Source organism: Streptomyces sp. NPDC048659 (genome assembly GCF_040650575.1).
GTDB lineage: Bacteria > Actinomycetota > Actinomycetes > Streptomycetales > Streptomycetaceae > Streptomyces.
The window spans coordinates 1-54127 of the sequence record NZ_JBEZHM010000057.1 but is presented as its reverse complement, the minus strand read 5'-3'; the positions used below and the strand labels follow the sequence as shown (position 1 = coordinate 54127).

The following is a 54127-nucleotide window of genomic DNA, read 5'->3' as shown; positions in this document are numbered from 1 at the left end:
ACCGACACCGACGCCCGCCAGGTCGTCGACGAGTACCAGCTCAAGCAGTCCTTCGCCGAGCTGAAGACCGGCCCCAACACCGCCCTGTGGCTGGAGTCCATCCAGCGCACCGGCTACGCCCGCAACGGCTCCACCGACGCCAGCGTCACTGTGAACCCGGTCCGGTTCGAGCCGAACGCCGAGGACATGCCGAACCGCGTCAAGGCGGTCAACCCCCAGCGGCCCGGCTTCTCCCGCCTGCGCATCGCCCGCGTGATCAACGAGTACGGCGGCGAGACCGCCGTCACGTACAAGCCGATCACCGGCAAGTGCCTCACCGGCACCGGCCTCCCGGCGAAGACCGACACCGCCGGGCTTAAGGCGAACAACGAGTTCTGCTACCCGTCGTTCTGGAACCCGGACCCGGAGTTCGAGGACATCGACTGGTTCCACAAGTACGCGGTCGAGTCGATCGAGGAACTCCCGAACGTCCCCGGCGCCTACGCGACCAAGACGGCGTACCAGTACAAGAACGCCGGATGGAAGCTCGCCGAGGCGGAGTTCACGAAGAAGTCCACGCGGACGTACTCGCAGTTCGCGGGCTTCGAGCAGACCACGGTACTCACCGGTTCCGACGACCCTGCGATCAGCAGTAAGCAGTCCAAGTCGGTCAACCGTTTCCTCCGCGGCATGGGCGACACCGTCGCGGTCAAGGATGTCCACGGCAACGTGATCAAGGCGTCGGACGGCTCGACGCTCTACGACCGTGAGCCGTTCGCCGGCCGGATCTCCGAAGAGCTCACCTACTCCAACCCGACCGACGCGGACACCGACTGGCTGTCCCGCAGCGTGACCATCCCCGAGGCCACCGAGCTGGCCAAGCGCAACCGCGACGACGGCCTCACCCCGCTGCGCGCCTGGCGCGTGACGGAGCCCGAGGAGGTCGCGTACACCAAGTCCTCCGGCACCAACGAGGACGACCCGCGCACCCTGCGCACGGTGAAGACCCTCACCACCTACGAGCCGACCTACGGTCTGCCCACGCTGGTCGAGTCGCTCGGCGACACGGGCAAGACCGGTGACGAGTCCTGCACCAGACTGGACTACCTGCACAGCGTCGGCAGGAACATCATCGGCCTGACCAAGGAGGCGCTCGCCTCCCCGTCGACGTGCGCCAACGCCAACTGGTCCGACCTCAAGTCGCTCACCAGCGGCGTGCGCACCGCCTTCGACGACACGGCCTACGGCACCGCGCTCGCCGCCGGCACGCGCGCGCTGGCCACCGAGTCCTGGTCCCTGAAGGGCGACGGCACCGGCTTCCAGACGAACGGGACCAACGCGTTCGACACGATCGGCCGTGTGATCCGGCAGTCCGACCCGGACGGCAAGGCATCGAACATCTCGTTCGAGCCCCCGACGGGCCAGGTCTTCAAGGTCACGATGTCCGACCCGCGCGGCAACTCCCAGGTGCAGGAGCTGGAGCCGGGCCGCGCGACCACGCTGAAGACCACGGACGCCAACGGCTACGTGAGCGAGTCGGAGTTCGACCCGCTGGGCCGTCTCGCCAAGGCATGGTCCCCGGGCCGCACGCCGTCGCCCACCTCGGTGCCGGACTTCCGCGCCGAGTACACGATCCCGAAGCCGGAGCAGGACCCGAACGACCCCACGCTCGAAATCCGCAAGCCTCCTTACGTCACGACCTATTCGCGTGGCTACGAGGACCGGATCGAGACCTCGGTGACGCTGTACGACGGCCTCGGCCGTGAGCGGCAGTCGCTGGAGGAGGCGGACAACGACGCCGGCTGGCTGGTCACCGACACGCTGTACAACAGCTCCGGTGAGGTCTGGCAGACGAACAACGCCTACCTGACCCGGGACGCGAAGGTCGGCGACCTGTTCACGCCGCTCGCCGACACCGCCATCCCGAACATCACGCGCTACACGTACGACGGCCTCGGCCGCGTGCTGACCGAGACCCCGTACATGAAGTACGTGGACCCGGTCACCAAGGAAGCCTCCTCCAAGGCGTACCCGGAGCGGGCCACCACGTACGAGTACGGCCAGGACTGGTCCAAGGTCGTCAACCCGCAGGGTGCCTCGTCCTACCGCGTCTTCACCGACGCGCTGGGCCGCACCTCGCGTGTGGACACCTTCAACCCGGCGGCGCCCAAGGGTTACACCTCCATGTCGTACGAGTACGACGTGCGGGGCGAGATGGTGAAGGCCGTCAGCTCGGCGGACCCGACGCATCCGTGGTCCTGGACCTACAACAACCGCGGTCTCGTCGAGACGGTCAACGATCCGGACGCGGGCACGACGCGCACCACCTATGACCACTTCGACCGTCCGCTCACCGTCACCAACGCGCGCGGCCTGAAGGTCTGGAACGGTTACGACGAGCTGTCGCGGCCGAAGCAGCAGCGTCTGAACGACGCCGGCGGCACGCTCCTCGCCGACTACACGTACGACACCGTTCCCGGCGGCAAGGGCATGCCCGCCACCGCCACGCGCTACACGGACGGTCTCGCGTACACCCAGAAGGTCAACGGCTACACCAAGGACTACGAGCCGACCTCGACGACCCTGTCGCTCCCGCAGTCGATCGTCGACACGTGGGGCTTCGCCAAGGACTACGACTACACCTACAACTACTCGGACACCGGCGCGCTGGAGGACGTGCAGCTTCCGGCCGCGGGCCAGCTGGCGGCCGAGAAGATGGTCGTCCGCTACAACAAGGACGGCAAGCCGCTCTCGATCTCCGGCAAGGACTGGTACGGCGCCGAGACGACGTACTCCGCGTACGGCCAGATCGTCCGCTCGACCCTGGGCTCCCAGCCCTACCGGGTCTGGACGCAGCACTCGTACGACGAGGGCAGCGGCGAGCTGCAGGAGCAGGCCGTCTACCGGGAGAAGAACGACGCCTCCCTGGTCGGCGGGAACCTGGTCTCCAACCGGGCGTACACCTACGACCCGGCCGGCAACGTCACCTCGATCCAGGAGAAGTCCGTCGGGATCGAGGAGCGCCAGTGCTTCTCCTACGACCCGCTGGGCCAGCTGAAGTCGGCCTGGACCGCCAAGGACCAGACGGCCTGCTCCACCCCGAAGAACACCGACGGCACCCTGAACGTCGCCGCCGGCAAGGACAACTCCGGCTACTGGCAGGAGTACGAGTACGACCTCCTCGGCAACCGCACCAAGCTGACCGAGAAGAACCTGACCGGTGACGCCGCCAAGGACGCCACCAGCACCTACGAGTACGGCAAGAACGCCGCCAAGGACCAGCCGCACACGCTGACCAAGGTGACGAAGAAGTTCACCACCCCGGCCGGCGCCCAGGTCACCGCCGAGGCCACCCGCCTGTACGAGCTGACCGGCGACACCAAGTCGATCACCTCGGTCCAGAACGGTGACAAGCAGGAACTGACCTGGACCTACGACGGCCAGGTGGACCGGATCACCGGTCAGGGCTCGAACGGCAAGACCCCGTACGTGGGTCTCGGCCAGAAGTGCCTCGACCTCAAGTCGGGTCTCGCGACCGCGGGCAACGCGGTCCAGCTGTACGCGTGCAACAGCACGGTCGCGCAGTCCTGGCACTTCGAGCCGGCCCCCGGCCAGGCGGACGGCAACCTGGGCACGCTCCAGGTCTACGACACCTGGTGCGTCCAGCCCGCCGCCAACACCGCGGGTTCCGCCGTCCAGCTCCAGAAGTGCAACGGCACCACCGCGCAGCAGCTCAAGCGCAACGCCTCGGGCCAGCTGACCCACGTCGCCTCCGGCCTGTGCCTCGCGGTACAGGGCGCGGCGAACGTCAACGGCACCGCGATCGTGCTCGCCACCTGCGACGCGGCCTCCACGGCCCAGCAGTGGCTGCCGCAGAACGACACCCGTCACATCTACGGCCCCGACGGCAACCGCCTGCTCACCATCCAGGGCAAGCAGGCCACGCTGAGCCTGGGCGAGGCCCAGGTCACCGTCCAGCAGGGCGGCGTCCTGGTCCGCTCCGAGCGCACCTACTCCGCGCCCGGCGGCGCGGTCCTGCGGTACGCCAACGGCACCGGCGGCGACGCCCTGGTGGCGCTGGCGATGGATCACCAGGGCAGCGTGTACGCGGAGGTCGCCCTCTACAGCGGCATGCCGGTCCGGGTCCGGAAGCAGGACCCGTTCGGCAACCAGCGAGGCGCCGACACGGCCGGCCAGAACATCCAGAGCCACAAGGGCTTCCTGGGCAAGAACCGGGACGACGCCTCCGGCTTCCAGCCGCTCGGCGCCCGGCTCTACGACCCGGTCGTCGGACGCTTCCTGTCCGCCGACCCCCTGCTGGACCTGGCCGACCCGCTGCAGTCCAACGGGTACGCGTACGCGCACAACAACCCGACCACGTTCGCCGACGGCTCGGGCCTGTCGATCGTCCTGACCGCCTCCGAGCGGGCCGCGGCCCTCGCGGGCGCCGGTCTGTCCGAGGCACAGGTCGCGCAGGCGCAGGCCATGCAGGGCAAGTCCCTCACTTCGGTCATCCTCTCCGCGGCGTGGGGAGCCCTGAAGGACTTCATCGGCATCAACGACGCCATGGCCTGCTTCGGCGGTGACATGTGGTCGTGCGGCAGCCTGATCATCGGGGCCATCCCGTGGACCAAGCTCGGCAAGATCCCGTCCGTCCTCAAGGCCGTCAACCGCACCATCGAGGCGATTCAGGCATTCAAGAAGGCGAAGGCGGCCGCGGAGGCCGTCCTGAAGGCGGCCAAGGCCGCCGAAGCGGCAGCCTTGCAGGCGAAGAAGGCCGCCATCGAGAAGGCGAAGAAGGAGGCCGCGCAGAGGGCCAAGAAGAAGGCGGCCGAACAGGCCAAGAGAACCGCGGACAAGGCGGTCCAACAGACCAAGAAGACCGGTAACACGGCGCAGAAGCAGGCCCAGGCGAAGGCTGCGCCCAAGGCGTCCTCCGCGGCCGGCTCGCGCAAGAGCAGCGCAGGCAAGAGCTCCGGCGGCGGTTCCGGGTCCGGCTCGAGCAAGGGTTCCGGCGGCGGAGGCAAGAGCTCCAAGCCCGGCGGCGACTCCGGCGGCTCCTCCCGGAACAACGGCGGTTCGAGCGGCAGCGGCGGCTCCGGCAAGGCCGACGGTCCGGGGTGCAACAGCTTCGCCCCTGGCACCCGGGTGCTGATGGCGGACGGCTCCACCAAGCCGATCGAGCAGGTCAGGACCGGCGACCAGGTGGTCGCGACCGACCCGGAGTCCGGGGAGACCCGGATCGAGACGGTCACCGCCGAGATCAAGGGCCAGGGCGTCAAGCGCCTGGTCAGGCTCACGGTCGACACGGACGGCGAGAAGGGCTCGGCGACGTCCCGCATCACCGCCACCGCGGAGCACCCGTTCTGGGTGCCCGAGCTGCGCGAGTGGGTGGACGCCACCGACCTGAAGCCGGGCCAGTGGCTGCGGACCAGCTCGGGCACGCACGTTCAGGTGACGTCCGTCGCGCGCTGGACGGCACCGGACGCGACGGTGCACAACCTGACCGTCAGCGACCTGCACACGTACTACGCCATGGCCGGCCCGGCACCCGTCCTCGTCCACAACGACAGCTGCCCGACCTATGTGGGTACGCCGAAGGACCCGGGCGTTCCGGAGCTCGTCGCCGCGATCGAGGCCCGTTACCCTGGCCACGTCAAGGCGGTCGAGATGAAGATCGTCGGTGCTGACGGCAAGGACATCACCGACTTCGACATCGTGACCCGCAACGCGGTGATCCAGGTCAAGACCGGAACCGGCAAGGGCTCCGCGAAGGACCACGGCCGATACGAGTCGGCGACCGATTACCCGGTCATCAGTTTCATCTGGCCGAGCAAGAAGCTGAGAGGGTCGATCATCAAGGAGCAGGAGGGGTTGGGCCACATGGTGACCACCGACCTCGAAACGCTCCTGGCGGTGATCGCCCCATGAGAAGGCGGAGGTAGCCATGTCCTGGCCTTCCGTGGTCCTGGTGGCGAGCGCACCCGAGTGCGCCGCCATCGAGGCCAGGGTTCGGACGCTCGGGGTCGAGAAGGACCCGCTCAGTGAAGGAGACTTCCTGCACTGGAACGGGTACTCCTACGCCCTCGACTTCTCGGGTGACATCCTCTCGGAGTTCGAACCCGATGAGATCGAGGACGCCAGGCGACGGATCGGGGCGGAACCCCAGGGGATCTATGTGTCGTGCCAGTCCATGGACGCGGCCCGTACGTTCCTGGCCTACGCGCTCCGGGGCTTCTCGGGCCTGATCGACACCAACCACGGCGATGTCGTCGACTTCGCCGAGTTCGTGGACCTGATCGGGAAGCACCCCGACTGGGACTGGCGCCGAACGGAGCTCGCCGACCTGCTCGGCACCACCGAATAGAGGCGTGTGGCGAGTTCCACACATGAGACAGGTCCTGCCGGATGTCACATCCGGCAGGACCTGTTCCGCGTTCCGCGAAGACCTCCGACACCGACCGGTGACCGGGCAGGGAGGAGGCGAGGCGGGGCGAGACGAGGTGGAGCGAGGTGGGGCGGGCCGCCGGTCGTGGCCAGGCGGTCGTGGTCAGGCGGTCGTGGTCAGGACGCAGGGCTGCCGTACACCTTCATCTCCCACAGGGAGTAGCCGTACGCCGTGGCCCGCTTGGTCCCCTGGACGCGGACGTAGCGGGCGGTGCCCGAGACCGTCAGGTCGTCGGTGCCGCCGTCGCCGGCCGTGGTCGTGTACAGGTCGGTCCAGGTGGTGCCGTCCAGCGAGCCCTGGATCCGGTACGCGCTCGCGTGGGCCGCCTCCCAGTCGAGCCGGACGCGCGAGAGGGCCGCGGGCGCGCCGAGGTCGACGCGGAGCCACTGCGGGTCGGCGCCCTCGGCCGAGGCCCACCGGGTGGTGCCGCTCCCGTCGACGGCCCTGCCCGGTTCGAAGCCGGCGGCCTCGGTCGACGAGGCGGTGGCGGAACGCCCCTGGGAGAGCAGCGTCTCGGCGGGCGCGCCGTCGGTGAGCTGGTAGGCCCGCATGTTCTTCAGGAGCAGGTACGTGTCGCGCAGCGAGCCCGAGGTGTCGCCGAGCGAGCGGTAGATGCCCCACTTGGGCCGCACCCGGTCGGCGAGGAAGGTGTCCACACCGGTCTTCCGCGCGTCCAGGACGGTGGTGGCCCCGTCCTTGAGCACCCAGCGCACGGAACCGGCCGTGCCGTCACCGATCTTGATCTCGTACTCGACGTCGATCCACTTGTTCTGGAGCGGCTCCAGATTGGTCCGCCCGACCAGGATGTCGCCGTCGAAGATCTTGTGCTCGATGGTCTGCACCCCGTTGACCCGGCGCAGCGAGGTGACGGTGATCGGAGAGGTGCCGTTGCCGGGCTGCTTGGTCTGCATGATGTGGGTGAAGGTCGAGGTGGCCATGAGGGAGCGCGGGATGTACATCGAGTACGTCACCCGCCAGGTCTCGCCGGGCCGCCACGACAGATAGCCGGAGGGCGAGGTGCGGTTCCCCGTGACCTCCTGACGCTGCCGGTCGTCGTACGAGTCCCGGTCCACCATGTGCATGTCGAAGCGGTACGCGTCTCCGGCGACCTTGATGTGGGGCGCGCCGCCGGGGTGGGAGCCGGCCCGGTCGTCCTCCACCGTCTCGAACGCGCCCAGGCCGTCCCGGGCCACGTCCGGCGACCAGCGCAGCGCCCAGCCGGCCGCCGCCCGCGCGCCGGGGGCGGGGGCGGGGGAGGCGGCTGGGGCAGGGATGGAGACAGGAGTGGGGGAGGGGCTGGCGGTGGCCGTGGGGGAGGCCGGGCCGAGCAGGGTCAGCGCGAGGGCCGCGAGGCTCGTGACCGCCGCGAGCGGGAGGGTGCGCCGGGACGGGCGGGGCGCAAGGGGTGCGGGGGATGTCATGTACCGCCTCCAGTGGGGGGAGAGTTGGGGCTGATGTCGATGACGCGCGCCATACTGCCCGCACCCGCAGTCGTTAGTAAAGATTCCTGACAGTCGTGGCGCGTTGTTACAGCAACAGGACCTGCGCAATGGCGAGTTGTGACCTGTCCCGGATGCACAATCGGATTGCCGGCGCATCGCCGCCGCTCGTCGCACGGCCGATCACAGGGGGACATCATGAAGGCTGCCACCAGCAGAGACAGCGGGCGACCGGACCGCTGGAAGACCTACGCCCTGGGAGCGGCGACCGTCGTCGCGCTCCTCACGAGCACGGCCTGCGCGTCCGGATCGGACCGGCCCGGGGGCGAAAGCAGGACAACGGGCGCCCCCAGCGCGACCGGCGCGTCCGGGACGGCCGCTACGCCCTCCAGTGCCGCGGACCCGTCGGGCACGGCGAGCCCCAAGAGCCCCACGACCCACACGGACTCGCCCACGTCCGGCGGAACGAAGGCATCGGCGCGCCCCGGCGGCGGCAGCGGGGGCGACGACGGCTCGGGCACGCCCCTGTGCGGCATGGCCGACCTGTCCGTCTCCGCGACGAACTACGACGCCAAGGGCGAACCGGTACGGCACATCCTCCTCATCGTCACCAACGTGAGCGGCAAGAAGTGCGACCTCCAAGGCGCGCCCGACGTCACCCTCGGCAACGCCAAGGGCCCGGCTCCCGTCAAGCGCGGCACCGACCCCGGCGAGCCGATCACCCTCGCCCCGGGCGCCGAGGCGTACGCCGGACTGCTCGCGACCGGCGGCAGGATGGACACGTACGACGTGCGTTCCATGACCCTCGGCCTCGGGAGCCCCGGCGGCGAGACCGAGCCGGAGAAGCCCGTCGACGTGCCGATGCCCGTGGCGTCCTTCCAGGCCGACGACGGGCAGCTCGTCACCTACTGGGCGGGCACCGAGGGCCTCGCGATGCGACCCGTGACCTCGTCCTGACGCGGTCGCCGCCGTCGTCGTACGGGGCGGTCAGCCGAGGAGCCCCAGCCGCGGCCCGCCCCCGTCGCGCAGGCGCCGGAAGAAGCCCAGGACCCCCGCCGAACCCCCGGCCCACCCGGCGGCGGGCCGGGCGAGCCCGGGGTCCGGGAACACGGGCCGGGCCCATGTTCCGCCGCTGCGGCTGAGGATGAGAACGGCGACCTCCTCGGCCGCAGCCCGAAACTCCCCGGAGCCGGAGCCGGAGCCGGAGCCGGAGCCGGAGCCGGAGCCGGAGCCGGAGCCGGAGCCGGCTCCGTACCCCGCCCCCTCCCCGGACGCCTCGGCGACGTCCAGCATCAGCTCGCCCGCCCCGGCCAGCCCGCAGCACTGGGTGACCAGCGGCATCCGGGGCGCCAGGACCGCACAGGCGCGCGCGGCCCGCTGGGCGAGGGCGAGGTACGAGGGCCCGTCGAGGACCCGGGCGGCCTGGACGAGCACGCTCCCGATGCCCGCGAGCCCCCGGCACCACGAGCCGTAGCGGCGGGTCGCGCCCGGCGCGGCCGAGGCCGCGATGAGCTCGGGTGTCACCGAGGCCAGCCGCGCGGCGGCCCGCTCGGCATGCCGCATCGCCTCGGGATCCCCGGTCTCGGCCCCGTACGCGAGGAGGAAGGACACGACGCCCGCCTCCCCGTGCGCCACACCCTCGCGTAGGGCGGCGCTCCCGGCGGAGTCCGGACCGGCCGGGGTGAGCCGGGCGGTGCCCGAGGCCAGCAGCCGCGCGCAGGCGGAGGCGACATCGCGATGCCGGTCCGTCGCCTCCGGGTCGCCGGACCGCAGCGCGTGCCGTACGAGCAGCAGCCGGCCGATCCCGATCCCGGCGGCGCCCGCGATCAGATCCGCCTCGGGGGGCCCGCCGTCGGGGGCGGGACCGGGAAGGGGATCCGCATTCCGCCGGGCTCCCGCCCCGGAGGCCGCCTTCACCTCCGCCTCCGCCTCCGCAAGAAAGAGCTCGACTCCGGTGCGACCGGTGTAGAAGGAGGGCGTCAGCTTCCGTTCTTGCTCGGCCGTCCACCGGGCCAGCGCGTCGACGGCGGGGCGGACACCTGGGCGGTGCGCGTGCCGGAGAAGTTCGAGCCCGAGCCCCGCGCTGCCGCCGTAGATGTCGATGGGGGTGGGTACGTTGAGGAGTGCGGCCCGTGCCGGGTCCACGATCGCGTGGGCTTCCGCGACGCAGTACGCGGTGGTGTGGCCGATGATCTCGTCGAGCAGCTCGTCGTCGACGCGCGGAAGACGGATGCGAGGCGGACGGGACTCGGCACCGACCCCGGCTCCGGCACTGGCACTGGCACTGGCGTCGGCACCGACTCCAGCCCCGTCCCCCGCGCGCAGGAGCCCGACGGCTCCGGCCCGTACGGCGGGATCGAAGCTCAGCAGCCCGGCGACGGCATCCCGGAAGGCCGCGTGCGCGGGCTCGGGCAGAGCGAGGGCGAGAGAGGTGAGGGTCCGGTCCCGGTTGACCTCGTGGGAGGCGTCGACGATGACGGGGTCGAGGCCGGTGGCGGCGAAGAAGAGGGTGGCGCCGAGGGCGTAGTGGTCGTCGGCGGGGGCGGCCGGCCCGGTCCGGGGCAGGACCGGTTCGCTGTAGCCGGGGGTCGAGCCGCCCGGTCCCGCACCGTCGCGTTCGCTGATGCCGAAGTCGATCAGGTGGCAGTGGGCGGGGCCGGATCCGTCGAGCACGATGTTGTCGGGCTTGAGGTCGCGGACGACGACCCCCCGGGCGTGGACGGCGTCCAGGACGCGCAGGAGCCGGGAGGCGAGGGCGGAGAGGGAGCGCCCGGGGCGCGGGTCGTCGTCGCGGTAGGGCCCCTCGCTCAGCACGTCCCGGCGCAGATCGCGCTCGCCGCAGACGTTCATCACCAGGTACTCGTCCGGGCCGTGGGCGAAGTAGTCGAGCGCGCGCGGCACGCCGCTGATGCCGTCGAGCGCGGCGAGGACGGAGCGTTCGTTGCGCAGCCGGTGCCGGGTGTCCGTACCGGAGGCGTCCTCGCCCACGTACCCGCGTGCCTGCTTGACGATGACGGGCCGTACGAGGGTGAGGTCGAACGCGCGGTAGACGTTGCCGCGCGGGGAGCGCGCGATGCCACCGGTGACCTTGTAGCGCCCGCCGCCGAACCCGGACGCGGGGGAGGCGGGGCGGCCGGTCGCGGCGAAGGGGTCTTCGGCCCAGGGCGGGCAGCGGTAGCGGCCGACGGCGAGTCCGTCGAAGAGCTGCCCGTCCGGCCCGGTCATGACCGATTCGAGCCGCCCGCTCCGCCCGGTGCGGTAGGAACCGGTGAAAGGGCCGTAACGGTAGTAGACGGGGGCCCGGGGATCGACGCGCCGGTCGCTGACGACCCGCGGCCCCTCCCGGTCGCGCAGGACGGCGGCGAGCTCGCGGGCGAGCGGGACCACGGTGCCGGGCGCGGGATAGACGGTGATCGCCTTGCCGACGGTGCCGGGGTTCACGGCGCCGGAGTTGAGGTGGCGCAGCGTCTCCGGGTCGCGGGCGAACTTGGCGTGGCACACGTGCCGGGCCAGCACTGGGAGGACGATCGCGACCACGGCATCGAGGTCGCCGGGGCGCGCGGAGACATGGAGTTTCCAGCCGTGTTCCATCGCCGGCATCCGTGGATCGCTCAGGTACGACCACGTGTCATCGGCCCCACCGATGCGGCCGGAGATGGAACCGGCCACCGTCAGGAGTTCAGATCACAGGCGAAGCGGGTGGTGGCGGTCACCCAGGGGTCGGCGAGACACGCGGTGTGCTCGCGGTCGCTGCGGTCGTCATCCTCGAACGGGAGCGCCTCGTCGTCGATCTCCAGCAGTCCCGCGTCGCGGAACCCGTCGACTTCGAGAAGCTCCTGCACGGCTACGGGCATGGGACGCCTCCATCGTGGTGTCGTGCGCTGACGAACAGGAAACGGCCGGCACGGGGCCGGTGGACCCGTGTGGCCGGGACTCGCTGGACCAAGGTAAGGAGGGGTGCACCCGCTGACAAGGGGGCGGGTGAAGGACCGTTTCGCCAGCCCCGGACCTGCGAACGAGAGCATCTGCGGCGCCCGCAGCACCTCCGATCACTGGCGCCGACCGTGCAGGATGCCGGTCCCAGGGAGGTCCTTTTAGCCCCTTCTGTGAGCTAAAAGAGCTGGTCAGCGGCTCGGGTTCTCAGTTGACCCACATTCCGGAACGGGTGATAGTGACGGGTCGCAGCGCCTCAGCGGGGCTGCTGCAGGGAAAACAGGGGTGGGGACCTTTGAACGACATCAGCGACACCAAAGACACCAACGGCAACATGGGCGGCAGCGGCAACATCAGCGGCAGCGCCAACGGCAACGGTGTCGGCATCGGCATCGGCAACACCGAATCCGCCACCGCCACCGAAACCGCCACCGAATCCGCCACCGAAACCGCCACCGACACCGACGACGCCGTACGCGACCATGCGAGAGCGCGGGTCGACGCGCTCATCGCCGCCGGCGCCCTGGCCGAGGCGCGAGCCTTGGCGCGGCGCGCGCTCGACGCGGACGGCCCCGACGCCGCCCTCTTCCTCGCGCTCGCCCGCGCGCATCTGGCCGAGGACGCCGACGACCACGACGACGCCGCCGAGCGGGTCTACCGCGAGGGGCTCGATGCCTTCCCGGACCACATCGCCCTCCTCGCCGCGTACGCGGAGCTGTGCGTCCGCACCGACGCGATAGACCGCCCCGCGCGCCACAACCGCGGCCCGGCGCTCCTTGCCCGCCTTCGTGAACTGGCCCCGGATTCGCCTGAGTTGCTGCGCGCCGAGACGGCGGGGGATTCCGTGGTGCCCGGCGCGAAGACGGGTGCCGCCGCCTACCGCGTGCAGTCATTCGATGCGGTCCGCGCCTTCGCCGACGCGCCCACACCGGCGGCAGCCGCCGCGCGCGCCGCGCACTGGTCCAAGGCCGCTCCGCACGACACGCGACTCGCCGTCCTCGCCGAGACGACCGCGACCCTGGCCGTCGGCCCCCCTTGGGCGCGCCTGCTGCTGCGCCGGGGCCTGGAACTCCGGATCGCCGCCGCCCTGGTGGCCGCCCTGCTCATCGTGCTGCGCCTCACGGCGCTGCCGGGGCTCCCGTACGGCCTGCCGACGGCGTTGGTGCTGGTGGCGGGCCTGCCGTCCATGATCCTCCGCAAGCGCCTGCGGGAGGCCCGCACCCGCGCGGCCGGCCGACTGGCCGCGGCGGTCCCGCGGACGGAGGCGGAGCCGACCGACCTCCGCCACCCCGAACTGCCGCCCGTGCCCCGTGTCACCCGCCGCGAGTACGTGTTCTCGGCGATCGCCCTCGCCATCCTCCTGGGCGTCGGGGGAGTGTCGTACGCGGCCTCCCTCGCGTACCCCCGTTACGAGCTCGTCGAGCACGACACCTTCCGGGGCCTGAAGGGCTACCTCCTCCGCGAGGAGTTCGATCCGCTCGGGTCCGTGCCCTGGGACGAGAGCCAGGCGTCGACCGCCAGGATGTACCTCCCGGATGACGCGGGTCCGGGCGCCGCCGCCGAGTACCTGGTGGCCGTCACGACGGGCGACTTCCACGCGATGGACGAGTCGTTCGTGGACGGCGACGCCGTCGGACTGGTGCCCGGCGGCGCGGACGGGATCGGTGTCGTCCAGGACGACTGGCGGGCGGGCTCGGGCCCGTACGCGGGCTGGATGCGCTGCTTCCGCTACACCGAGGTCCGCACCGGCACGCCGCGGGCGTTGTGCGTGTGGGGCGACAAGGGCAGCGTGGGCATGGTCCTGTTCACGGCGAAGGGGCAGTCCCGCGAGGAGGTCGAGCGTTCCGCCCGCACGATCGGCGCGGCCTTCTTCCGCCCCGCGGCGGACTGAGCCGAGTGCCCTGGGCCCGAACTTGCGCCAAGTGCTTAGTCAGGGATGAGTGATCGACCCCTCGCGGCTGCCGGACCGACCCGCCACGCTGGTGACATGAGCGGACAATCACGCAACTCCAGAACTCTCGCGACACTGGTCCTGGCCGTCCTGGCCGCCGCCCTGTGGGCCGCCTGGCTCGGCTGGGACCAGCAGCGCGACGTGCACCCCGACGGCTCGACGACCGGCCCGTACGAGCCCTGGCAGGTGATCGGACTCGTCCTGACGCTGCTCGTCCCGGTCTGCCTGGCCGCGTCCCGCCGCCTCGTCGTCGAGGCGGCCGTCGGGACGACCGCCGGGCTGACGATCGCCGCCTTCTACGACTGGTCCGACGACGACACCGGCCTCTACATGGTCGGAGTGGCGATGGTGATGCTGGGCAGCCTCGCCGCGACCGCCGGAGTAGCCGCCCTCGTGGCCACGCTGACACGGGGCGCCCGGAGGAGCGGGGCGTGACGGAAGCCGGGAGGAAGGGATCGGAATGAGTTGCCGCTGACTATTAGCATCGGCCGGTGTGCGAGCCTACTTCTCCCCGACGCCGACCGAGAAGATTCCGATGACCCGCGACGACGCCCTCAAGCAGCTCAGCCACATCGCGCGCGAGCGGGCCTTCGGGAGGCACGTCGGGTCGGACCGGCTCATCCAGGCAGGACTGGACGCTCTGATCGCAGGGATCGAGAGCCCCTCTCTCGCCACGTTGGCCGGCCTCCTCCGGAGCGAAGAGTTCGAAGCTCCCGCACTCTTCGACCACGTGCTGGAGGAGCTGGGCCTGAGCTTCCGCCCTCCCGCCGACCGACGGGCCGCAAAGTGGGCGATGGCCGACTGGGTCGCCGGTCGGATCGTCGACGGATCCCTGGACGCCGCTGCCGGCACCCACCTCATCTGGGCAGACATCGCCGAGGACCTCGGCTGCCCCGAAGAGTTGGAACCACTGGTCCACTGCGCGCACAACCTGGACGGCTGGGAGGAGAGCTGGGCAGTCTCCTACGAGGAACTCAGCAGGGACGCAGTCGAAGCGGCGAAGCAGTTCTTGAGCAAGCGCTCGGCAGCACAAACAGCGAGCTGAGCGTCCGGTTCTTCCCCGCTGAGGATCATCGGCAGCTTGTCCACCAGTGCCGCCTGCCGCTGTCCGCGAGCTGACGGACGATCTTCACCGTTGACTCCCGCCCACGGCCGGCATGAGCGCTCCGGGGACCGGCCGCACCAGCCCTTTGACCTGCGACTTCGAGTTGGCGGAGGCTCAATGAGTGAAGCTGATGACCGCGACGGCGATGGCAACGGCGTCGACCGCGCCACCCACGCCGCAGCCGAGAAGGAACGCGGCCGATCCGACACCGCCCCGGGAACCGCATTCGACACGCCCTCCGACACCCCCTCCGTCATCGCGCTGGCCCAGGAGCTGATCCGGCGCCCGAGCCGGGGCGGCATCGACCCGTACGGTCCGGTGCTCGGCGTCCTGGAGGAGTGGCTGACCGCCCGCGCGCTCCCCAACCGGCGCCTGCGTGACCCGGCGGGCGCCGTGGTGGGCCTGCTGGTGGAGGTCCGGGGCGGCCGGCCGGGGCCTTGGTGGACGCTGGACGCCTGCGTGGACACGGCTCCGTTCGGCGACGAGGGCGCCTGGTCGTTCCCGCCGACGTCCGGTGAGGTCGTGGACGGCCGGCTGCGTGGCCGGGGCGCGGCGGACTCCAAGCTGGCCGCCGCGATGTTCTGCCACATCGCCGCCGAACTGGCACCCCGCGCCGCGGACCTCGCGGGCGGCCTCGCCGTACTCCTGGACGTGGACGAGCACACCGGCGCCTTCGGCGGCGCCCGCGCCTACCTCGCCGATCCGCACGCGGCCCGCCCGGCCGGGGTGATGATCGGCTACCCCGGCCCCGACGAGCTCGTGGTCGGCGGCCGGGGCCTGTGGCGGGCCGTCGTCACCGTCCACGGCACCGCCGGGCACTCCGGCTCCCGGCGGACGGTCACCGGAGCCGTCACCCGGGGCGCCCACCTCGTACGCCTGCTGGAATCCGCCGAACTGCCGACCCCGACGGACCCGGCCCCACCCGCCTTCCCGCTCCCGCCGAAACTGTCGGTCACGGCCTTCCACGGCGGCGAGGGCTTCTCCGTCACCCCCGACCGCGTCGAGATCAACATCGACGTCCGTACCACCTCGGTCTTCGGCGCGGCCGACGCCGAGTCTTTCGTACGGGAGGCCGTCGCCGCCCTCGACACGGAGCTGCCCGCCCCGGCGCCCACGGATGTCACACCGGTTGCCGTCTGGCCCCCGTTCCGCCTTGCCGAAGACGCCCAACCCGCCGTCGCCCTCCTGGAGGCCGCCGAGACGGAGGGGCTGCGGCTCCGCACGAAGACCGCGGGACCGTCGAACATCGGCAACCTCCTCGCGGGCGAGGGCATCCCCGCCACCGCGGGCTTCGGCGTCGCGTACGAGGGACTCCACGGCGTCGACGAGAGCGCCGACCTGACGGAACTGCCACGGGTCCATGCCGTCTACCGCCGGGCGGTCCTGCGGCTCCTCGGAGCCCCCTGCGTACGATGATCCCTTCCGACCCGGCAGGCCCACGAGAGGACGCAGAAACGATGAAGCTGAGCGTGGGCGGCCGGGTGCGACTGGCCGCCGACCTGGTCTTCGACGGATCACTGACCCTGGCGCCCCGACCGGCCGCAGTGGATATGGATCCGGCGGACGACGTGCTGACCTCCGAGGAACGACCGACTCCCGGCGGCGCCTCCCTGGCCCTGGCGGCTGGGCTGGAAGGCACCGTCGAGAACGTGGTCGCACACGAGAAGCGCCCGAGCCACGAAGTGACGGAGTACCTGCGCCTGAAATCGCTCCTCGACTCCTACGGCGAGCAGATGCCGGAGGCCAGCAGAACGCGCCTGGAGGAGCAGATCGCGGAGCTGAAGCCCGAGTGGGCCGCGTACGAGCGCCATACCCCGGGCGTCACGGTCCGCGTCCGCCTCGACAACGGCTTCGTCGTGGACGACGCACCCGAGGGCTACTTCGTCTCGTAGGCCGTTCGAGGCGGTTGAAGCATCAGAACCCCGCCATGGACTTGTCGAGCACTCCGCCCAGCGCACCGTAGACGCTGCAGCGAACCGAGTGCTTCGCCCTGCGGCGCAGCCCGAACCCCACGATGAACGACAACGCGAAGAGCCCGCCCAGGACCATCGCTACGAGCGGGCTGTAGACGAAGCACACGAAGCACGCGACTCCAGCCCAGACCAGGATCGGCAGGAGCGAGCCGCGCAGCACCGTCCCGAACCTGATCCGCTCCGGCCCCGATGGCAGCACACGTTCCTGCCACACCTCGATGTGGTTCCTGGTCACACAGTGCTCGGGTCGCATGAAGCCATCACACCACCAACAGCTCGGATCTCCTGCACTGATCCGAAAGAAGCCGCCTAGCCGTCCACACGCGGACGTGCATCATTCGGCTTCGTCCTGGCGGCAGCCCTGCCCTCCAACCCTCCGCTGCGCGCGGCAAGCTGGTCGAAGGGGTCGCCAAGCGCAGCGCATCCTGAATCTCGGGCAGGGCCGTCTGCTCGCGGGTATCGACGGCTTCACCGCCGGCCCGGAGGTCGGTTCAGACTTGCCGGTCAGCCCTCCTCCGGCCGAAGCCGTCGACGGGCGGCCTCAAGCCGCTGGTCATAGTCAGGCGCGAACAGCCCGGCAAGTGACTTGTCCAGCGTCCCGGAGATGCGATGGATCGGCGCCCAGACCGCCGGATCGTCGACAACCCGGCTCAGGTCTGTCATCTGCAACTTCTCCAGCCAGTCCGACAAGACCAGCGCCTCGTCACTCGTGAGCTTGATCGTGACCTCACCATCACCCATGCGCACACCCCCACGGCTCGACCCGTCCTCGACCACCCGAGCCTACGGGCCCTCGGCCTTGGCTAAACCGCAGAGGGACGCGCCCCCGCGTCACGGTCCCGCCCGGGTTACGGGTCCCGCCCCCGCTTCGGGCCCGCCCGTGGCTCAGGCTTTGCGCGCGTGGAGGGTGTGCGCGCCGAGTGCGAGTGGCGTGTGGCCGACGAGGGTGAGGCCGCACTCCGCGAAGAGGCGCCCGTAGTGCTCGGCCGTCCGTTCGCGTCCGCCCGTGTTGCACATCATGTGGAGGTCCCAGGCCGTGGCGAGCGAGGGGCTGCCGTCGCCCGGCAGCAGGCGCTCGACGACGAGGAGGTCCGCGTCGTCGGGCATCGCCGCGACGCAGGAGCGCAGGATGCTCCGGCAGCGGTCGTCGTCCCAGTCGTGCAGGACGCGCGAGAGCACGTACACGTCACCGCCTGCCGGTACGTCCGCGAAGTCACCCGCGTGGTACGAGCAGCGCGCCCCCGCCTCGATGCCGGACAAGTGGGCGCGGGCCGCCGCGAGCACCTGGGGGCGTTCAAGGAGGACGCCGCGCAGCGCGGGGTGAGCGGTGAGGATCCGGCCCAGCAGCTCACCCGTACCGCCCGCGATGTCGACGACGGTACGGGCGCCCTCGGCGGAGGCAGAAGCGGAGGCGGCGCCGAGCACCGGATGGGACGGGAGCGCGTCGAAGATCGGCGCGCTCGACACCATCGACTGGTCGAAGAGCGCCGCCAGTTCGGGATCGGCCGAGAAGTGGTCGAAGTGGTTCTCGCCGAAGAAGTGGTCGAACGCGGGCAGCCCGCTGCGCACGGTGTGCGTGAGGTGCGCGAACGACTGGTAGAACGGCCCGCCGTACATCAGGGCCAGCGGCCGCATCGAGCCCGGGGCCTCCGCCGAGAGCAGGGAGCCGACCACGGTGAGCCGGAAGCCGTCCGGGCCTTCGGTGACGACGCCCAGCATGGCGAGGTACCGCAGCAGCGTGGCCAGGCTCTCCGGATGCGCGTCCACGGTACGAGCCAGCTCCCGGACCCCGATCCCGGTGTCCCGGCTCATGGCCTCCGGCAGCCGCAAACGGGCGCAGGCCGCGAGCGCCTGTGTCGTCCAGGCGCCGGTCAGCAGTCGCAGAAGCGATTCCGCCGCCTGAGGATCACCGTACTGGCGCTCGGCCGGCCCCGTGCGGGGCGTACCGAGGTGCTCGGCGAGTACGTCACGATGGTCACCCCGCGCGTACAACTCGACTCGCCCGTAGGGGGACTTGTTGTCGACGGGTGCCGTGAAGTAGAAGACGGTGCCGTCCTCGTGCGGGTTGTAGCCGCCGCCGTCGGCGCCCGCGCCGTGCCGCTCGAACCCCGACAGCAGCCCGCGGAGCACCAGCGCGTCGGGATCCGCGACGTCGAAGGCGAGGTGCGCCTCGCGGTCCATGCGCCGCTCGTCCTCGACCATCGCCTGCAGCCCCGACTCGGCGGGCGGCACGGTCAGCGCGAACACCTCGACCGCCCGCCGCTGCCCCGAAGGCCCCAGGACCGTGGGCCGCAGGATGCGTACGTCGAGGTCGGCGGCGACGCGGTGGTGACGTGCGGCGAGCCGGTCCCGGACCACGACGCTGGGCTGCGCGGGCACCTCCGAGGACAGCCCGCACGCCGCCAACTGGGCGCCCAGCTCGTGGGCATCGGCCGGGAAGACGAGCACGGCGGCGTGCGCGAAGCGGCAGCGGTCCGTGAACGCCCGCAGCTCGGGCCCGTCGAGCCCGGGGAGCACACGCGAGAGCAACTCGGAGGTGTCCTGGTCCCGTACGAACTCGGCGGTGGAGCGCAGCCGTTCGACATCGGAACCGGAGCCGGAGCCGTAGCCGGATTCGGAGTCCACGCTGACGGTCAGCGTGGACGAGGGCATGGTGAAGGGATGGTCGGAGTGCATCGCCTGTCCGTGGAAGAGAGGAAGAAAGGAAGAAGGGGAGAAGGAGAGAGGAAGAGAGGGGTCGTGGTGACCAGGGGGAACGGAGTCGCGAGGCCGCCCGTGGCCTCTCGGCCTCAGACGCCCACGTAGTTCTCCGCGAACCAGTCCTGCGTCGTCGGCGAATCGCGCAGCGCCGCCAGCCGGGAGCCGCGCATCCGCTCCTCGAAGGGCGAGGCGCCCTCGGCGCCCGGTACCGCGTGGAGGAGGCCGATCATCCAGTGCGAGAACTCCTGCGCTCGCCAGATGTGGGTGAGGCACCGGTCCGAGTAGCGGTCGAGGGGTGCGGCGTCGCCGTGCACGAGGGCGGCGGTCAGGGCGTGGGCCAGGAGTTCGGCTTCCAGGATGGCGAGGTTGGCGCCCTTCGCGGCGGACGGGCTGATCAGCGCCGCCGCGTCGCCCGCGAGCAACAGCCTTCCGTGGCGCAGCGGTTCGAGGACGTCGGACCGGAGGCCGACGACGGTGCGCTGGACGATCCGCCCGCGGGTCAGGGGGCCGTAGTCGGCGGCCCGCATCCGGGTGTCGAGCTCGTCCCAGACACACGTGTCGCTCCAGGCGTCGGCCCTGGTGCCGGGAGTGCACTGGAGGTAGTAGCGGGTGATGTCGGTTGAGCGGGCCATGTGCCCGGCGAAGCCGTGCGGGTGTACGGCGTAACCCACGGCGTCCAGGCTGGGCGGCGCCTCGGCGAGCAGGCCGAGCCACGAGACGCCGTGGTCGCGGCGGTTGTGGCGGACGGCTCCGGGCCGGAGCGAGCGCCGTCCCGCCCCGTGCTGCCCGTCGCAGGCGGCGACGTACCGGGCCTGCCAGCGCCCCGGGTGCCCGTCGGGGTCCCGTACGGTCACCGAGGGGGCCGGGCCGTCGGTGTCGTGCACGGCGAGCGCCTCGGTGTCGAAGCGGATCCGGCCGCCGGCGCCGAGGAAGCTGTCGAGGAGGTCGGCGACGAGCCGGTGCTGGGGGTAGACCGTGTGCGGCTCCTTGGCGCCGAGCCGGCCGTAGTCGAGGCGGAAGCGCCCATCGACGGTGCGGAACTCGCAGACGCGGTGCTCCTGCCCGTACCGCGACAGCCCTTCGTCCAGGCCGTTGCGGGCGAGGACCCCCACGGTGTGCGCGGCGAGGAAGCCGGCCCGCTGGCGATGGCGGATGTCGTCGCGGCCGGAGCGTTCGAGGATGGCGCAGTCGATGCCCGCGCGGAGCAGGAGATTGCCCAGGACGAGTCCGGCGGGCCCGGCTCCGAGAATCACCACATCGGCCGATTCGGCGGCGGGCGTGGCGTATTGACTGTCTGTCACAGCGACGGATCTTAAGCACCCGGACGTACCAAGATCGTCATGATTCACCTGAATGTACCAATGGATGAGAAAAGGATTCTTCCGGGAATCGTTCCGGGCGAACACGATCGGAACACGACGCGACGCGACACCGACCAAGGAGAGACCACATGACCGCCACCACCCAACAACCGCCCACGACGATCGACGAGGTCATCGAAAGGATGCGGGAGATCGACGCCGAGCTCGACCCCTCCGACGGCGTCCGCTGCTTCAACCACGTGTATCTGAAGGTCACCGAACTGGTGCTGAAGAACATCACCTCCGGCACCTTCGCCGACGGCCCGTTCCTGGAGCGCATGGACGTCGTCTTCGCCGGGCTCTACCTCCGCAACGTCGACGCGGCCCGCGCGGGGCGACGCGTCGACCGCGTCTGGGCGCCGCTGTTCGAGGCGCGCCACAACCGTTCGATCTGGCCCGTCCAGTTCGCCTTGGCCGGCATGAACGCGCACATCAACCACGACCTGGCCGTCGCCGTCGTCGAGACCTGCGCCGAGCGTCGCACCACCCCCGAGACGCCGCCGGTCCACGAGGACTACGAGAAGGTGAACGACCTGCTGGCCTCCGTCGAGGCGGAGGTGCGCGCCGACTTCGAGACCGAGATCGTGAAGCTCGCCACCCGCGACGCCGAACTGCTCAAGCACGCCGTCAGCAGCTTCTCCATAGCCGCCGCCCGCGAAGCCGCCTGGGAGACGGCGCGCTCCCTGTGGAACGACCGGAGGCTGAGCGCCGAGCTCTACCGGGCCCACGCGTCGGTCATCGGCGGCATCGTCGGCGCGTTCGGCCGAGGCATCCTGCTGCCCGTCATCCCGCGGCCGGGCGCCTGAACACCCCCCTCGGCCTTCCGGGCGCCGGGGGCTTGTGACAATGGGGCGCTCCTCTCGACAGGCCCGCGGGTGGGGCGCCTCCGGCGATCACGCCGATCGCACCGATCGCACCGATCGCACCGATCGCACCGATCGCACCGATCGCACCGATCGCGACGATCGCGACGATCGCGAGCAAGGAGCGCACGACATGCGGGACCGCCCCCGAGGCCGCGGCGTCCCCGACCCGGCGTCGTCCGCTGATGCCTTCGTCGGACGCCTCCTCGACCGCGCCGACAAGCGCTTCGGCGCTCGGACCGGTGACCGGACCGGCGGTCGGACCGGCGGCCGGGAGGCGGATCCCGTCGAGTCGACTACGGCGGACGAAATCGCTGTGGCGTGGAGCCGGGTACGGGCGAAGCCCGGACGCCTGTCGACGAAGACGCGGGATGAGTGGAGCCGGATCGAGACGTTCGCCGGGCGCTGCGGCTTCGGCTGGTTCCTGGTCACCGCGCTCATCGCGGTCCTGTACGTGCTGGTCCCGGCCTCCGGCTGGAGCGGCACCGTCACGCACGCGGCGTTCCTCGTCGCCGCGTCCCTCACTTTGGGCCTCACCGTGACCCGCCTGGCCGCGTACTACTCGGCCACCGCCGCGGTCTCCCGAGGCTACGCGTCGAACCGGCGCATCCGCGTCACCCGCCTGCTCCTGGGCAACCGGGCCCTCCCCGCCGTGGCCTTGGCGACGGCCCCGATCCTGTACGTGCCCTTCAACCTCTAGCCTCGGCAACAGGGGGCTCACCCTCTCCCGCCTGGATGCGGGTTTCGGATGTCGAATGCGGAAGGCGCATAGGGATTTTGCTAGGGTTACGCCATGATGGGTATGGAGGACATCCTCAGGCTCACCGTGTCGGCGCTGATGACGCGGACCGGCGAACGGCAGGGTGACCTGGCCGCGGGCCTCGGGCAGTCGCAGGCGCAGGTCTCCCGCAAGCAGGCCGGCAAGTCGCACTGGTCCTTGGAGGACGTGGACCTCCTCGCCGCCCACTACGGCCTGAACCCGCTCGACCTGCTGGCCGGGCCCACGCACGCGGTGGGCGTACTGCACGGCGCGGCGGCCAGCCTGCAGGGCGGCGTACAGGCGCTCGCCGTGTCGAACCCGCCCGCGGCCCGCCGGCCCTCCGCGCCGCCCGCCGCCTCAGCTCCCGAGCCGGAGCCGGAGCACAAGCCGGAGCGCAAGCCGGACCAGGCGCCGGGCCGCCCGTGCGTGCTTTGCGGCCGACCGGCCACCCTGGAACTGGACGGCTTCCCGCAGCACCTGACCGTGGAGGAGTGCGCGGCGGCCATCGCCGAGACCACGCCCGCCCGCCAGGCCGAAACGCTCCCGACCCCTGAGCCGGAGCCCTCCGCCGCCCCGGAGCCGAGGGCGGAAGTCCCGGAGCAAGCCCATCCCCACCCTCATCCCGATCCCGATCCCGATCCTCAAGCCCAGCCCCAGCCCCAAGCAGCCGCCCAACCCACCCCCCACCCCGACTCCAGCCTCGACCCCACCCCCCAAACCACCCCCGACCCCCGCCCCCGCCCCACCCGCCCCGCCCCCGGATACGCCTCCGGCACGCTCGTCGAGCAGATCGCGGACCGGGTGCACGACGTGCTGGCCGCCTGCTCGGGCGAGGTCGAGGCGGCGCAGGCGGAGCTGATCAAGATGGCGATCCCGGACGTGATGAGGCTGCTGAAGAGCTCGCGCGTAGGCGGCAGATACGAGCATTCGGAATTCCCGCCGACCGCCGAGATTCTCCGGAAGAAGTCCCAGAAAGGCGCGGACGACATCTGGGAAGGGCGCCCGAAATGGCGCAACCCGGCGCTTTTCGCGGCGGCGAAGAAGGGCGCCGAGATCGAGGTGACCGCGCTCGACATGAACGCGGCCTATCTGTCGGCGATGAAGGCGTGGCTCCCCATCGGGCAACTCCGCGAGGAGGTCGGCGGAGCGCACGACCCGAAGAAGGCGGGCGTCCATCTCGTCACCCCGGCCGAATGGCTTCACGACGACCTGCCGAATCCGCTCGGCGCCCGCATCGAGCCGGGGGAGCTGTGGGTCAGCGAGTCGACCCTCCGCCTGCTCCTGGACTGCGCCCGCCAGGGCCTGGCCGACGCCCCGGTCATTCACCGCTCCCTCGTCTCCGGGGCCTCCGAGGCGCTGCTGGAGAAGCTTCGTCGTGCCCTCGCGGAGACGCGGAAGACGGCCCTTGAGGCGGGCGACGAATTGACCGTCGCCTACGTGAAGGCGATGTACTCTAAGTTCGTGTCGACGATCGGCGAGTCCAGTGCCAACCGCGAAATTCGGCGCCCGGACTGGATGCACATCATCCGCTCGAAGGCATTCGCGAATCTGTGGATGAAGGCGCACAAGGCACACAAGGCCGGACTCCAGGTCGTGGAGATCTCCGGTACGGACGAACTCCACATCGCGGGCGACTGGCGCACGGTCTTTCCGGAGGGCCGGGAGCTGAACCAGGTCAAGGAGAAGCAGACGTACGTGCTCGGGGGTAGGCGCTGATGGCCGGTTCACCGGATCTGTGGTCCCGCTGGGGCGAGTTCCGCAGGTACGACGCGCAGGGCATGAAGGGCGGCGAGGCCCTGATCCTGGAGCTGAACAGGATCGTCTACTCCTCCGGCATCGCGTCACCCATCACCACGAAGCGCGGCCTCACCGCCCGGCTGCGCTATCTCGACAGCGCCGCGGGCCGCGCCGCGCTACGGGAGCAGGGCGTGTCACCCCGGACGATCCGCTCGTGGATGCGGACGAAGGGGAAGGTGACCCCGACGGCGGCGAACCGCGAGCGCGTCGACACCGCGTACTGGTTCCGCCGACGGGAGAACCTGATCCGTTCGGGCTGGCTCAAGCGCCACCTCGACAACGAGGGCCGCGGTCGCCGGATGGAGATCTACCCCGTCGACCAGTCCCGCGTCCCCGCGGAGCGCCGGCGCCCCACCCTGTCCCAGCGCTCGATCACCGTGCGGTACGTGTGGGGTGACCTGGTCGACGCCTGGGCGCAGCAGGACGCGGCGACCGTGGACGAGATCTGGGACGACGTCATCAGCGACCTCGACTCGGACTACAACGCGTACAGCTACGTCTCCTCGGTGGGCATCGGCGCCTGACCGCGCCCACCCGACGCCTGGCCGCGCCCGCCGAGCCCACCTCGCCCGCCCGCCCACCGCCTGGCTCGGCAGAACCAATCCCTCCGCCCACCCGCATCGGGCCAGGAAGCGCCCCCAGCGCCTGGATGTACCACGCAACGACGGGCGAAATTGGTCTAGTCCAAATTTGGGTCAAGTCATTGACGTGCCCATGGCTGCGGGCTTGCTCCGTGCGTAACAGTCGTCCGCAACAGTCGTGCGCGACAAGGACGTTGACGCACTCCGCACCCCCCCCACAGTCATTGGATCGCCATGAGAAGACGTTCGATCCGCGCGGCCCTCACCGCCGCCGTGACCGCCGTGGCCGCCCTCGGTCTCGCCACCGTCGCCACCGCCCCCGCCCAGGCGGCCACCCCGCTCCCCGCCAGGGTCTTCGCCCCCTACTTCGAGTCCTGGACCGGAGAGAGCCCCGCCGCCCTGAGCGCGCAGTCCGGCGCCAAGCACCTGACGATGGCGTTCCTCCAGACCGCGACCAAGGGATCCTGCACCGCCTACTGGAACGGCGACACCGGACTCCCCATCGCCCAGTCCTCCTTCGGCGCCGACATCAAGACCATGCAGAACCGCGGCGGCGACGTCATCCCCTCCTTCGGCGGCTACACGGCCGACACCACCGGCACCGAGATCGCCGACAGCTGCACCGACGTCAACCAGATCGCCGCCGTGTACGAGAAGGTCATCACGACCTACGACATCACCCGGCTCGACATGGACATCGAGGTCGACTCCCTCGACAACACCGCCGGCATCGACCGCCGCAACAAGGCGATCAAGCTCGTCCAGGACTGGGCCGTCACCAACGGGCGCCAGATCCAGATCTCGTACACCCTCCCGACGACCACCAGCGGCCTCGCCGCGAGCGGCCTCGCGGTCCTCAAGAACGCCGTCACCAACGGCGCGCGCGTCGACGTCGTCAACCTGATGACCTTCGACTACTACGACAACGCCGCCCACGACATGGCCGCCGACACCAAGACGGCCGCCCAGGGCCTCTACAACCAGCTCGCCAAGCTCTACCCCACCAAGACGGCGGCCCAGCTCTGGGGCATGGTCGGCATCATCGAGATGATCGGCGTCGACGACTTCGGCCCGGCCGAGACGTTCACGCTCGCCAACGCCCGTACGGTCTACGACTGGGCGGTCGCCAAGGGCATCAACACCCTCTCCTTCTGGGCGCTCCAGCGCGACAACGGCAGCTGCCCCGGCGGTGCCGCAGCCGACGGGTGTTCCGGCATCCAGCAGAACACCTGGGACTTCTCGCACATCTTCGCGCCCTTCACCAGCGGGACGACCACCCCGACCGACGACTTCTCGGTGACCACGACCCCGGCCTCGGCCACCGTCGCCGCCGGTTCGTCCACGTCCGCCACGGTCAAGACGGCCGTCACCGCCGGTACGGCCCAGACGGTGAACCTCACGGTCAGCGGCCTGCCGGCGGGTGTCACCGCCACGCTGAGCCCCGCCTCCGTGACGACCGGAGGGTCCGCCACCCTCACCCTGAACACCACCGCGGCCACGGTCTCCGGCACGTACCAGATCGCGGTCAACGGGGCGAGCGCCTCGGCCGGTCACGCGGCGATCCTCTCCCTGACCGTCACGGGCGGCGCCACCCAGTGCACCGCGGCCCCGTGGGCGTCCGGCACCGTCTACACCGGCGGCCAGCAGGTCTCGCACAAGGGCCACACCTGGAAGGCCAAGTGGTGGACGACCGGCGAGGAGCCGGGCACCACGGGCGAGTGGGGCGTCTGGCAGGACCTCGGCGCCTGCTGACACCCGCCACGACCGCACACCGCACCACGTAATACAGCACGGCAGCACGAGAGCATGACGCACACCAGCACACCAGCACACCCGCACACCCGTAAACCCGTGTTGGGGCCCGCCCACAGGCGGGCCCCAACACGGCGTCTAAGCGCACCGGAGTCCGCACCGCGCCCCGTCCCGGAGACCCAGTGAAGCTGCCCGTAGTCGTCCACCAGGCCCGCCTGGGAACCGCCGAGTTCAGAGTGATCAGGCCCGCCCGGCCGCTGCGGCACGCGCTGCTCACCGACCAGGACCGGTATCTGGACCTCCGCGTCGACGAGGCCGCCGCCCGGACCGTCGCCGGGCTGTGGCTGCTCGCCGCCCGTTCGCCGCGCTCGCTCGTCCACCTCCCGCTGCGCACGGCCCGGCCCGAGGCCCAGGCGCCGGACGCGGAGCGCGGGCTGGACCTCGTCCTCCTCCACCACTCGCTCCAGTTCGCCCCCGCCCGCTGGAAGCGCCTCCGTGCGGGCCTCGGCCCGGGGCGGCCCCAGACCGCCGACCTGCCCGAGGCGTCCCGGGACGCCGACACCGAGCCGGTCGACTACACGGCCCGCCACCACCGCGAGAACCGCGACCTGTTCCAGGAGCACCTGCACGCGGAGACGCTGTTCATGACCGGCAGCGCGAAGCTCTTCCGCGCGACCGCGCGCCTCTTCCTCGACGTCGCCCACGAGGGCCCGGCACACCCGGCCCACCTCGCCGACCGCCACTACTGCGCCAGCCTGCACTCGAACGCCGGCGTCCTCGGCAACGCCCGCGAACTCCACGTCGAGTACCAGCCGCACCACGAGGCCGCCTGACCCCACACCGTCAGCCGCATATCCGCCCCCCAAGGACCGCCCAGGCTACGTCACCCCGCTCTCCACCTCCGCGTCCACCGCCCCCGCAGCCCCCCGCCCCACCGCCGACGGCACCTGCGCCCGCAGCCGGTCCGCAGGGTAGAACTGCCGGGCCCAGTGGCGGAACGGGCCGATCGGGCCGTCGCCGCGGGCCAGCCGGGGAGGCGACACGTACCGCTTCGTCGCCCAGACCGGGAAGTCCTGGGACACGAACGCGCAGTTGCCCCGGAACATCACCCCCGCAAGCAGCCGGTGCGCCGCGCCGCTCACCAGGCGGGCCAGTGGCGCCGGGAGGGCGGCCGGCTCGGCCACCTCGAAGCGGCTGGTCTGCCGGAGCTGGAAGGCCGCGGGCGCGATCATCGTGGTCGTGTACACAGCGCAGGTGCGCACCCCGAACCGGGGGAGGGCGGTGCACACGTGCACCCGGCTGATGCCGTTGCCCTCCAGCGTCACCTCCAGCGGACTCGCGCCCAGCAGCGGCACCCGCTCCTCGGAGCGCACCGAGATCCGGAACGACCGCCCGTCGAAGACCGCGGGCTCGGCGACCTCGGACTCGCCCCAGCCGTGCAGCGGCGTGAAGTGCCCGATGTCCACGGTGTTCTCGACCACATCCTGGCTGTGCCCCGCCATCTCCCACGCGGCCAGCCGGGGCGCCCGCGTCCCGAGCGTGTGCCAGGGCGTCAGCTCCCAGTCCGGCGCCCGCCCGTCGTGGTGCCGCCACACGAACACGGCGCCGTCGACCTCGCGCACCGGCAGCAGGGTCAGGTCCGAGGACGGCGGCGGGGGAGTGCCGTACCCCGTCCGCGTACAGGCGCCGTCCGGGCCGAAGGCGAAGCGGTGGAAGGGGCACAGCAGCTCGTCGCTCTCCAAAGCGCCGAGCCCCAGATGCGCGCCCAGGTGCGGGCAGTACGGACGGACCGCCCGCACCTCGCCGTTCCGGAGCCGGTAGAGGACCACGTCCTCGCCCTGGAGCGGCCGGGTCAGCAGCGCCCCCGGCACCACCTCCGAGGAGAACGCCATCGAGAACCAGCCGTCGGGATACGGCAGCACCGGCCCGTGCGCGTCGGCCGGGCTCGGGCCCTCCGTGAGCGCCCGGGTGTGGCCGCGCCTCACAGCTCGACCAGCACCTTGCCGAAGGACGCCGCGCGGTCGGTGTACAGGCTGCGGTAGGCGGCGGGGATGGAGTCGAAGCCGCGGTGCACGGTCTGCTGGTAGCGGATCTCGCCCGCGCGGACCAGCGGACCGAGCTCGGCGTGCAGCGCCGCCCAGTTGTCGTCGGTGAACCACTCCAGCGCGAAGATCCCGCGGATCGTCGTACGGGGGAACATGATGTACGGCAGCAGCCGAGGCCCGCTCCACTCGCCGCCGACCTGGCTGGACCACTGCCAGCACACGGCGACCTGGCTGTCCACGGCCAGCATGGAGAAGACGGTGTCGGTCATGACCCCGCCGAGGTTGTCGAAGTAGCGGTCGACGCCGTTCGGGGCGGCCTTCGCCAGGTCCTCGCGGAGCCGCGCCGGGTCCCCGCCGTGCCGGAAGACCACGACGTCGTCGAAGCCGAGCGCGGTCAGCCGCGCCGCCTTCTCGGGCGAGCCGGTCGTGCCGACCACCCGCGCGCCCGCCCGCTTCGCGAGCTGCCCGACCAGGGTCCCGATCGCGCCGGACGCGCCGCTGATCAGCACCGTGTCGCCGGGCCGCACGGTCAGGAAGGTGTTGAGGGTGCCCCACGCGGTCATCCCGGCGCCGCCGAGGATGCCGAGGGCCGTGCTCAGCGGCAGCGCCTCGTCATAGTGGGCCGGGTCCAGCTTCCGGAACGCCGGGAAGACCATCGGGAACGTGCCGGTCTGCCACAGCGCCTCGGCGCCGTTGCTGACCAGATGGGTGCGCCAGCCGCCGAAGCCCTGCACGAGGTCGCCGACCCCGAACATCGCCCGCGGCCCGGCCGCCAGCACCTCCATGATCGAGTCGGCGCCCATGTGGTCGCCCACCGGGGTGTCCAGGGCGATGCCCTGGAGGTACGGGTCGACAGAGACGTACCGCGTGCGCAGCAGCATCTCGTCCTCGGCCAGCTCGGTGTCGAGCTCCTCCACCACCTTCACGTACATCCGGTCCACGTCCGGCACGCCGTCGTTGTGCTCGCTGACGATCCACTTCTCGGTCTTCACGGGGTTGCTCCTGCGGGTTCGATGATCTGGACGGGGAGAGGGGCGCCGGGGTCGACGGACGCCGTGAACGGCCGCCCGTCGTCGCGGCAGACGAAGTGCATGACGTGCCGTCCCGAGGCCGCGGCCCGGATCAGGCCGCCGGTGGTGGCCCACACGCCGGACAGGTAGAAGTCGGCGAGCCCCGGCAGCCCCGGCCCGTGCCGCTTGACCTCCTGCTCGACGGTCTCGCCGCCGGCCACGAACGGCTGCCAGCCGAGGACCGTGCCGTCGTAGTTGCCGGTGTAGCGGACCTGGGTGAGCGGGGTCGACACGTCCCGCACCACGATCGCGTCCCGCAGCCCGGGGTGCCGCTCGTCGAGGAAGTCGACGAGCGTGTCCCGCACGCGCCGCTTGGCCCGCTGGTACTCCCGCCCGCGCCCGACCGGCAGCGTGTGGAGCTCCTCGCCGCGGCGCGGCCGGGTGGACTGCTCGGGGCCGGTGCTCAGCTCCCGCCAGGGCGCGATGTCGCAGAAGTACGTGGCGTACACGACGGAGGTGCCGGCGGGCGACAGCTCGGGGTAGTGGCGGCTGCGGAACTGCACGTTGACGCTGGGGTGCCGGATCCCGGTGAGCCGCTCCGCGACCTCGTCCTCCAGGAGGTACGTGGTGCAGGGCTCGCCGTCCGGGAAGGGCCGACGCAGCCCCAGGAAGACCGTGAGGTAGCCGGGGAAGACCATGCCGGGTTCCGCGATGGTCCGGGTGTACAGCTCCCGGTACGTGTCGGTGAGGTAGCGGCCCTTCAGCAGTTCGAGGAGCGTGGTGCGCCCGTCGCAGGCGGACACCACGATGTCGGACCGCAGCTCGGTCCCGTCGCTGAGCCGGACCCCGGCCGCCCGGTCGTTCTCCACCAGGATCTCCACGACCTTGGCGTTGTACGTGACCTCGCCGCCGAGCCCCCGGTAGCGCTCCTCGACCGAGCGGGCCAGGCCCAGCGAGCCGCCCTCGGGCACCCCCGCCGAGGCGTCGGCGTGCGCGGCGAGCTGGAAGTAGAACGGCAGCACGGGGAAGTTGGGATGCTTCTCGTACAGGATGAAGTTGAACGCCTCGCGCAGCAGAGGGTCCCGGAAGCGCTGCGAGTAGTCCCGCATCAGCGTCCCGATGGAGCGCCGGATCACGTTGAAGTACGGGACGAAGGACGCCAGCATCCGCCAGCGCTCCCGGCGGCCCATGAGCCCGACCGGGGTGAGGAACGGGTAGCGGGCCAGCGCCTTGCGGAAGGTGCGCAGCCCGGCGCAGAAGTCGCGGATCACCCGCGCGTCGCCGGGGGAGAGGGCGAGCAGGTGCGCTTCGAGGCGGTCCGGGTCGGAGTAGAAGTGCACCGCCCGCCCGTCCCGGCCGCGCACCGTGTTGAACACGTCGAAGTTGCGCATCCGCTTGCCCTGGAGGGCGCCCAGCTCCAGCCAGATCTGGTGCATCTCGTTGCCCGGCCCGCTGCCCAGCAGCCAGCTCACGCAGCAGTCGAGGGTGAAGTCGCCCCGGTCCCAGGCGGTGCAGGAACCGCCCGGGATCTCGTGCATCTCCAGCACCCGGCTGCGGTAGCCGTTCATCTGCGCGTAGCAGCCGGTGGAGAGCCCGCCGAGCCCTCCGCCGACGATCAGCATGGTCTTTCTGGTCATTCGGCCACCGCCGCCTTCCGGGCGTCGCCCCGCTGTTCGAGTTGCGGCAGCCGGCCCAGCTTGCCGGGGTGCCAGGGCCCGGCAGCCTCGCTCGGCCAGGCCCGGAACTCCAGGCCCAGCTCGTCGCAGAGGAACTGGACCGCGTACCGGCCGCTGGTCGCGGCCCTGATCAGGCCGCCCATGCCGGTCCACTGCCCGGCCATCGAGAAGCCGCTCAGCCCCGGCAGCCGCATCCGGTCCCGGTCGACCAGCGCGGTCGACACGTCGTCGGCCTCGGAGAACGCCTTCCAGGCCAGGATGGAGCCGTAGGTGTTGCCGGTGTACCGCTCCGTCGTCGCCGGTGTCGCCACGTTCACCAGCTCGATCCGCTCCTCGATGCCCGGATGGCGCTCGGCGAGGAACGCGCGCAGGAAGTCGGCGACCGCCGCCTTGCGCTCCCGGTACGCCTTCCGGTCCGTCCTCCGCAGCTCCTGCCAGGACCGGTGGTCGGTGAAGTACGTGCAGTGCAGCACCGACTTCCCCGCCGGGGCGAAGCCGTCCGCGTAGTCGGACCGCCGCTGCACCACCAGGCTGTGCTGGAGGCTGCCCGGCAGCGCCGCGCCCCGCTCCGGCCCCAGGAGGTACGTGGTGCTGTGCGGCTCGCCCTCGGGCAGCGGGCCGTCCAGGCCGACGAAGGCCGAGACCACCGCCGGGTACAGGTTGTCCGGGCGGTCCAGCAGCTCCTTGTACAGGCGCTCGGTGCGCGGGCTGGTCCACCGCCCCTCCAGCAGCCGGTCCAGGACCGTCGGCCCGTCGCAGGCGGCGATCACGTGGTCGGCGAAGTGCTCCTGCCCGTCCTTCAGCCGTACGCCCACCGCCCGCCCGTCCTCGACGAGGATCCGCTCCACCCGGGCGCGGTAGCCGATGTGCCCGCCGAGCCCCGTGTACCGCTCCTCGACCGACCGGGCCAGGCCCAGCGAACCGCCCTCCGGGAAGCCCGCGTTGCCGTTGTGCGCGCAGGACATCGTGAAGAGGAACGGGAGCAGCGGGAAGCCGGTCAGCTCCTGGAGGAACACGTTCGGGAACGCCTGGCGCAGCAGCGGGTCCTCGAAGCGGTCCGCGAACCGGCGCATCGGCGTCGCCGCGGTGCGCCAGTACAGCCGGAACGCGGGCAGGATCCCGAGCACCGTCCGCGCCTTCTCCGACAGCGACTTCAGCGGCGGCGGCTTCAGCTCCCACCGCAGTTCGAGATCGGCGAAGCGCTTGAGGTCCCGGCAGAACGCCCGGATCAGGCGCGCGTCGCCGGGCGCCAGCTCCAGCAGGTGCTCCCGCAGCCGGTCCGGGTCGTTGTAGAAGGTGACCGACCGGCCGTCCTCGGCCACCACCCGGTTGAACTGGTCGAACAGGGTGATCCGCTTGCCGTCCAGCGCCCCGAGCTCGCGCCACACGTCGTTCGCCCCGGTCCCGGGGGCCGTCCCGATCAGCCAGTCGATGCAGTAGTCGAAGAGGTAGCCCTGCCGGGCCCAGGCGGTGCAGCAGCCGCCCGGCAGCACGTGCTTCTCGAAGATCCGGCTCTCCAGCCCGCTCATCTGCGCGTAGCAGCCGGCCGCGAGGCCCGACATGCCCGCGCCGATGATGATCACCCGGGGCCGCCCGCCGGGAGGCCGCGCCTCCCAGCGGGGCCCGCCGTCACGCACCGCCATCCGTGCCGCCTCCCGCGAGGAGTGCCCGCACCAGCTCCGCGTTCCCGTCCAGGAACGCGCCGTCCAGCATCTCCGCGTGCCGCCCGTGCCCCTCGCGCACCGCGCACCCGGAGGCGGTGGCCTCGTGCCAGCCGCCGGGCTCGCCCGCCGCGAAGCGGCCCGGCTTGTCCTGGTCGGAGATCACCGCGATCGGCGCCCGCAGCACCCCGAGCGAGGGGTGCGCGCCGCAGTACGCCAGATACTCCCGGGCCTGCTCCACGGTCTCCCGGGCCACGATCTCGGAGCCGGTGTGCCGCCGCAGGTGCTCCGCCAGCTCCAGCTCGAACTCCGCCAGGTGCTCCTCGCCGAGGTCCACGGCCTCGGCGATCCGGTACGAGTCCATGATCAGCACCAGGTCCACCGCGCGGCCCCGCCGCTCCAGCTCCCCGGCGATCTCGAAGGCCAGGTTGCCGCCGAGGGAGTAGCCGAACAGCGTGTACGGCCCGCCCGGGTGCAGCTCCTCCGCCAGATCCGCGTACCGGGCCGCCTTGTCCGGCCCGGACAGGTAGTTGAAGGCCGCGAACCGGTGCTCGGGCAGCAGCGCCGCGAGCTGCCGGTACACCAGCCCGTGACCGCCCGCCGGCGGCAGGCAGAACACCGTCGCCGCCGGGTCCGCGCCCGGGTTGAACCACAGGTACGGCTCGGCGCCGGGCAGCCGCCCCGTGACCACGTCCTCCAGGGTTCTGGCCATGCCGTGCAGGGTGCTCGTCTGGAACAGCCGCCCGACCGGCACGGACGCGTTGAACTCGGTCCGCAGGTGGTGGATCAGCTCGATCAGCTTGATCGAGCTGCCGCCCGCCTCGAAGAAGTCGTCCCGCAGCCCGGGCGACTCCAGCCCCAGCAGCGACCGCCAGTGCGCGGCCATCCGCGTCTCGTACAGCGTCACCGGCGGCTCGTGCCGCTCCGGCCCCGCCTCCGCGCGCGGCTCCGGCAGCGCGGCGAGATCGACCTTGCCGTTCGCCGTCAGCGGCAGCTCCGGCAGCGCCGTGAAGTGCGCCGGGATCAGATACGTCGGCACCTGCTCCGCGAGGTGCCGACGCAGCTCCCGGACATCCGGCACCGCGCCCGGAGCGGGCACGCAGTAGGCGCACAGCACGTTCTCGCCCGTCTCGTCCCGCCGCACCGTCACGCACACCTGCGCCAGCTCGGGCCGCGCGGACAGCCGCGCCTCGATCTCCCCGGTCTCCACCCGGTGGCCGCGCACCTTCACCTGCCCGTCGGCCCGCCCGAGGAGGTGCAGTACCCCGTCCGCGTCCCAGTGCCCGAGGTCCCCCGTCCGGTACAGCCGTACGGGCTCGCCGCCCGGCGCGAGGGTCACGAACCGCTCGGCCGTCCGCTCCGGATCGCCCAGATAGCCCTCGGCCACCCCGGCGCCGCCGATCCACAGCTCACCGGCCACCCCCGGCGGCACCGGCTCGCCGTGCCGGTCGAGGACGTACAGCTCGCTGTTGGGCAGCGGCCGGCCGACCGGCACCATCCGCCCCGGCTCCAGCCCCTCGGCGGAACCCTCGTAGTAGGCGCTGTCGATGGTGGCCTCGGTCAGCCCGTACGAGTTGACCACCCGCGTCCCCGGCCCGCACAGCGCCACGAGCCGCCGGTGCTCGCCCGCCCGCCAGGCGTCCGAGCCGACGACCACCAGCCGCATGAACTCCAGGCCCAGCCCCTCCCGCTCGCAGTGCGCCAGCAGCCCGCGCGCCACCGACGGCACGAACTCGCCGCAGTCGACGCCCTCCGCGCGCATGGTCCGGTACAGCCGCGCCGTGTCGAAGAGGAGGTCCCGGTCGACGAGGACCAGCGTCCCGCCCGAGCACAGCGCCCGGACCAGGTCCCCGGTGAACACGTCGAAGGAGACACCCGCCATCTGCAGGTGCACCCGGGCGTCGGTGTCCAGCCGGTACTCCTGCTGCCAGGCCACGAACACCGAGGCCAGGTTGCGGTGGCTGACCCGCACCGCCTTGGGGCGCCCGGTGGAACCCGAGGTGTGGATCACGTACGCGGTCTGGTCGAGGCCCACGGCCGGCTCCGGCCGCTCCTCCGCCCCGGGCCGGTCCAGCTCGTCCAGGGTGACCGGCCGCCCCGGCAGCCGGGCCGCCTCGCCCGGCTGCCCGTCCGTCAGCACCAGCACGGCCCCGGCGTTCTCCATCAGCTCGGCCAGCCGCTCGGCCGGGTGGTCCGGATCCAGCGGCAGATACGCGCCCCCGGCCCGGAGCACCGCGAGCAGCGCGATCACCAGCTCCGCCGACTTCGGCAGCCGCACCGCCACCACCGCCCCGGCGCCGACGCCGAGCTCGCGCAGCGAGGCCGCCACGCGCCGGGAGCGCTGGTCCAGCTCCCGGTAGCCGAGCCGCCGCCCGCCGGGCACGGACACCGCGACCGCCTCCGGGAACTGCGCGGCGATCTTGCCGATCAGCTCGTGCACCGGCACGTCGTGGTCGATCCGCCGGTCACCGCCGCCGAACCCGGTCAGGATCCGCTCCCGCTCCCCGTCCCCGAGCATCGGCAGCCGCGCCGCCGGGCGCTCGCCCGCCGCGCGGGTCAGCCCGTCGAGGAGGGTCCGGTAGTGCGCGGCCATCCGCCGCACCGTCGCCGCGTCGAACAGGTCGGTGTTGTACTTGAGCACACAGTGGAAGCGCCCGTCGTTCCGGTCCTCGTAGGCCGACAGTGTGACGTCGAACTGTCCCTCCTCCTCCGGGAGTTCGATGTACTCCAGCGCGTACCCGAAGCGCTCCACGGCCACCTTGTGGGTGAGCAGGATGAACATCGCCTGGAAGACCGCCGACCGGCTCGGGTCGTGCTGGAGCCCCAGCTGCTCCACGAGCAGCACGAACGGGTACTCCTGGTTGTCCAGGCCGCCGAGCACGGTGTCCCGCACCCGGCCCAGCAGCTCGGCCACCGACGGCTCCCCGGCCAGGCTCACATGGAGCGGCAGCGGATTGACGAAGTAGCCGTAGACGGACGCGAAGTCCTCCTCGGTGCGCCCGGTGACGGGGCTGCCGACCACGATCTCGTCCTGCCCCGACCAGCGGTGCAGGAGCAGGTAGTACGCGGTCAGCAGCACCGTGAACACGGTGACGTTGTGCTCCCGAGCCAGCGTCTGCACCCGGGCGCTCAGCTCGTCGTCGAGCTGGAAGAACTCGGAGGCGCCGTTGTCGGTCTGCACCGGCGGGCGCGGCCGGTCGGTGGGCAGTTCGAGCGCCGGGACCTCCCGAGGCAGGTGCTCCCGCCAGTACTCCAGCATCCGCCGTGCCTCAGGCCCGGCCAGGAAGCGGTTCTGCCGGTTGAGGAAGTCCAGGTAGCGGGCCGGGACCGGGGCCAGCTCCACCGGCCGGCCGGTGCGCAGCCCGTGGTAGACCTCGAACAGCTCCTCGATGAAGGTGAACGTGGAGATCGCGTCCGAGACGATGTGGTGGACGGCCTTCATCAGCACCCAGCGGTCCGGCGCCCGCCGGAACAGCCGCAGCCGCACCAGCGGATCCCGCTCCAGGTCGTACGGCCTGCGGTACTCCTCCACCAGCCGCGCGCGGACCTCCTCCCACTCCAGCCCCGCCACGTCGAACACCCCGGTGTCGGCGACGGCCTCGGGCCGCACCCGCTGCACCGGCCGCCCGTCCTCGGTGGTGATGTTCGCCCGCAGGCTCGGATGCCGGGCGATCAGCGTCCGGAACGCCTCGAACAGCAGCTCCGGATCGAGTTCGGCGCGCACCTCCACCGCGCCGCCGATGTTGTACGCGAAGCCGTCCGGGTTGAGCTGCCGCAGGAACCACAGGGCCTGCTGGTTGTGGGTGAGCGGGTGGCACGCCTCGTCGGTGAACAGCTCCACCGCCGTCTCCGCCGCCGGACCGCCCGCCGCCGCGAGCTCGGTCAGCCCCGCGTACAGCCGCTCCGTCAGCTCGCTCACCGGCCCGTTGCTGAGCAGCGCCACCACCGGCAGCGAGACCCCCAGCTCGGTGTGGGTGCGGGCCCGCAGCTCCATCGCGAGCAGCGAGTCCAGACCGAGCGCGCCGAGCCGGCTGTCCGCGTCGACCAGCTCCGGCCGCACCCGCAGCACACCCGCCGCCAGCGCGGCGAACCGCTCGGCCACCAGCGCCGTACGGGCCGCCTCGTCTGCGCCCCGGAACGCGTCGAGCAGACTGCCGCCCTGCCCCGCCGGGACCTCCCGGGCCGCCGCGGCGGCCAGCGCCGACACCAGCGGCGGCGGCGTGGGGTACCAGGACAGGAACACCGGCCAGTCCACCACCGTGGCCACCAGCAACTGGGCCCGGTCCTGCCCGATGACCCGCTCCAGGACCGCCATGCCCGCCTCCGGCGCCAGCGAGCTCATCCCGCGCGCGTCCCGGTAGTGGGCGACGAGCCCGAGCTCCTCGATCATGCCGGTGGCCCACGGCCCCCAGTCCAGGCTCAGCGCGGGCAGGCCGCGCGCCCGGCGGTGGTGGGCGAGCCCGTCCAGGAACGCGTTCCCCGCCGCGTAGTTCACCTGCCCGGCCGTCGTCAGCAGCGAGGCGACCGAGGCGAACAGCACGAAGTGCTCGACCGGCTCCTCGCGCAGCAGCCGGTGCAGCAGATACCCGCCGTACACCTTCGGCCCGTAGCCCGCGTCGAAGGCCGCGCGGTCCAGCGACGGCAGCAGCACGTCCCGCACCTGCCCCGCGAGGTGGAACACGCCCCGCACCGGCGGCAGCCCGGCGGCCCGCCGCCCGGCCAGCCAGCCCTCCATCGCCGCCGCGTCGGTCACGTCGACCGCCGCGACCAGCACCTCCGCGCCCAGCGCTTCGAGCTCGCGCAGGAACGCGACCCGCCGCCCCTCGGGGCCGTCCGGATCGAGCCCGCGCCACGCGCCCCGCTCCGGCACCCCGGTGCGCCCGAGCAGTACCAGCCGCCGTGCCCCGCGCCGTACCAGCGTGCGGCAGAGCAGCCGCCCGAGCGCCCCGAACGCGCCCGTCACCAGATAGGCGCCGTCCGCGCGCAGCCGCAGCGGCAGCGGACGGGTCAGGCCCGCCGGCGGGCGCAGCCGGCTGATGTGCCGCCGGCCGGACCGCAGCGCGACCTCGCCCTCGCCGTCGTCGGCCGTGACCTCGCGCAGCAGCGCCTCGGCCTCGCCGTCGTCCGCGACCGGGCCGAGGTCGATCAGCTTGCCACTATGACCCGTGAGCTCCTGCTGCCACAGCACCCGGCCGATGCCCCAGGCGGGCGCGCCGAACGGCTCCACCGGCTCGCCCGGCACCACCGCCTGGGCGCCCCGGGTCACGATGTGCAGACGCCCCTCGGGGCGCGCCCCGGGCAGCACCTGCGCGAGCGGGACGAGCGAGTAGCCGCCGACCGTGCCGATCCCGGCGAGGTCCTCGGCGCCCACCGCGTCCAGCGGCGGCAGATCGAGGTTCCACAGATGGACCACGGTCCCGAACCCGGGCTTGAGCTCCTCGAACAGCCGGCGCAGATCGTCCGCCGAATCGGGCCGCACGGTCACGTGCCGCGTCCCGCTCCGGTAGCGGCCGCCCGGCCGGACCAGCCGGCACCGCCCGCCGCGCGCCTCGACGGCCTCGGCCAGCCGCGCGCCGAGCCCGCCCGCGTCGGCGAACACCACCAGATCGGGCGCGTCCCCGGTCCCTTCGCCACCGGCCTCCGGCGTCTCGGCGGGTGCCTCCTCCCAGACGACCTCGGCCAGCCAGCCGTCGATGGTGCCCAGCTTCACCGCGGCGGCCACCCGGTCCACCGCCGCCGCGCGGAAGCCGCGGATCCGGCCCAGCGGCGTCCCGTCCTCGGCGTACAGGGCGAGGTCCCCGACCAGTTCCTCGTCGTTCTGCGCGGTCACGGTGGCGTGCGCCCACAGCGCCCGGTCGCCGACCGCGTCCAGGCGCAGCTCCGCGATCCCGACGGGCAGCCGGATCCCGGCGGACCGGCCGCCCTCGGCGTCCGGCGCCAGCGCGGTCAGCATGGTCTGGAAGCAGGCGTCCAGGAGCACGGGATGCACATGGCTCTCCGCCGCCCCGGCAGCCATCCCCGGGGTGGGCCGGATCAGCGCCAGCGCCTCGCCGGGCGCGGCCCACACCTCGTCGATGGCCTGGAACGCCGGACCGTAGTGGTAGCCGAGCGCCCCCAGTTCGCCGTAGCACTCCTCCCTGCCGAGCCGCCGCCCCGTCCGGCCCCGTACGGCCTCGGCGTCCAGCGGGCCCGCGATCCGGAGCGGCTGCCCGGTGCGGACGACCCCGCTCGCGTGCACCGTACGGTCCGCCGCCCCCGTCCCGGCACCGGCGAGCGAGGCGATCGTGAAACCGGCCTCCTCCGGCGCGAAGGACAGCTGCACGGTCGCCGCCTCGCCGTCCGGCAGGAACAGGGCGCGCGAGAACTCGACGTCGGCCAGCGTCGCGGTGTCCCCGCCGGTCATCGCCCGGACGGCCTGCGCGGCCATCTCCAGATACCCGGCGGCCGGGAAGACCGTGCTGCCCTCGATCCGGTGGTCGGCCAGATACGGCAGCCGCTCGGTGTCCAGCCGGCTCTCCCACGTCGGCTGGAGCGCGGACGTACGGCGGCCGAGCAGCGGGTGGTCGAGCCGGCCGAGCCGGATCTGCTCGACCGGCGCGGGCTCCACCCAGTACCGGTCGCGCTGCCACGGATAGCCCGGCAGCGGCACCGGCCGCCCCTCGGGCTGGAGCACCGACCAGTCGACGTCGACACCCAGCGCGTACAGCTCGGCGAGCGAGCGGGCGAAGCGCTCGGGCTCGTCCTCCCGGCGCCGGATCGACGGCAGGGTCAGCCCCTCCACGGCCCGGCCCTCCAGGCACTCCCGGATCGAGTGGCCGAGCACCGGGTGCGGGCCGATCTCCAGGAACAGGCCGTACCCGTCGTCCACGAGCCGGTCCACGGCCGCACGGAAGCGGACGGGCCGCCGCACGTTCTCCCACCAGTACGCGGCGTCCAGCTCCGGCCCCCGCGCCCGGCCGTCCCGGGCCGTCAGATACAGCGGGAGCCCGGCCGTACGCGGCTCGATCCCGGCCAGCGCCTCGTGCAGCTCCTCCCGGATCGGGTCCATCCGCACGCTGTGGTAAGGCACTTGGACGTCGAGGAACCGGGTGAAGACCTGCTCCCGCCCCAGCCGCCCGGCCAGCTCGCGCAGGGTCTCCTCGTCGCCGGAGAGCGTCACCGACGCCGGGCTGTTCACAGCGGCGACCGACACCCGGTCTTGGTACGGGCGGACCAGCCGCTCGGCCTCCTCCTCGGGCAGGTTCGCCGCCAGCATCACCCCCGTCCCGGCCAGCCGGTGCTGGAGACGGCTGCGCCCCAGCGCCACCCGGACGGCGTCCTCCAGGCCGTACACCCCGGCCTGGTGGAAGGCCGCGATCTCGCCGGTGCTGTGGCCGACGACGGCGTCCGGCCGCACCCCGTAGTGCTCCCAGAGCGCGGCCAGCCCCGCCTGGACGGCGAAGTTGGCGGGCTGGGCGAGCCAGGTCTCGGCCATCCGGGACTCCGCCTCGGGCCGGGTCAGCTCGTCGAGCAGCGACCAGCCCGCCTGGCGGCGCACCTCGCGGTCGCAGCGCTCGACCACGTCCCGGAAGACGGGTTCGGCCTCCAGGAGCCCGCGCCCCATGCCCCACCACTGGGGCCCCATGCCGGTGAACACCCACACGAGCCGCCGCGCCCCGGCCTCCCGCAGACGGCCCCGGACGGCCCGGGGGTGCTGCTCCCCGCGCTCGCAGGCGGCCAGCACCTCGTCGAGCGAGTCCGGGGAGCCGGGGGCGGCGAGCGGGGAGTGGACGACCGCGAGCCGCTCCTCGAAGTGCTGGCGGCGGTGGGCGAGAGTGTGCCCGATGTCGGCGAGCGGCACTCCGGCGGCGAGCTCGCGCCGGATGCCGGCGGCCAGTTCTGCCGGTCCCGAGGCGTGCCGGGCGCTCAGCGGGAGCACCGAGCGGGCGGGCGCCGGGCCGCTCGCGCGCGGCTCCCGGGGCGGGCGGGCCGGGGCCTCCTCCAGGAGGACGTGGGCGTTGGTGCCGCCGAAGCCGAAGGAGTTGACGCCCGCGCGGGCGGGTCCCTCGTGCTCCGGCCAGTCGACCGGTCGGGTCGGGATCTCGAAGGGCAGCGCGTCGAAGTCGATGGCGGGGTTGGGCTGTTCGAGGTTGAGGTGCGGCGGGATGCGGCGGTGCCGGAGCGCCAGCGCCGTCTTGATCAGGCCCGCCACCCCGGCCGCGGCCTCGGTGTGCCCGATGTTGGTCTTGACCGAGCCGACGTAGCAGCGGGCGCCGGGCGCGCGGCCTTGCGCGAGCACCCGGCCGAGCGCGCGGGCCTCGATCGGGTCGCCCACGGGGGTGGAGGTGCCGTGCGCCTCGACGTACTGAAGGCTGCCCGGCGTGACTCCCGCCTCGGCGCACACCCGCTCGATCAGCGTGGTCTGAGCGTCGGCGCTGGGCACGGTGATGCCGTTGGTCCGCCCGTCCTGGTTCACTCCGCTGCCGATGACGACGGCGTGGATCGGGTCGCCGTCGCGCAGCGCGTCCGAGAGGCGCTTGAGCGCCACGACGCCGACGCCCTCGGCCCGTACGTAGCCGTCGGCGGAGGCGTCGAAGGCGCGGGAGCGCCCGTCGGGGGAGAGGAAGCCGCCCTTGGTCTCGGCGATCGTGTACTGCGGGGCGAGGTGCAGCAGGGTGCCGCCGGCCAGGGCCAGTTCGCTCTCGCCGCGCAGCAGGCTCTGGCAGGCCAGGTGGACCGCGACCAGGGAGGAGCTGCACGCCGTGTCGATCGAGACGCTGGGGCCGCGGAAGTCGAGGCAGTGCGAGATGCGGTTCGACACCATCGTCATCATCGTGCCGGTCGCGGTGTGCGCGGCCAGCGTCTCGAAGCCGAGGTCGGCGAACTGCAGGATCTTGTAGTCCAGGGTGAAGGCGCCGACGAACACCCCGACGTCGCGCCCGGCGAGCTCGGCGGGCCGCTGGCCGCCGTCCTCCAGCGCCTCCCAGGACACCTCCAGGAGTTTGCGCTGCTGCGGGTCCATGTGCTCGGCCTCGCGCGGGCTGATCCCGAAGAAGTGCGGGTCGAACTCGTCGAAGCCGTCGATGTAGCCGCCCCGGCCGCCGGTGAGCCGGCCCGGCTTGGCCCGGTCGCGGCTGCCGAGCGTCGTGGTGTCGTACCGGTCGGCCGGGGTGGGGACGATGCAGTCCCGGCCCTCGATCAGATTCCGCCAGAAGGACCGGTGGTCACCCGCGTGTCCGGGGAGCCGGCAGCCGATGCCGATGATGGCGACCTTGTCACGGTGGGCGGCGTTGGGTGAGTCCGTCATGGTCCAATCCGGAAGAGACGACGCCGCGGTACGGGCCGGGCGGAGGGCGTGGAGCGGGTACGACGCCGAGAGGGCGCGGGACTCGCGCGGTACGGGTCGGGGGTACGCGGTGGGGAGCGGGCTGCGCGGTACGGGGCGGGCTACGCGGCGCGGGGCGGGCGGCGCACGGGGTGGAGCAGGCTGGCGAGGATCGCGCCGGTCTCCGGGAACGTGGCGGGGTCCTTGACGCCGACGACGGCCGGGCGGCGGTCGGGGCGCCAGGTGAAGCTGCCGAAGAGGCGGTCCCACACCGACAGGTCCACGCCGAAGTGACCGGCCTCGGACAGGTCGGCGCTGTGGTGCAGCCGGTGCTGCTCGGGGCTGGCCAGGACGTGGTGGAGCGGCCCGAGACGGACCTCCACGTTCGCGTGCACGAAATAGCCCTGGACGATGGTGAAGAGTGCCACCGCGAAAAGGCAGTCGGCGGAGAATCCGAGAAATCCGAGAGTCAATTGGACGGCGCCCTGTTTGAAGGCGACGTCCAGCAGGTGATTGACGCCGTTATTGGCGACGTTCACCTTTCCCGGGACGTGATGGATTCCGTGTACCTTCCACAGCCACCGATTGGAATGCGCCCAGCGGTGCGCCGCGTAGCCCGCCAGCGAGGAGGCCAGCAGCGCGAGGGGCACCTCGGCCCAGAGGGCGAGCCCCGGTCCCGGGACCGGGGTCGCGGCCAGGACGGCCGCGACGACCGACTGGCCGAGCACGGCACCGGCCATGGTGAACCCGAAATGGACCGCGTACCAGCAAAGTTCCCTGGCGCTCGGATGCCAGTCGGCCCGGTGCGGGATGAGCCGCTCCAGCACCGCGAGGTAGACGATGGTGCCGCCCAGGAAGTACTGGACGGCCTCGCCGCGGTCCCAGCCGAGGCGCAGGACCTCGGTGAAGAGCCAGCCGGCGGACAGGGCCAGGAGCGGGTACGCGGCATAGCGGAGACACTCGCGGGCGGACGCGCCGATGGTCCACGCATTCGCCGGCAGCGACCCCGTATCGGGTCGATCTTCCATGCGGAGAATCTCCATACATGCGAATAGGGAGCTCGCAGAGTAGCAGCGGATGCGAGGGGTCGTGAATTACGGAACGTCGTTTTTTGGCCAGCGCGGGAAGGGGGCGCGCAAGGGTAATTAGTAGGAATAAAGTCTTTTCATTCTCCGATGCCGGTGGGGCGGAGGAGTGGGCGCGGGGCGCCGCTGCGTGGAAGCAACGATTCCGCAATGTCACGAGCGCCGCCGGGTGCGCCGGGCGCCGCCCGCGTAGAGAGCGTTTACCGCCGTACGAGTGCCCGGCGGATATGCCCGAAACCCCCACCCTGGGCGGGGCCGGTCATCCGCTGATGCGTTCATCCTTCCGGGCCGGGCCGCTCGACGGAGGCTCGGACCGGTGCATCCGGCCAGGCCCGCCAGGCAGAACGCGCGCGACGCGGCCGCGCCTTCATCGCGCGCGTTCTGCCCGTCCCCCCTCACGGCCGAAGGCCCGCCGAGGGCCTTCGGCTCCCCGGATCGGGCCCTTCGCCCCCCGGGGGACCCCCCGCTCCGCAAATACCCTCGGGGGTATCGATGGTTTTGTTCTGGAGGAGGAAACGGTGAAGGTCGTCATCGTCGGTGGAGTCGCGGGCGGAATGTCGGCGGCGGCGCGTTTGCGGCGTCTGGACGAGTGGGCGGAGATCGTGGTCCTGGAGAAGGGTCCCCACGTCTCGTACGCGAACTGCGGACTGCCCTACCACCTCGGCGGCGTGATCGAGGACCGGGACGCGCTCCTCCTCCAGACCCCCGAGTCGCTGGAGGCGCGGTTCGCCCTCGACGTGCGGACCGGCCACGAGGTGCTCTCGATCGACCCGGACACGCGGACCGTCACCGTACGGGACGGCGCCGCCGGCACCACGTACGCCGAGCCCTACGACCACCTCGTCCTCAGCCCCGGCGCCCGGCCCGTCGTCCCGGACGTGCCCGGCGTCGAGCGGGCGATGACCCTGCGGGACGTCACCGACACAGACCGGATCGCCGCCGCCGCGGCCGGGGCCCGCACCGCCGTCGTCGTGGGCGGCGGGTTCATCGGCGTCGAGGTCGCCGAGAACCTGCGGCTGCGCGGCCTCGACGTCGCCCTCGTCGAGCTCGGCCGGCAGGTCCTGCCGCCGCTCGACCCGGAGATGGCCGCCCCGCTCGCCGACGAACTCACCGCCCACGGCATCGACCTCCGCCTGGGCACCCAGGTGAGCAAGGTCCTGCCGAGGGAGGTCGAACTCTCCGACGGCACCACCCTCCCCGCCGACCTCGTCGTCCTCGCCATCGGCGTCCGCCCCGACACCGCCCTCGCCCGCACCGCCGGCCTGGCCGTCGGCCCGCGCGGCGGCATCGCCGTCGACGACCGCCAGCGCACCAGTGACCCGCACGTCCACGCCGTCGGCGACGCCGCCGAGAAGCCCGACCACCTCACCGGCGACCCCACCCTCGTCCCGCTCGCCAACCTCGCCAACCGGCACGGCCGCCTCGCCGCCGACGCCCTCACCGGACGCCCGGTGAGCAGCGCCCCGGCGATCGGCACCGCCGTCGCCAAGGTCTTCGGCCTGACCGCCGCCGCCACCGGCTGGAACGAGAAGCGTCTCGCCGCGGCCGGGCGCCCCCACCAGGTCCTGCACGCCCACCCCGGCTCCCACGCGGGCTACTACCCGGGCGCCAGCCCCCTCGCCCTCAAGCTGCTCGTCGAGCCCGGCACCCAGCGGATCCTCGGCGCCCAGGCGGTCGGCGCGGACGGTGCGGACAAGCGCGTCGACGTGCTGGCCACCGCGATCCGCGGCGGACTCACCGCACCCGAACTCGCCGACCTTGAGCTGGCCTACGCGCCCCCGTACGGCTCCGCCAAGGACCCCGTCAACATGCTCGGCCACGTCGCCGACAACCTGGCCACCGGCACCACCGCGACCGTCCAGTGGCACGAACTCGACGCGGCCCTCGCCGACGGCGCCGTCCTCGTCGACGTGCGCACCGCCGCCGAACACCGGGCCGCCGCCATCCCCGGCGCCCGCAACATCCCCGTCGACGAACTCCGCACCCGCGCCCACGAACTGCCCACCGACCGGCCCGTGATCGTCCACTGCCAGGTGGGCGTCCGGGGCCACGTCGCCACCCGCCTCCTGACCCAGTACGGCCACGAGGCACGCAACCTGGACGGCGGCTACCTCACCTGGCGGGCGGGCAGCCGCGCCTGAGCCCGCCCGCGCTCAGCCGCGCGGCCCCGTCGGCAGGTAGTACGGGCGGTTGTGCGCCGCCACCGGAGCCGACTGGTACGTCCAGGCACCGGCCGCCGGGGCATCGGCCGGGAGCAGGAACCGCAGGTCACGGCCCAGTTCCCCGTACGGGTCGTGGAGGGTGAGCTGGGTGCGTCCGGCGAGCTCGGGGGCGGACAGGTCGTACCAGTCGTACGGCTGGTAGACGTTCATGGGCCCGGCGAGCAGCCGCCCCTCCGGGTCGGTGCCGTAGCCGGTCACCGGGGCGGAGTTGGCGGGCGCGGAGTCCAGCCCGTCCAGCTTGGCCGTGAGGTCCAGCAGCGGCGCCGGGAGCTGTCGCAGGCTGTCGTCCGCCGCCACCTCGCCCGCCTTGCACCGGACGGTCCAGGTCCGCCCCGCGGGGCCGTTCAGCGACGGCAGGAGCACCTCGAACCAGCCCGGGACCTTGGGCTCCGCGTACAGCTCCCGCCCGGCCCGGATCGCGAACGGGTTGTCGCACACGACGTGCAGCCGGGCGATGCCGAGCAGTTTGGTCTGGTCCCAGCCCTGCGCGTACTGCGCGTAACTCAGTTTGGGCAGCCGGCCGGCCTCGGCCGTCGGGAAGGCGATGACGTTGAGCTCTATCTCCTGGGTGACGCCGCCGCCGAACGGATACTGCGCGAAGTACAGCTGGTAGTTGAACGAGACCAGCGCCCGCCCGTCGTCGAAGACCGCCGCGGACAGCTCCGGGTGCCGCTTGGCCAGCAGCTCGCGCACCGGCCCCGGGTCGACCAGCCAGTCGACGCCTATCTGGTGCAGGGCCCCGTAGTGGAAGGGCAGCCGGAAGGGATCGGTCACGGGAGGCAAGGGCAGCGCGGTCATTCGAGGGCTCCGGAGTGGGTCGTACGGATGGGTGGGTGGATGGGGGGACCTGCGGGGGGATAGGTGGGGTTACTGGGACGGCGGAGACACGGGCGTGGTGATCGGGTGGGGGCGGTCGCGGGCGGCGAGGTCCGCCTCGACGCGTTCGGCGCTGCGCAGTGCGAGGGCGGCCATCGTCAGCGTCGGGTTGGACGTGGCCACCGACGGCATGCTGCCGCAGCCGACCGCGTAGAGACCGGGGTGGTCCCAGCAGCGCTGCCACGGGTCCACCACCGAGTCGCCGGGGGAGTCGCCCATGATGTGCGTGCCCGCCGCGTGCCCCGCCCCGCGGTAGCCGTACGTCCGGCCGCGGTGCTCGAAGCGGCCCGGCCAGGCGGCGGCCGGCGCGTAGTCCGTGTGGTCCTCCGCGCCCAGCAGCGCGAAGATCTGGTCCGAGACGGCCCGCGCGGCGGCCATGCCCTCCTTCACGTGCTCGTCGAGGTCGTACGTGACCAGGGGGAGCGGCAGGCCGAGGGCGTCCCGCTCGGTGGGGTGGAGGGTGACCCGGTTCGCCGGATCGGCGCCCTGCTCCATCTCGAACTGGAGGGTGAACTGGCGGCGCAGCCGGTCCCCGAGCGCCTCCCGCAACTCCCGCCCCGAAAGGCCGCGTTCGGCGAGCAGGTGCCACACGTCGGTGTGCACCGGGCCCTTCGACCAGATCCAGCCCCAGGTGCCGAACTCGACCCGGAACGGCGCCCGCGCCCGGCGCGCCTCACCGGTCCGGAAGCCCTCGAAGCCCGAGACCGAGCCGGGCCCCCGGTACGAGCCCGCGTCCTCGCCCTCGGGGAGCAGGCCCCAGGTCAGCAGCACCGGATGGTCCATCAGGTTCCGGCCGAGCTGCCCGCTGCGGCCGGCCAGCCCGGAGAGGAGCAGCAGGCGCGCGTTCTCGATCGCGTGCGCGGCGAGCACGACCACGTCGGCGTGCGCGGCGGACACCGTGCCGTCGTACGCGCGGTACTCCACACCGGTCGCGCGCCCGTTCCCGTCGACCAGCACCCGGCTCACCACGGACCGGTCCCGCAGGGTGACCGACGGCCCCCACCGGCCCTGCGTCTTCAGCGGCGTGTACTTCGCGTACGAGGGGCAGTACGGGATGCAGCTCGCGTTGCCCACGCACCGGCTGTGCGGATCGGGCCGCCCGTCCCGCCCGCGCGGCACGTAACCCCGGCCGCCGTCGTAGCGGGGGTCGGGGACGCCGTTGCGCGCGTGCGGGGTGCGGACCACCCTCAGCTCCACGTCGCCGAGCGCGACGGGGTCCTTGACCCGCTGTCCGTCGAGGCGCGCCGCGAACACCCGGTCGAGCCGCGCGGCGGGCAGCGGGCGCATGGGGAAGACGTGCCCGTCCGGGAACCGCAGGCCCAGCAGCTCCCGCTGCTCGTCGGCGTCGGCGGCCACGCCCAGGTGCTCCTCGGCCGCCCGGTAGTGGGGTTCCAGCTCGTCGTACGTGAGCGGCCAGCGCCGCCCGTACCCGAACGGCTCCGTGTCGAAGTCCTCCGGCAGCATGCGGGGCGCCAGCCCGGTCCAGATGGTGCCGGTGCCGCCGTTGGTGCGCACGTACCCGCTGGCGTACGGGAGGGGGCCGTCCTGGCGCAGGTGGCCGACGGAACGGTAGCCGGGGGTGCCCGTCGTGCCCGTCGTGCCCGTCGAGTCACCCGTGCCCGCCGTGCCCTCCGTGCCGGAGAGATCCGTCATGACGGGCCAGGAGGCCGCCGGGTGGGGGGTCTTGGCGACGGCGCGGAGGTAGGAGGAGAGAGGGTCGTGCCGGTCCGCTTCGGCCTCGTTCGCGCCCGCCTCCAGGACCAGGACCCGGCGGCCGTGCGCGCCGAGTCGGTGGGCCACGAGCGAGCCGGCGACACCGCCGCCGACGACGATCACGTCGTACCGCGTCACCGGACGCCTCCTTCGGCCCCGGCCCAGCTTCCGTAGCCGCCGGGGTGCGTGGCGGGGGCGTTGAGCCCGGCGGACTTCCACGCCAGCGCCTCGGCGTAGGCGCGCGGGGAGACCGGCACCGGGGGACGGCCGGGCCAACTGCCCGTGTACCAGAGGTACGTGACGGCGCGGGCGGCGTCACGGAACCGCTCGTCCCCGTCGGCCGGGCGGCTGTCGTCCAGCAGGCGGGCGAGCAGGGGCGCGCCGAGCTCCTCGGCGGCCAGGTCCAGATACGCCTCGACGAGACCGGTGGCCACCAGGTCGGCCCCGTCGAAGCCGGTCAGGCGCGCCGACAGCGCGGTGAACCGCGCGATGCGGTCGGTGGGTTCAGGGGAGCCGGTGACATCGGGCGTGGCGGGCGCGGCGGTGGAGTCGGAGGCGTCGGAGGCGTCGGTGTGAGGCACGCGGGCATCGGTGCCCGGCGTCGGGACGCGTCATGCCGCACGCTCCCGGAACGGCGTGATCATGACGCCGGGCGCTCCCTCGGACGGCTGGTTCCGCTCGGTCAGACGTTCGGCTCGCGTTCGCCCCCTGGGGGCCAGGCGCGGGGATAGGGCGCGCGCAGCGACTCGGGCGGTACGGGGGTGTGCTCGGCGGCGGCGTGCAGGCGCCCGTCCCGCAGGACCACGGCGCCGCTGCCGAGCATGGTCGCCACCAGCTCGGCGGCCAGGGCCTCGGGGTGCACGGCCAAGAGGCGGGCGGCGTCGGACAGCCACGCGCGGGCGTGGAGGTACGGCTCGACCTCCCCGGCAGGGATGCCGCCCCGGATCATCAGCGCGAACGCGAGGATCCGCCGGGCCCCGTACCAGACCGCGCCGGCCGGGTCGTCGACGAGCCGCTGGGCCCGGCGCAGGGCGGCGGCGCACGCGGCGTCCGGGTCGGCGGGGACCGGGCCGTGCGAGGGGAGGATCACGCGGGGGCCGAGGTCCGTGATCCGCTTGAGCGAGGCGAGCGCGGTCCCGGCCGCCCCGGGGCCGTCCGGGGCGAGGGCGACCCAGCCGACGTCGTAGTCCGACAGCGCGTCGCCGACGACGAGGACGCGTTCCTCCGGCTGCCAGAGCGCGAGGTGCCCGGGGGTGTGCCCCGGCGTGCGGACGACCTCCCAGTCGGTGTCCCCGAGGCGCAGGACCTGCCCGTCGTCGAGCGGCATGTCCACGGTGTACGCGGGGACGGGCTGGTCCAGGTATTCGGCCGCGCAGCAGCCCGGATCGCGCCGGGCGATCGCCTCGGCCTCCGGTGCGCCCGCCGCGACGGCGGCTCCCCGGGACTGGAGGAGCGCGTTGCCACCGACGTGGTCGGAGTGCCAGTGGGTGTTGACGACGAGGTCGATCCGGCCGCCGTGGGCGCGGGCCCAGCCGGCGGTCTCGGCGGCGTGGCCGACGAAGCCGGAGTCGACCAGAGCCGGCCGACGGCCGCTCAGGAGAAGGGTGTTGGCGTCGGGGAAGGGACGCTGCCACCAGGTCATCCAGGCGGGGAGCGGGGGAGGGGACGGCCGGAGGCTCACGGGTGGCTTCTCCTTCGGGAGGGACGGGGCGGGCGGGCGAGCAAGCCGATGAGCGCGGCGAGTTCGGCGGCGCCGACGGGGTCGTCCGCGTAGCGGGTGGTCTGGAGCGGGCCGACCTCGGACAGCACTACACCCTCCCGCGTCAGAGCACGTACACCAGGGTAAGGAGCGCGGCGCGGGCGTTGCCGTCGGCGAAGGGGTGGGAGAAGGCCACGTCGAGGCAGGCGCGGGCCCCGCGCGCCGCCGAAGGGAGGGGCGCGGGCCGGGGCGGACCTGGGGCGCGGGGAGGGGGCGTCAGGCGCGCCCGCCTCACCGAGGCAGGCGGCGAGATCGGCCCGGGTGCGGGCGGTCAGCCCGTACCGTTCGCGGCCCGCCTTCGCGCAGGCATCGCCCGACCGGAAGGGTGCCGACCTCACCCCGAGCAGCGCGCGTTGCCGGCGGGCCGGCAGCGCGAAGTCCAGCGGGGCGCGGCGCGCGGGATCGGCGCGGACCAGCGCGTGGGCGGCCGGCAGCCGCTCGGCCCGCGCCGGATCGCGCCGCCGCACCGGCCCCTCGTACCAGGACCGGAGCCGTCGCGGACGCCGCGGCCCGCACGTACGCCACCGTCGAGGACGCCTTCGCGTTGTACGAGGGCCGGGTCGCGCCGGACCTTCCGGCCGACCGGGTCTTCGTCGTCCCGAACCTGCTCAGCCGCCACGACCCCGCCCGGGGGCCCGAGATCAACCACCTGCTGCCGCTGCTCGACACCCGGTACGGGGTCTCCGCGAGCTCCGGCCAGCACCTCATCGCCGCTCTCCCGCCGCTGGTGATGGCCTCGTACGGCGCGCACGCGGGCCGTCGCGGCCTCGTCCTCCAGGCCCCCGTCACCGCGGATCTCGGCACGGACCTGGCACCCGCGGCCGCCGCCGAGCGGATCTCGGGCATCGTCCGCGACACGATCGCCTTCGCGCGGAAACGTTTGGGTGCCGAGGTGTTCGGGCTCGGCGCGACCCTGCCGGCGTGGACGCGGTTCGGCCGGGACGCGATCGCGGTGGGCGGAAACGTTCCGGTGGTCACGACGGGACACGGCGGAACGGTTCACCTGATCCGGGAGCTGACGCGACGGGTCGCGGGGGAGGTGCCCGGCGGCGGGCCCGTACGGATCGGGGTGATCGGGGCGGCCGGTTCGATCGGCACCTCGATCCTGACGATGCTCCTCGCCGACTTCCCCGGCCTCGCCTTCGTCGCCTGCGACCGGACCACGCGCCTCGGCCGCGTCGACCGGGTGGTCCGGGCGGCCGGGGCGGAGGGCAGGACCCGCGTCACCGACGACGCCGGTGAGGTGCTGCGCACCTGCCCGGTGACCGTCAGCGCCAGCACCGAGCGGCTCGACCTGGACGCGCTCGTACCGGACGCCGACCTCACCGGTCACGTCCTCATCGACGACAGCCAGCCGAGCCGCGTCGACCGGGACCAGTGGAACAAGCGCGGGGCCCGCCTCCTGTGGCCCATCGGCACCAGCGGCCCCGCCGACGGGCCCCTCAACCGGCGCGACGGCTACCGCTACGGCCCGGGGACCGGACTGCTGCACTCCCACGACCTGTGGGGCTGCGAGGCCGAGGCCGCGGTCCTCGCCCTGAGCGGAGACCACGGGGCCGCCCTGACCGGACCGGTCACCCGCGGGGCCGCCGCCCGCGTCGGCGCCCTGCTCGACGCGGCCGGCGTCCGGGCCGCCGCGCCGCAGTCGCACGCCCGCCCGACCCCGCTCGCCGGCCCGCGCCGGGCCCCCGACGAGGCCGCGCCCGCCGCCGTCGCGCGCTGAGCGGACACCCGCCCCTGAGGGGCCCCGGCGGGCGCACCCGCCGGGGCTCCTCAGAAGTCCAGGTAGCGGTAGTGCCGCAGGCGCGATCCGGCGGCCTCCTCCGTCATCCCCAGCGCCTCGGCGACCCGCACCATCCCGCCGCCCGCCTCGCCGATCCCCGTGACGAGCCGGGCGGCCATGGGGCCGTACACGCCGACGATCGCCTCCAGCCGGTCGACGGCGCGGAGCACGGTCAGCGGCTCGTCGTCCACGAGCTCGTCGAGGCGCTCGTACAGCCGCTTCAGCAGCCCGGCCACGTCCTCGGGCAGCCGCACCGCGCGGGCCGCGACCTCGTCCATGTGGGCCTCCCAGTCCTGGAGCGGCCCGGAGACGTCGTACGCGGTGAGGTCGGCCGGGTCGACCCGCTGCCAGTCGATGGGGAAGGCGCGCGCGGCCCGCCAGCCGCAGGCGCACCTGCCCCGCATCGAGGTGGCCGTGGGCCTGCGTAACTCGCCCGTGTACACCCACCAGTCGGTCGACTCGTGGACGTACGTGCCGCTGCCGATGTCGAAGTAGACCGGCCCCGGTTCGCTGCCGTCGGCGAGCAGCACCCCGACCTCGCCCTCGTGCGACTCGAACCGTTCACGCCTCCAGCCCATCCGGCATCCCTCCTCACCCCACGCGTGCGCGGGCGGCCCGAGCGGGCCGCCCCGTCCACGACCACGATGAGGCAGCGGACCGTCGGCGCGCAGCCAAGAGGGCATATTCCATGGGCATTTGGTTGCGCGCGCCGGTTCCCGTGCGCCCCCTCGCGCCGTGCTCAGGAGCGGGACGACGGGCGCCGGGGCGGCGGCACGGCCCGCAGGATCTCCCACAACGGCCTTGATCCGGCGGCCCATTCGCCGAGCACGGTCCGGTCCACCAGGTGCAGCCGCTGGTCGTGGGCGAACGCGACGGCGCGCCCGGTGAACCTGCCGTTGGTGACCAGGACGACCACGTCACCCCTGTGGACCGGCCGTCCGGTGCCGTTCAGCACGTGGAGGTCCGGGGTGCCCACGGGCGAGCCCTGGAGCCCCGCACGGCGGTGCTTGCACTGGATGACCCAGAGGCGCCCGAACGGGTCCGTCGCCTTCACGTCGGCACCGTTGTCCCCCGCGCCGCCGACCTGCACGGCGTCCGCGCAGCCGTCGCGCCGCATCAGGTCCCGGACCGCGTGCTCGAACTGCCGGTGATGCAGGGCGTCCAGCTGCGTGAGCGCGTACCGCAGCCCCCGCGCCCGTACCTCCGCCCACCGCGCGTCCCGCTGCCGTCGCACCAGCCACCAGGCCAGGGCCCCGCCGGCCAGCACCACGAGCAGGACCGGAAGCCACGGATGGGCGGCGAGGAACCGGGCGACCGCCACGACCACCGCCCACGCGACCAGCAGTCCCGCGCCCAGCGCCACGTACGGCAGCCCGCCCCCGGCACCCTTCCGCCCGCGCCGCCGAACCCGCGGAACGCTTCGGGTGCTCCGTACGCTCCGGCCCCGGCGCGGCGTCACGACCGGCCCCCGACCCGTACGACACGTAATCGACCTGACGGCACAGTCGCCCTCCCCGGATCACGACACGAGGTTTCCTCGCGGTGACCCAATGTAGCGGCGGGCCCTCAGCCGCCGCTGGGCTTCGCCGCCTCCAGTTCGGCGAGGGTGCCCGACATGACGGTGCGGAGGTGGCGGGTCAGGTGGTCGATCGGCCAGTCCCACCAGGCGAGCGCGAGGAGGCGGGCGATGTCGGCGGCGGGGTAGCGGGTGCGGATGAGGGTGGCCGGGTTGCCGCCGACGATGCCGTAGTCGGGGACGTCCTCGACGACGACCGAGCCCGAGGCGACGATGGCGCCGTGGCCGATCCGGACACCGGGCATCACGGTCGCGCCGTTGCCGATCCAGACGTCGTTGCCGACCACCGTGTCCCCGCGCCCGGGGAGGCCGGTGATGAGGTCGAAGTGCTCGGCCCAGTCGCCGCCCATGATGGGGAACGGGAACGTGGACGGCCCGTCCATCCGGTGATTGGCGCCGTTCATGAGGAACCGCACGCCGGTGCCCAGCGCGCAGAACTTCCCGATGACGAGCCGCTCGGGGCCGTAGTGGTACAGCACGTTCTGCGTCTCGAACGACGTGGCGTCGTCCGGATCGTCGTAGTACGAGTACGCGCCGACCTCGATCAGCGGCGAGGTCACGAGCGGTTTCAGCAGGACCACACGGGGCTGGTCCGGCATCGGGTGGAGGGCGGACGGGTCCGGCGGGACGGGACTCATGGCAGGGGTACTCCGGATCGTGGAGGCGGCACGGACGGGGTCGTCGAGCGGCTCCATGATCGCAGTGTGTGCGTCCCGTCCCCCGGGATTTATCCGCCTGGGTGGCCTGAAACCTATCCCTTACTGATGTGGGTGCC

General features: G+C 72.7%; 37 protein-coding genes and 1 pseudogene. 16 read left to right on the top strand and 22 right to left on the bottom strand.

The genetic code is table 11. The features are described 5' to 3' along the window. Both AB0C99_RS32140 and AB0C99_RS32135 read left to right on the top strand, forming a co-directional pair. The coding region (locus tag AB0C99_RS32140; RefSeq protein ID WP_362482732.1) for a ricin-type beta-trefoil lectin domain protein at positions 1-5910 on the top strand (5910 nt) is incomplete at its 5' end. 16 nt (positions 5911-5926) lie between these two features. Beyond that, a complete protein-coding gene (locus tag AB0C99_RS32135; protein WP_362482729.1) occupies positions 5927-6346 on the top strand; it encodes a hypothetical protein in 420 nt (139 codons plus the stop codon). 197 nt (positions 6347-6543) lie between these two features. On the opposite strand, the gene AB0C99_RS32130 is transcribed toward AB0C99_RS32135, so the two are convergent. Together AB0C99_RS32130 and AB0C99_RS32125 are read right to left on the bottom strand one after the other, a co-directional pair. After that, positions 6544-6978: a discoidin domain-containing protein gene (locus tag AB0C99_RS32130; protein ID WP_362482741.1), complete on the bottom strand. Its 435-nt coding sequence runs from the start codon at positions 6976-6978 to the stop codon at positions 6544-6546. Further along, positions 6961-7848 (bottom strand): annotated as a pseudogene (locus AB0C99_RS32125) (hypothetical protein); the annotation flags it as partial. The gene AB0C99_RS32130 and the pseudogene AB0C99_RS32125, both read right to left, overlap by 18 nt. A gap of 216 nt (positions 7849-8064) precedes the next feature. On the opposite strand from AB0C99_RS32125, the gene AB0C99_RS32120 reads away from it, so the two are divergent. Then, positions 8065-8823: a DUF4232 domain-containing protein gene (locus tag AB0C99_RS32120; protein ID WP_362482727.1), complete on the top strand. Its 759-nt coding sequence runs from the start codon at positions 8065-8067 to the stop codon at positions 8821-8823. Between the two features lie 30 nt (positions 8824-8853). Here the strand turns inward: AB0C99_RS32120 and lanL are convergent, their stop codons facing one another. Then, on the bottom strand, positions 8854-11535 hold the full coding sequence (gene lanL, locus AB0C99_RS32115) for a class IV lanthionine synthetase LanL (RefSeq protein ID WP_362482724.1): 2682 nt from the start codon (positions 11533-11535) through the stop codon (positions 8854-8856). Positions 11536-11537: 2 nt separating this feature from the next. Beyond that, positions 11538-11720 (bottom strand): SflA family class IV lanthipeptide, encoded by a 183-nt coding sequence (locus AB0C99_RS32110; RefSeq protein WP_362482721.1) that lies wholly within the window; start codon positions 11718-11720, stop codon positions 11538-11540. Positions 11721-12094: 374 nt separating this feature from the next. Between AB0C99_RS32110 and AB0C99_RS32105 the strand changes: the two genes are divergently transcribed. The 5 genes from AB0C99_RS32105 (at position 12095) to AB0C99_RS32085 (ending at position 16747) form a co-directional block, all read left to right on the top strand. After that, positions 12095-13690 (top strand): hypothetical protein, encoded by a 1596-nt coding sequence (locus tag AB0C99_RS32105; protein ID WP_362482718.1) that lies wholly within the window; start codon positions 12095-12097, stop codon positions 13688-13690. Between the two features lie 96 nt (positions 13691-13786). Then, on the top strand, positions 13787-14185 hold the full coding sequence (locus tag AB0C99_RS32100) for a hypothetical protein (RefSeq protein WP_362482717.1): 399 nt from the start codon (positions 13787-13789) through the stop codon (positions 14183-14185). Positions 14186-14243: 58 nt separating this feature from the next. Further along, the gene (locus AB0C99_RS32095; protein WP_362482715.1) at positions 14244-14795 is read left to right on the top strand and encodes a hypothetical protein; all 552 of its coding nucleotides are present in this window, start codon (positions 14244-14246) and stop codon (positions 14793-14795) included. Between the two features lie 177 nt (positions 14796-14972). Further along, entirely contained in the window at positions 14973-16271 is a 1299-nt protein-coding gene (locus AB0C99_RS32090; protein ID WP_362482712.1) for a M20/M25/M40 family metallo-hydrolase, read from the top strand. A 41-nt stretch (positions 16272-16312) separates the two neighbouring features. Continuing rightward, positions 16313-16747 (top strand): hypothetical protein, encoded by a 435-nt coding sequence (locus AB0C99_RS32085; RefSeq protein ID WP_362482709.1) that lies wholly within the window; start codon positions 16313-16315, stop codon positions 16745-16747. Between the two features lie 22 nt (positions 16748-16769). On the opposite strand, the gene AB0C99_RS32080 is transcribed toward AB0C99_RS32085, so the two are convergent. The 4 genes from AB0C99_RS32080 to AB0C99_RS32065 form a co-directional block, all read right to left on the bottom strand. After that, entirely contained in the window at positions 16770-17081 is a 312-nt protein-coding gene (locus AB0C99_RS32080) for a hypothetical protein (RefSeq protein ID WP_362482706.1), read from the bottom strand. A gap of 251 nt (positions 17082-17332) precedes the next feature. Continuing rightward, entirely contained in the window at positions 17333-17569 is a 237-nt protein-coding gene (locus AB0C99_RS32075) for a hypothetical protein (protein WP_362482703.1), read from the bottom strand. A gap of 144 nt (positions 17570-17713) precedes the next feature. Continuing rightward, a complete protein-coding gene (locus AB0C99_RS32070) occupies positions 17714-19504 on the bottom strand; it encodes a methyltransferase (RefSeq protein ID WP_362482700.1) in 1791 nt (596 codons plus the stop codon). Positions 19505-19617: 113 nt separating this feature from the next. Beyond that, positions 19618-20784 (bottom strand): 4-hydroxybenzoate 3-monooxygenase, encoded by a 1167-nt coding sequence (locus AB0C99_RS32065; protein ID WP_362482738.1) that lies wholly within the window; start codon positions 20782-20784, stop codon positions 19618-19620. A gap of 194 nt (positions 20785-20978) precedes the next feature. On the opposite strand from AB0C99_RS32065, the gene AB0C99_RS32060 reads away from it, so the two are divergent. The 6 genes from AB0C99_RS32060 to AB0C99_RS32035 all read left to right on the top strand — a co-directional run bounded on the left by AB0C99_RS32060 (position 20979) and on the right by AB0C99_RS32035 (position 27475). Then, on the top strand, positions 20979-21695 hold the full coding sequence (locus tag AB0C99_RS32060) for a DUF5995 family protein (RefSeq protein ID WP_362482697.1): 717 nt from the start codon (positions 20979-20981) through the stop codon (positions 21693-21695). A 190-nt stretch (positions 21696-21885) separates the two neighbouring features. Next, on the top strand, positions 21886-22452 hold the full coding sequence (locus tag AB0C99_RS32055) for a hypothetical protein (protein WP_362482694.1): 567 nt from the start codon (positions 21886-21888) through the stop codon (positions 22450-22452). A 93-nt stretch (positions 22453-22545) separates the two neighbouring features. Beyond that, positions 22546-24228: an acyltransferase gene (locus tag AB0C99_RS32050; RefSeq protein ID WP_362482691.1), complete on the top strand. Its 1683-nt coding sequence runs from the start codon at positions 22546-22548 to the stop codon at positions 24226-24228. After that, the gene (locus tag AB0C99_RS32045) at positions 24228-24833 is read left to right on the top strand and encodes a hypothetical protein (RefSeq protein WP_362482690.1); all 606 of its coding nucleotides are present in this window, start codon (positions 24228-24230) and stop codon (positions 24831-24833) included. Before AB0C99_RS32050 ends, AB0C99_RS32045 begins: the two co-directional genes overlap by 1 nt. A 291-nt stretch (positions 24834-25124) precedes the next feature. After that, positions 25125-26642 carry a chitinase gene (locus tag AB0C99_RS32040; RefSeq protein WP_362482687.1) on the top strand — a complete coding sequence of 506 codons (1518 nt, stop codon included), beginning with the start codon at positions 25125-25127 and terminating at the stop codon, positions 26640-26642. Positions 26643-26824: 182 nt separating this feature from the next. After that, entirely contained in the window at positions 26825-27475 is a 651-nt protein-coding gene (locus AB0C99_RS32035) for a hypothetical protein (protein WP_362482684.1), read from the top strand. A 45-nt stretch (positions 27476-27520) separates the two neighbouring features. Here the strand turns inward: AB0C99_RS32035 and AB0C99_RS32030 are convergent, their stop codons facing one another. The 6 genes from AB0C99_RS32030 to AB0C99_RS32005 all read right to left on the bottom strand — a co-directional run bounded on the left by AB0C99_RS32030 (position 27521) and on the right by AB0C99_RS32005 (position 43366). Further along, positions 27521-28627 carry a Rieske 2Fe-2S domain-containing protein gene (locus AB0C99_RS32030; RefSeq protein ID WP_362482681.1) on the bottom strand — a complete coding sequence of 369 codons (1107 nt, stop codon included), beginning with the start codon at positions 28625-28627 and terminating at the stop codon, positions 27521-27523. Further along, complete coding sequence (locus AB0C99_RS32025; RefSeq protein ID WP_362482678.1) at positions 28624-29679, bottom strand: NADP-dependent oxidoreductase; 1056 nt, start codon at positions 29677-29679, stop codon at positions 28624-28626. Before AB0C99_RS32025 ends, AB0C99_RS32030 begins: the two co-directional genes overlap by 4 nt. Further along, a complete protein-coding gene (locus AB0C99_RS32020; RefSeq protein ID WP_362482735.1) occupies positions 29676-31319 on the bottom strand; it encodes an NAD(P)/FAD-dependent oxidoreductase in 1644 nt (547 codons plus the stop codon). Before AB0C99_RS32020 ends, AB0C99_RS32025 begins: the two co-directional genes overlap by 4 nt. 11 nt (positions 31320-31330) lie before the next feature. Beyond that, positions 31331-33016: an NAD(P)/FAD-dependent oxidoreductase gene (locus AB0C99_RS32015; RefSeq protein ID WP_362482675.1), complete on the bottom strand. Its 1686-nt coding sequence runs from the start codon at positions 33014-33016 to the stop codon at positions 31331-31333. After that, complete coding sequence (locus AB0C99_RS32010; protein ID WP_362482673.1) at positions 33003-42320, bottom strand: amino acid adenylation domain-containing protein; 9318 nt, start codon at positions 42318-42320, stop codon at positions 33003-33005. The genes AB0C99_RS32015 and AB0C99_RS32010 overlap by 14 nt, the downstream gene beginning before the upstream one ends. A 140-nt stretch (positions 42321-42460) precedes the next feature. Beyond that, positions 42461-43366 carry a sterol desaturase family protein gene (locus AB0C99_RS32005; RefSeq protein WP_362482670.1) on the bottom strand — a complete coding sequence of 302 codons (906 nt, stop codon included), beginning with the start codon at positions 43364-43366 and terminating at the stop codon, positions 42461-42463. A gap of 575 nt (positions 43367-43941) precedes the next feature. Between AB0C99_RS32005 and AB0C99_RS32000 the strand changes: the two genes are divergently transcribed. After that, positions 43942-45564 carry an FAD-dependent oxidoreductase gene (locus AB0C99_RS32000; protein WP_362482667.1) on the top strand — a complete coding sequence of 541 codons (1623 nt, stop codon included), beginning with the start codon at positions 43942-43944 and terminating at the stop codon, positions 45562-45564. Between the two features lie 12 nt (positions 45565-45576). Here AB0C99_RS32000 and AB0C99_RS31995 read toward each other — a convergent pair whose 3' ends face one another. From AB0C99_RS31995 to AB0C99_RS31975, 5 genes are all read right to left on the bottom strand, one after another. Next, the gene (locus AB0C99_RS31995) at positions 45577-46419 is read right to left on the bottom strand and encodes a hypothetical protein (protein ID WP_362482664.1); all 843 of its coding nucleotides are present in this window, start codon (positions 46417-46419) and stop codon (positions 45577-45579) included. A 93-nt stretch (positions 46420-46512) separates the two neighbouring features. Beyond that, positions 46513-48372, bottom strand: coding sequence for a GMC family oxidoreductase (locus tag AB0C99_RS31990; protein WP_362482661.1), 1860 nt, complete (start codon positions 48370-48372; stop codon positions 46513-46515). Then, on the bottom strand, positions 48369-48815 hold the full coding sequence (locus AB0C99_RS31985) for a hypothetical protein (protein ID WP_362482659.1): 447 nt from the start codon (positions 48813-48815) through the stop codon (positions 48369-48371). Before AB0C99_RS31985 ends, AB0C99_RS31990 begins: the two co-directional genes overlap by 4 nt. Before the next feature lie 101 nt (positions 48816-48916). Then, positions 48917-49915, bottom strand: a complete 999-nt coding sequence (locus AB0C99_RS31980) for an MBL fold metallo-hydrolase (protein WP_362482656.1) — start codon at positions 49913-49915, stop codon at positions 48917-48919. Continuing rightward, on the bottom strand, positions 49912-50043 hold the full coding sequence (locus AB0C99_RS31975; RefSeq protein WP_362482654.1) for a hypothetical protein: 132 nt from the start codon (positions 50041-50043) through the stop codon (positions 49912-49914). The genes AB0C99_RS31980 and AB0C99_RS31975 overlap by 4 nt, the downstream gene beginning before the upstream one ends. A gap of 494 nt (positions 50044-50537) precedes the next feature. On the opposite strand from AB0C99_RS31975, the gene AB0C99_RS31970 reads away from it, so the two are divergent. Further along, positions 50538-51716, top strand: a complete 1179-nt coding sequence (locus tag AB0C99_RS31970; protein WP_362482651.1) for a hypothetical protein — start codon at positions 50538-50540, stop codon at positions 51714-51716. Positions 51717-51766: 50 nt separating this feature from the next. On the opposite strand, the gene AB0C99_RS31965 is transcribed toward AB0C99_RS31970, so the two are convergent. From AB0C99_RS31965 to AB0C99_RS31955, 3 genes are all read right to left on the bottom strand, one after another. After that, a complete protein-coding gene (locus tag AB0C99_RS31965; protein WP_362482648.1) occupies positions 51767-52354 on the bottom strand; it encodes a hypothetical protein in 588 nt (195 codons plus the stop codon). 161 nt (positions 52355-52515) lie between these two features. After that, entirely contained in the window at positions 52516-53139 is a 624-nt protein-coding gene (locus tag AB0C99_RS31960; RefSeq protein ID WP_362482646.1) for a restriction endonuclease, read from the bottom strand. Between the two features lie 203 nt (positions 53140-53342). Continuing rightward, a complete protein-coding gene (locus AB0C99_RS31955; protein WP_362482643.1) occupies positions 53343-53990 on the bottom strand; it encodes a CatB-related O-acetyltransferase in 648 nt (215 codons plus the stop codon). Positions 53991-54127: the final 137 nt, after the last annotated feature.

What these genes read in the sequence shown, in the direction of transcription:
- AB0C99_RS32135 (WP_362482729.1), top strand. Translation starts at nt 5,927, where the DNA reads ATGTCCTGGCCTTCCGTGGTCCTGGTGGCGAGCGCACCCGAGTGCGCC.
- AB0C99_RS32130 (WP_362482741.1), bottom strand. Translation starts at nt 6,978, where the DNA reads ATGCGGGCCTACCAGCTCACCGACGGCGCGCCCGCCGAGACGCTGCTC.
- AB0C99_RS32120 (WP_362482727.1), top strand. Translation starts at nt 8,065, where the DNA reads ATGAAGGCTGCCACCAGCAGAGACAGCGGGCGACCGGACCGCTGGAAG.
- AB0C99_RS32110 (WP_362482721.1), bottom strand. Translation starts at nt 11,720, where the DNA reads ATGCCCGTAGCCGTGCAGGAGCTTCTCGAAGTCGACGGGTTCCGCGAC.
- AB0C99_RS32100 (WP_362482717.1), top strand. Translation starts at nt 13,787, where the DNA reads ATGAGCGGACAATCACGCAACTCCAGAACTCTCGCGACACTGGTCCTG.
- AB0C99_RS32090 (WP_362482712.1), top strand. Translation starts at nt 14,973, where the DNA reads ATGAGTGAAGCTGATGACCGCGACGGCGATGGCAACGGCGTCGACCGC.
- AB0C99_RS32085 (WP_362482709.1), top strand. Translation starts at nt 16,313, where the DNA reads ATGAAGCTGAGCGTGGGCGGCCGGGTGCGACTGGCCGCCGACCTGGTC.
- AB0C99_RS32080 (WP_362482706.1), bottom strand. Translation starts at nt 17,081, where the DNA reads ATGCGACCCGAGCACTGTGTGACCAGGAACCACATCGAGGTGTGGCAG.
- AB0C99_RS32075 (WP_362482703.1), bottom strand. Translation starts at nt 17,569, where the DNA reads ATGGGTGATGGTGAGGTCACGATCAAGCTCACGAGTGACGAGGCGCTG.
- AB0C99_RS32070 (WP_362482700.1), bottom strand. Translation starts at nt 19,504, where the DNA reads ATGCACTCCGACCATCCCTTCACCATGCCCTCGTCCACGCTGACCGTC.
- AB0C99_RS32060 (WP_362482697.1), top strand. Translation starts at nt 20,979, where the DNA reads ATGACCGCCACCACCCAACAACCGCCCACGACGATCGACGAGGTCATC.
- AB0C99_RS32055 (WP_362482694.1), top strand. Translation starts at nt 21,886, where the DNA reads ATGCGGGACCGCCCCCGAGGCCGCGGCGTCCCCGACCCGGCGTCGTCC.
- AB0C99_RS32050 (WP_362482691.1), top strand. Translation starts at nt 22,546, where the DNA reads ATGATGGGTATGGAGGACATCCTCAGGCTCACCGTGTCGGCGCTGATG.
- AB0C99_RS32045 (WP_362482690.1), top strand. Translation starts at nt 24,228, where the DNA reads ATGGCCGGTTCACCGGATCTGTGGTCCCGCTGGGGCGAGTTCCGCAGG.
- AB0C99_RS32040 (WP_362482687.1), top strand. Translation starts at nt 25,125, where the DNA reads ATGAGAAGACGTTCGATCCGCGCGGCCCTCACCGCCGCCGTGACCGCC.
- AB0C99_RS32020 (WP_362482735.1), bottom strand. Translation starts at nt 31,319, where the DNA reads ATGCTGATCGTCGGCGGAGGGCTCGGCGGGCTCTCCACCGGCTGCTAC.
- AB0C99_RS32015 (WP_362482675.1), bottom strand. Translation starts at nt 33,016, where the DNA reads ATGGCGGTGCGTGACGGCGGGCCCCGCTGGGAGGCGCGGCCTCCCGGC.
- AB0C99_RS32010 (WP_362482673.1), bottom strand. Translation starts at nt 42,320, where the DNA reads ATGACGGACTCACCCAACGCCGCCCACCGTGACAAGGTCGCCATCATC.
- AB0C99_RS32005 (WP_362482670.1), bottom strand. Translation starts at nt 43,366, where the DNA reads ATGGAAGATCGACCCGATACGGGGTCGCTGCCGGCGAATGCGTGGACC.
- AB0C99_RS31965 (WP_362482648.1), bottom strand. Translation starts at nt 52,354, where the DNA reads ATGGGCTGGAGGCGTGAACGGTTCGAGTCGCACGAGGGCGAGGTCGGG.
- AB0C99_RS31955 (WP_362482643.1), bottom strand. Translation starts at nt 53,990, where the DNA reads ATGAGTCCCGTCCCGCCGGACCCGTCCGCCCTCCACCCGATGCCGGAC.